The 57,671-nt window shown below is 46.9% G+C and carries 55 protein-coding genes, 1 rRNA gene and 1 pseudogene (1 of these 57 running past the window's edge); 35 read left to right on the top strand and 22 right to left on the bottom strand.

Annotated features, from left to right (window positions below; all coding sequences use genetic code 11):
* The 4 genes from B5D35_RS06510 to csdA all read right to left on the bottom strand — a co-directional run.
* A protein-coding gene (locus B5D35_RS06510; protein WP_078751788.1) for an acetyl-CoA C-acetyltransferase crosses the window boundary here: on the bottom strand, positions 1 to 284 show its beginning. 928 nt of this gene lie to the left of the window's left edge; the window shows 284 of its 1,212 coding nt (coding positions 1–284); the start codon lies at positions 282 to 284; its stop codon lies off the left edge, out of view.
* Positions 285 to 300: 16 nt separating this feature from the next.
* The gene (locus B5D35_RS06505; RefSeq protein WP_078751787.1) at positions 301 to 1,041 is read right to left on the bottom strand and encodes an SDR family oxidoreductase; all 741 of its coding nucleotides are present in this window, start codon (positions 1,039 to 1,041) and stop codon (positions 301 to 303) included.
* A 543-nt stretch (positions 1,042 to 1,584) separates the two neighbouring features.
* Positions 1,585 to 2,007: a cysteine desulfurase sulfur acceptor subunit CsdE gene (csdE, locus tag B5D35_RS06500; protein WP_078751786.1), complete on the bottom strand. Its 423-nt coding sequence runs from the start codon at positions 2,005 to 2,007 to the stop codon at positions 1,585 to 1,587.
* A gap of 15 nt (positions 2,008 to 2,022) precedes the next feature.
* Positions 2,023 to 3,246, bottom strand: coding sequence for a cysteine desulfurase CsdA (gene csdA / locus B5D35_RS06495; protein ID WP_078751785.1), 1,224 nt, complete (start codon positions 3,244 to 3,246; stop codon positions 2,023 to 2,025).
* Between the two features lie 389 nt (positions 3,247 to 3,635).
* Here csdA and B5D35_RS06490 point away from each other — a divergent pair, with 389 nt between their 5' ends.
* Genes B5D35_RS06490 through rlmM form a run of 4 tightly spaced genes read left to right on the top strand, consistent with a single transcriptional unit; the run spans position 3,636 to position 6,657 of the window.
* Complete coding sequence (locus B5D35_RS06490) at positions 3,636 to 4,541, top strand: transcriptional regulator GcvA (RefSeq protein WP_078751784.1); 906 nt, start codon at positions 3,636 to 3,638, stop codon at positions 4,539 to 4,541.
* Entirely contained in the window at positions 4,538 to 5,158 is a 621-nt protein-coding gene (locus B5D35_RS06485) for an alpha/beta family hydrolase (RefSeq protein WP_078751783.1), read from the top strand. The genes B5D35_RS06490 and B5D35_RS06485 overlap by 4 nt, the downstream gene beginning before the upstream one ends.
* Positions 5,155 to 5,529 (top strand): DUF423 domain-containing protein, encoded by a 375-nt coding sequence (locus B5D35_RS06480; protein ID WP_078751782.1) that lies wholly within the window; start codon positions 5,155 to 5,157, stop codon positions 5,527 to 5,529. The genes B5D35_RS06485 and B5D35_RS06480 overlap by 4 nt, the downstream gene beginning before the upstream one ends.
* A gap of 60 nt (positions 5,530 to 5,589) precedes the next feature.
* Positions 5,590 to 6,657 (top strand): 23S rRNA (cytidine(2498)-2'-O)-methyltransferase RlmM, encoded by a 1,068-nt coding sequence (rlmM, locus tag B5D35_RS06475; RefSeq protein WP_078751781.1) that lies wholly within the window; start codon positions 5,590 to 5,592, stop codon positions 6,655 to 6,657.
* An 81-nt stretch (positions 6,658 to 6,738) separates the two neighbouring features.
* On the opposite strand, the gene xni is transcribed toward rlmM, so the two are convergent.
* The 5 genes from xni to queF form a co-directional block, all read right to left on the bottom strand.
* Positions 6,739 to 7,512 carry a flap endonuclease Xni gene (gene xni, locus B5D35_RS06470; RefSeq protein WP_078751780.1) on the bottom strand — a complete coding sequence of 258 codons (774 nt, stop codon included), beginning with the start codon at positions 7,510 to 7,512 and terminating at the stop codon, positions 6,739 to 6,741.
* A gap of 71 nt (positions 7,513 to 7,583) precedes the next feature.
* Positions 7,584 to 8,954 carry a nucleotide 5'-monophosphate nucleosidase PpnN gene (gene ppnN / locus B5D35_RS06465; RefSeq protein ID WP_078751779.1) on the bottom strand — a complete coding sequence of 457 codons (1,371 nt, stop codon included), beginning with the start codon at positions 8,952 to 8,954 and terminating at the stop codon, positions 7,584 to 7,586.
* Between the two features lie 254 nt (positions 8,955 to 9,208).
* Positions 9,209 to 10,777 (bottom strand): GGDEF domain-containing protein, encoded by a 1,569-nt coding sequence (locus B5D35_RS06460; protein WP_078751778.1) that lies wholly within the window; start codon positions 10,775 to 10,777, stop codon positions 9,209 to 9,211.
* A 90-nt stretch (positions 10,778 to 10,867) separates the two neighbouring features.
* Positions 10,868 to 13,177 (bottom strand): tetratricopeptide repeat protein, encoded by a 2,310-nt coding sequence (locus tag B5D35_RS06455; protein ID WP_078751777.1) that lies wholly within the window; start codon positions 13,175 to 13,177, stop codon positions 10,868 to 10,870.
* Between the two features lie 51 nt (positions 13,178 to 13,228).
* The gene (gene queF, locus B5D35_RS06450) at positions 13,229 to 14,074 is read right to left on the bottom strand and encodes an NADPH-dependent 7-cyano-7-deazaguanine reductase QueF (RefSeq protein ID WP_078751776.1); all 846 of its coding nucleotides are present in this window, start codon (positions 14,072 to 14,074) and stop codon (positions 13,229 to 13,231) included.
* A 62-nt stretch (positions 14,075 to 14,136) separates the two neighbouring features.
* Here queF and syd point away from each other — a divergent pair, with 62 nt between their 5' ends.
* Positions 14,137 to 14,682 (top strand): SecY-interacting protein, encoded by a 546-nt coding sequence (gene syd, locus B5D35_RS06445; RefSeq protein WP_078751775.1) that lies wholly within the window; start codon positions 14,137 to 14,139, stop codon positions 14,680 to 14,682.
* A 6-nt stretch (positions 14,683 to 14,688) separates the two neighbouring features.
* Positions 14,689 to 15,465, top strand: coding sequence for a Zn-ribbon-containing protein (locus B5D35_RS06440; protein WP_078751774.1), 777 nt, complete (start codon positions 14,689 to 14,691; stop codon positions 15,463 to 15,465).
* 39 nt (positions 15,466 to 15,504) lie between these two features.
* On the opposite strand, the gene B5D35_RS06435 is transcribed toward B5D35_RS06440, so the two are convergent.
* Complete coding sequence (locus tag B5D35_RS06435; protein WP_078751773.1) at positions 15,505 to 15,783, bottom strand: DUF5320 domain-containing protein; 279 nt, start codon at positions 15,781 to 15,783, stop codon at positions 15,505 to 15,507.
* A 65-nt stretch (positions 15,784 to 15,848) separates the two neighbouring features.
* Positions 15,849 to 16,082 carry a DUF2789 family protein gene (locus tag B5D35_RS06430; protein ID WP_078751772.1) on the bottom strand — a complete coding sequence of 78 codons (234 nt, stop codon included), beginning with the start codon at positions 16,080 to 16,082 and terminating at the stop codon, positions 15,849 to 15,851.
* A gap of 1,545 nt (positions 16,083 to 17,627) precedes the next feature.
* On the opposite strand from B5D35_RS06430, the gene B5D35_RS06425 reads away from it, so the two are divergent.
* Genes B5D35_RS06425 through B5D35_RS24775 form a run of 4 tightly spaced genes read left to right on the top strand, consistent with a single transcriptional unit; the run spans position 17,628 to position 19,995 of the window.
* Entirely contained in the window at positions 17,628 to 18,149 is a 522-nt protein-coding gene (locus B5D35_RS06425) for an MATE family efflux transporter (protein ID WP_078751771.1), read from the top strand.
* Between the two features lie 31 nt (positions 18,150 to 18,180).
* Entirely contained in the window at positions 18,181 to 19,047 is an 867-nt protein-coding gene (locus B5D35_RS06420) for an MATE family efflux transporter (RefSeq protein WP_078751770.1), read from the top strand.
* Positions 19,031 to 19,447: a helix-turn-helix domain-containing protein gene (locus tag B5D35_RS25465; protein WP_078751769.1), complete on the top strand. Its 417-nt coding sequence runs from the start codon at positions 19,031 to 19,033 to the stop codon at positions 19,445 to 19,447. The genes B5D35_RS06420 and B5D35_RS25465 overlap by 17 nt, the downstream gene beginning before the upstream one ends.
* On the top strand, positions 19,375 to 19,995 hold the full coding sequence (locus B5D35_RS24775; RefSeq protein WP_244556512.1) for an AraC family transcriptional regulator: 621 nt from the start codon (positions 19,375 to 19,377) through the stop codon (positions 19,993 to 19,995). Before B5D35_RS25465 ends, B5D35_RS24775 begins: the two co-directional genes overlap by 73 nt.
* Here the strand turns inward: B5D35_RS24775 and B5D35_RS06405 are convergent, their stop codons facing one another.
* Both B5D35_RS06405 and B5D35_RS06400 read right to left on the bottom strand, forming a co-directional pair.
* The gene (locus B5D35_RS06405) at positions 19,996 to 20,304 is read right to left on the bottom strand and encodes a DUF3301 domain-containing protein (RefSeq protein WP_078751767.1); all 309 of its coding nucleotides are present in this window, start codon (positions 20,302 to 20,304) and stop codon (positions 19,996 to 19,998) included.
* Positions 20,301 to 21,341 carry a DUF3549 family protein gene (locus B5D35_RS06400; protein WP_078751766.1) on the bottom strand — a complete coding sequence of 347 codons (1,041 nt, stop codon included), beginning with the start codon at positions 21,339 to 21,341 and terminating at the stop codon, positions 20,301 to 20,303. The genes B5D35_RS06405 and B5D35_RS06400 overlap by 4 nt, the downstream gene beginning before the upstream one ends.
* 201 nt (positions 21,342 to 21,542) lie before the next feature.
* Between B5D35_RS06400 and B5D35_RS06395 the strand changes: the two genes are divergently transcribed.
* Both B5D35_RS06395 and truC read left to right on the top strand, forming a co-directional pair.
* Complete coding sequence (locus B5D35_RS06395; protein ID WP_078751765.1) at positions 21,543 to 21,869, top strand: YqcC family protein; 327 nt, start codon at positions 21,543 to 21,545, stop codon at positions 21,867 to 21,869.
* Positions 21,870 to 21,875: 6 nt separating this feature from the next.
* The gene (gene truC, locus B5D35_RS06390) at positions 21,876 to 22,607 is read left to right on the top strand and encodes a tRNA pseudouridine(65) synthase TruC (RefSeq protein WP_078751764.1); all 732 of its coding nucleotides are present in this window, start codon (positions 21,876 to 21,878) and stop codon (positions 22,605 to 22,607) included.
* A gap of 46 nt (positions 22,608 to 22,653) precedes the next feature.
* Here truC and B5D35_RS06385 read toward each other — a convergent pair whose 3' ends face one another.
* The 3 genes from B5D35_RS06385 to map form a co-directional block, all read right to left on the bottom strand.
* Positions 22,654 to 23,031, bottom strand: coding sequence for a DUF3461 family protein (locus tag B5D35_RS06385; RefSeq protein WP_078751763.1), 378 nt, complete (start codon positions 23,029 to 23,031; stop codon positions 22,654 to 22,656).
* Positions 23,032 to 23,195: 164 nt separating this feature from the next.
* On the bottom strand, positions 23,196 to 25,817 hold the full coding sequence (glnD, locus tag B5D35_RS06380; protein ID WP_078751762.1) for a bifunctional uridylyltransferase/uridylyl-removing protein GlnD: 2,622 nt from the start codon (positions 25,815 to 25,817) through the stop codon (positions 23,196 to 23,198).
* Between the two features lie 60 nt (positions 25,818 to 25,877).
* Complete coding sequence (gene map / locus B5D35_RS06375) at positions 25,878 to 26,675, bottom strand: type I methionyl aminopeptidase (RefSeq protein WP_078751761.1); 798 nt, start codon at positions 26,673 to 26,675, stop codon at positions 25,878 to 25,880.
* A gap of 330 nt (positions 26,676 to 27,005) precedes the next feature.
* Here map and rpsB point away from each other — a divergent pair, with 330 nt between their 5' ends.
* The 20 genes from rpsB (at position 27,006) to B5D35_RS06280 (ending at position 49,467) form a co-directional block, all read left to right on the top strand.
* Positions 27,006 to 27,734 carry a 30S ribosomal protein S2 gene (rpsB, locus tag B5D35_RS06370; protein WP_078751760.1) on the top strand — a complete coding sequence of 243 codons (729 nt, stop codon included), beginning with the start codon at positions 27,006 to 27,008 and terminating at the stop codon, positions 27,732 to 27,734.
* Between the two features lie 131 nt (positions 27,735 to 27,865).
* A complete protein-coding gene (gene tsf / locus B5D35_RS06365) occupies positions 27,866 to 28,708 on the top strand; it encodes a translation elongation factor Ts (protein WP_078751759.1) in 843 nt (280 codons plus the stop codon).
* A gap of 86 nt (positions 28,709 to 28,794) precedes the next feature.
* Positions 28,795 to 29,523, top strand: coding sequence for a UMP kinase (pyrH, locus tag B5D35_RS06360; protein WP_078751758.1), 729 nt, complete (start codon positions 28,795 to 28,797; stop codon positions 29,521 to 29,523).
* Between the two features lie 57 nt (positions 29,524 to 29,580).
* Positions 29,581 to 30,138: a ribosome recycling factor gene (gene frr / locus B5D35_RS06355; protein WP_078751757.1), complete on the top strand. Its 558-nt coding sequence runs from the start codon at positions 29,581 to 29,583 to the stop codon at positions 30,136 to 30,138.
* Positions 30,139 to 30,213: 75 nt separating this feature from the next.
* Positions 30,214 to 30,984: an undecaprenyl pyrophosphate synthase gene (locus B5D35_RS06350; RefSeq protein WP_078751756.1), complete on the top strand. Its 771-nt coding sequence runs from the start codon at positions 30,214 to 30,216 to the stop codon at positions 30,982 to 30,984.
* 13 nt (positions 30,985 to 30,997) lie between these two features.
* A complete protein-coding gene (locus B5D35_RS06345; protein ID WP_170915135.1) occupies positions 30,998 to 31,846 on the top strand; it encodes a phosphatidate cytidylyltransferase in 849 nt (282 codons plus the stop codon).
* 65 nt (positions 31,847 to 31,911) lie between these two features.
* Positions 31,912 to 33,108 (top strand): 1-deoxy-D-xylulose-5-phosphate reductoisomerase, encoded by a 1,197-nt coding sequence (gene ispC, locus B5D35_RS06340; RefSeq protein ID WP_078751754.1) that lies wholly within the window; start codon positions 31,912 to 31,914, stop codon positions 33,106 to 33,108.
* On the top strand, positions 33,105 to 34,460 hold the full coding sequence (gene rseP, locus B5D35_RS06335; RefSeq protein ID WP_078751753.1) for a sigma E protease regulator RseP: 1,356 nt from the start codon (positions 33,105 to 33,107) through the stop codon (positions 34,458 to 34,460). Before ispC ends, rseP begins: the two co-directional genes overlap by 4 nt.
* A 33-nt stretch (positions 34,461 to 34,493) precedes the next feature.
* Positions 34,494 to 36,893: an outer membrane protein assembly factor BamA gene (bamA, locus tag B5D35_RS06330; protein WP_078751752.1), complete on the top strand. Its 2,400-nt coding sequence runs from the start codon at positions 34,494 to 34,496 to the stop codon at positions 36,891 to 36,893.
* Positions 36,894 to 36,915: 22 nt separating this feature from the next.
* On the top strand, positions 36,916 to 37,425 hold the full coding sequence (locus B5D35_RS06325) for an OmpH/Skp family outer membrane protein (protein ID WP_078751751.1): 510 nt from the start codon (positions 36,916 to 36,918) through the stop codon (positions 37,423 to 37,425).
* 8 nt (positions 37,426 to 37,433) lie between these two features.
* The gene (gene lpxD / locus B5D35_RS06320; protein ID WP_078751750.1) at positions 37,434 to 38,459 is read left to right on the top strand and encodes a UDP-3-O-(3-hydroxymyristoyl)glucosamine N-acyltransferase; all 1,026 of its coding nucleotides are present in this window, start codon (positions 37,434 to 37,436) and stop codon (positions 38,457 to 38,459) included.
* Between the two features lie 133 nt (positions 38,460 to 38,592).
* Positions 38,593 to 39,045 carry a 3-hydroxyacyl-ACP dehydratase FabZ gene (gene fabZ, locus B5D35_RS06315; protein ID WP_078751749.1) on the top strand — a complete coding sequence of 151 codons (453 nt, stop codon included), beginning with the start codon at positions 38,593 to 38,595 and terminating at the stop codon, positions 39,043 to 39,045.
* A gap of 2 nt (positions 39,046 to 39,047) precedes the next feature.
* A complete protein-coding gene (lpxA, locus tag B5D35_RS06310) occupies positions 39,048 to 39,836 on the top strand; it encodes an acyl-ACP--UDP-N-acetylglucosamine O-acyltransferase (protein ID WP_078751748.1) in 789 nt (262 codons plus the stop codon).
* Positions 39,836 to 40,975 carry a lipid-A-disaccharide synthase gene (gene lpxB / locus B5D35_RS06305; protein ID WP_139367727.1) on the top strand — a complete coding sequence of 380 codons (1,140 nt, stop codon included), beginning with the start codon at positions 39,836 to 39,838 and terminating at the stop codon, positions 40,973 to 40,975. The genes lpxA and lpxB overlap by 1 nt, the downstream gene beginning before the upstream one ends.
* Before the next feature lie 3 nt (positions 40,976 to 40,978).
* Entirely contained in the window at positions 40,979 to 41,581 is a 603-nt protein-coding gene (gene rnhB, locus B5D35_RS24530; protein ID WP_139367726.1) for a ribonuclease HII, read from the top strand.
* A 67-nt stretch (positions 41,582 to 41,648) separates the two neighbouring features.
* A complete protein-coding gene (gene dnaE, locus B5D35_RS06300; protein WP_078751747.1) occupies positions 41,649 to 45,128 on the top strand; it encodes a DNA polymerase III subunit alpha in 3,480 nt (1,159 codons plus the stop codon).
* Between the two features lie 60 nt (positions 45,129 to 45,188).
* Positions 45,189 to 46,151 (top strand): acetyl-CoA carboxylase carboxyl transferase subunit alpha, encoded by a 963-nt coding sequence (gene accA / locus B5D35_RS06295; RefSeq protein WP_078751746.1) that lies wholly within the window; start codon positions 45,189 to 45,191, stop codon positions 46,149 to 46,151.
* 90 nt (positions 46,152 to 46,241) lie between these two features.
* Entirely contained in the window at positions 46,242 to 47,570 is a 1,329-nt protein-coding gene (gene tilS / locus B5D35_RS06290; RefSeq protein ID WP_078751745.1) for a tRNA lysidine(34) synthetase TilS, read from the top strand.
* A gap of 54 nt (positions 47,571 to 47,624) precedes the next feature.
* On the top strand, positions 47,625 to 47,936 hold the full coding sequence (locus tag B5D35_RS06285) for a c-type cytochrome (protein ID WP_078751744.1): 312 nt from the start codon (positions 47,625 to 47,627) through the stop codon (positions 47,934 to 47,936).
* A 184-nt stretch (positions 47,937 to 48,120) separates the two neighbouring features.
* A complete protein-coding gene (locus B5D35_RS06280) occupies positions 48,121 to 49,467 on the top strand; it encodes a sodium-dependent transporter (RefSeq protein WP_078751743.1) in 1,347 nt (448 codons plus the stop codon).
* Between the two features lie 73 nt (positions 49,468 to 49,540).
* Here the strand turns inward: B5D35_RS06280 and B5D35_RS06275 are convergent, their stop codons facing one another.
* The 4 genes and pseudogenes from B5D35_RS06275 to B5D35_RS06260 all read right to left on the bottom strand — a co-directional run bounded on the left by B5D35_RS06275 (position 49,541) and on the right by B5D35_RS06260 (position 52,130).
* On the bottom strand, positions 49,541 to 49,729 hold the full coding sequence (locus tag B5D35_RS06275) for a DUF4250 domain-containing protein (protein ID WP_078751742.1): 189 nt from the start codon (positions 49,727 to 49,729) through the stop codon (positions 49,541 to 49,543).
* Positions 49,729 to 49,935 (bottom strand): YaeP family protein, encoded by a 207-nt coding sequence (locus tag B5D35_RS06270; RefSeq protein ID WP_078751741.1) that lies wholly within the window; start codon positions 49,933 to 49,935, stop codon positions 49,729 to 49,731. The genes B5D35_RS06275 and B5D35_RS06270 overlap by 1 nt, the downstream gene beginning before the upstream one ends.
* A gap of 79 nt (positions 49,936 to 50,014) precedes the next feature.
* Positions 50,015 to 50,868: pseudogene (locus B5D35_RS06265) on the bottom strand (GGDEF domain-containing protein).
* A gap of 104 nt (positions 50,869 to 50,972) precedes the next feature.
* A complete protein-coding gene (locus B5D35_RS06260) occupies positions 50,973 to 52,130 on the bottom strand; it encodes a patatin-like phospholipase family protein (protein WP_078751740.1) in 1,158 nt (385 codons plus the stop codon).
* A gap of 217 nt (positions 52,131 to 52,347) precedes the next feature.
* Between B5D35_RS06260 and B5D35_RS06255 the strand changes: the two genes are divergently transcribed.
* Positions 52,348 to 53,268, top strand: coding sequence for a GGDEF domain-containing response regulator (locus tag B5D35_RS06255; protein ID WP_078751739.1), 921 nt, complete (start codon positions 52,348 to 52,350; stop codon positions 53,266 to 53,268).
* 84 nt (positions 53,269 to 53,352) lie between these two features.
* Here the strand turns inward: B5D35_RS06255 and B5D35_RS06250 are convergent, their stop codons facing one another.
* Complete coding sequence (locus tag B5D35_RS06250) at positions 53,353 to 55,068, bottom strand: proline--tRNA ligase (RefSeq protein WP_078751738.1); 1,716 nt, start codon at positions 55,066 to 55,068, stop codon at positions 53,353 to 53,355.
* A 66-nt stretch (positions 55,069 to 55,134) separates the two neighbouring features.
* Complete coding sequence (tsaA, locus tag B5D35_RS06245) at positions 55,135 to 55,839, bottom strand: tRNA (N6-threonylcarbamoyladenosine(37)-N6)-methyltransferase TrmO (protein ID WP_078751737.1); 705 nt, start codon at positions 55,837 to 55,839, stop codon at positions 55,135 to 55,137.
* 161 nt (positions 55,840 to 56,000) lie between these two features.
* Between tsaA and gmhB the strand changes: the two genes are divergently transcribed.
* Both gmhB and B5D35_RS06235 read left to right on the top strand, forming a co-directional pair.
* The gene (gene gmhB, locus B5D35_RS06240; RefSeq protein WP_078751736.1) at positions 56,001 to 56,555 is read left to right on the top strand and encodes a D-glycero-beta-D-manno-heptose 1,7-bisphosphate 7-phosphatase; all 555 of its coding nucleotides are present in this window, start codon (positions 56,001 to 56,003) and stop codon (positions 56,553 to 56,555) included.
* A 511-nt stretch (positions 56,556 to 57,066) separates the two neighbouring features.
* Positions 57,067 to 57,671: ribosomal RNA gene (locus B5D35_RS06235) — 16S ribosomal RNA — on the top strand; the annotation flags it as partial.

Raw genomic sequence — 57,671 nt, 5'->3', positions numbered from 1 at the left:
ACGGCTTTCATGCCACTGCCACAAACCATGTTGATGGCATAGGCGGGAACGGTTTCAGGCAATCCAGCAAAGATAGCTGCTTGGCGACCAATGCCCATTCCTTGTCCTGCTGACACTACGTTACCCAAGATAACTTCATTGATGGCATCTGGAGCGATATTGCCTGCTTCCAATGCACCTTTGATGGCAACGGCAGCAAGTTGACCGGCAGGTGTGTCTTTCAATGAACCCGTAAACGCGCCTAGCGCCGTACGCTTGGCTGCGACGATATACACTTTTTCCATGTGAACGTGTCCCTTCTTAGTTCATGTACAAGCCGCCGTTGACCGACAGCGTTTCCCCAGTGATATATGCGCCAGACTCACCGGCAAGGTAAGCCACGGCATCGGCAATTTCTTCCGGACGAGCTAGGCGCTTCATCGGGATTTCTGCCTTGATAGAGTCGAGCACTTCATCGCGCATCGCTTCTACCATCGGGGTTGCTGTATAGCCAGGGGCTACGACGTTTGCAGTTACGCCATATCTCGCACCTTCGAAAGCCAGTGCTTTGGTAAAACCAATCATCCCAGCTTTAGCCGCTGAGTAGTTGGTTTGGCCGAACTGACCTTTAAGGCCATTTACGGAAGAGATATTGACGACACGGCAACCGCCTTTTTCGCACATCGCTGCAAAGAGAGGTTGAGTGACATTGAAAAGACTGTTGAGGTTGGTATCGATAACAGCACGCCAGTTTTCAGCGGCCATTTTTTTGAATTGCCCATCACGTGTAATGCCCGCATTGTTCACGAGCACGTCGATGGTGCCTTCTTCCTCAAGAAGTTTTGGTAGACGCTCTGCACATTCCTCTGTGTTAGTCACGTCTAATTCGAATAAGCGCACTTGGTCTGAATTAAATTGCTTTTCTTCAAACCATTGCTCAGCACATTGCAGGTTTCCAGTGAAGTAGGTCGCAATCACGCGATAGCCCTGACTTACCAGTTTTTCCGTGATCGCCGAGCCGATACCACCTTTCGAACCGGTGATGAGCGCGAGTTTCTTCATTGATGACTCCATTCTTAACAACAAGCATTAAATGACCCCTGTAACTGCATTTGGAAGCCCAAAAATACAGGCACCTATATATTTTGTTTATAGCGCATAAGGGTTGAGACTATGGAAACTCAGATAGTCTCAGAATAAGATATATTATTATTATGCCGATTTTGTGACCACCGAGATTAAAGATATACAATCTTTTGATTAAGGCAAAACGAAAGGAGGGAGAATTATAGAAACAAGATCTGGATCCATAATATCGAACCGAAAGTTAACATGGTGTTAAATTTCGGTTCTTTCTGTGTTTTTCTTGGGTTCTTATTGTGTTTTTTGTTATTAAGGTGGGAGAGTCAGGTATTTAAAAACCGTATTTCCAGTGAAAACCTCTGTTTAAAAAACACTCACAACTAGTTAAGGAATAAAGTGAGAAATTGGCAAACCGAATATCAGAATAATTGACCAACGTCTCAGCTTTATAGTGGTGTTTGTACGGTAACGTAGTCAGCTAACAGGGTGAAAAAAAAGAATAAACTATCGTTTTCAGCGTACTTAAATTGTGCGGATTTGTTCGATGATCGCATACATGCCATTGCTGCGGGATTCGCTTAAATGATGGATGAGATCCATCGATTTAAAATAATCATCAAACTGAAATGATTGAATATCTTCGCGTGTCTTACCTTCTACCGCTGCGAGAACGATAGCTAATAACCCTTTGACAATTCGTGCATCTGAATCAGCAGAAAAATAATACAGATTTTCTTTTTCTTGCACTGAAAGCCACACTTTACTCTCGCAGCCCGGTACATTCAGGCTATGCATTTTCTGCGCTTCAGATAGTACTGGAAGCTTTTTCCCTAGCTGAATGACGACGCGGTATTTATCTTCCCAAGAACGACAGTTCGCCATTTGTGACAAGATGACGTCGGTGGTTATATCGGTGCCGAAAGGATGGGCAGGAAATGAGTTCATGATTATATGCCGTGGTTAAAGTAAGTCGCAGGCTTTTTGTATCGCAGCGATACAACGATCAATTTCTTCCTCTGTATTATACAAAGCAATGGACACGCGCACACAACCATTAATTCCGAGTGCATCCATCAGGGGATGCGCACAATGATGTCCAGAGCGAATGGCGATACCTTGTTGGTCAAGAAGCGTCGCGATGTCTGAGTGATGCACACCGTCAACATTGAATGCCACTACACTCGCTCCCGGCTGGAGGCCAATAATACGCAAATCATCAATGTCCTTAATGCCATTGACGAGTCGGGTTTGTAGTTGAGCGATGTGATGCTCTGCTTCCGCTCTATTGATCGAATTGTACCAATTTATGGCTGTTGCTAAACCAATGGCCCCCGCGACATTCGGCGTTCCTGCTTCAAACTTTGCAGGTGATTGGGCAAATTGTGTGCCTTGAAAGGAGACTTTCTCTACCATCTTTCCACCGCCATGCCATGGTGGCATCGCGTCGAGAAGCGCGGGCTTTCCGAAAAGGGCGCCAATGCCTGATGGTGCAAAGAGTTTATGACCAGAAAACACATAAAAGTCAGCATCAATATCTGTGACGTTGATGGCCTCATGCACGACAGCCTGTGCGCCATCCACAACCACGACAGCACCCATGTTGTGGGCTTTTTCAATAACAGGCTCAATGGGATTGCGCGTACCTGTCACATTGCTGATATGTCCCAAAACAACCAATTTGGTTTTCTCGTTGAGTAGGGAATCAAACGTGTCTAGGTCGAGGGTGCATGAGGTAGGATTTATTGGCCACTTTACAATCGTCGCACCTGTTTGCTGTGCCACAATCTGCCAAGGGACGATGTTGGCGTGGTGTTCCATTTCACTGACAAGGATTTCATCGCCTTGATTTAAGTGCTGCCTCGCGTAGCTTTGTGCAATGAGGTTCAAGGCTTCTGTTGCGCCGCGAGTCCAAACGATGCCTTTGCTCGGTGCACCCAAAAAGTCTGCGACAGTTTTTCTGGCCGCTTCGAAACGGTTGGTTGCTGCGGTTGTTAATGAATGTGAGCCACGATGTACGTTAGCTGTCGCACCAGAATAATATTGACTGATCGCGTCAATGACTACCTTTGGCTTTTGTGATGTGGCCGCACTGTCAAGGTATACCAAAGACTGCTGAGTGGCATTGTGGGTCAAAGAAGGAAACGCTTTTCGTATCGTTTCAACGTGAAAAGGGCGCGTTGTCATCGTGGGAAAATCACTTAAACCGGAACAGGGAGAGAATGATCACCTTTCTCACGCGTTAACTCAAGTGAAAGTCTATTTCTGTGTTTTGTGGGGCGCAAGGTGTCAGAATGTGTTTATCGTATACAAAAAAAAGCACCGAGTTTTCACTCAGTGCTACGACAAATCATTTGATAGATCGGATTCAAAATACAGCAAGTATTAGGGTAGCAATCACTACCGAGATCTGGCATTAGCCAAAAATATGCAAACACAACATCGCAACCACAAAGAGAGATTCGCGAAAAATGCGGACTTTGTGGTGCGTGCAAACTATAGGTTTTCTCTGGCGCCAGAACAATGGACATTTTATAATGTTTTACATTAGAAAAACTTATCTTTAAGGAAGGGGTATGGCTCGTCGGTTACCACCTTTAAATGCCTTGCGCGTCTTCGAAGCAGCCGCGCGCCACTTGAGCTTCACGCGTGCAGCGGAAGAGCTGTTCGTCACGCAAGCTGCGGTCAGTCATCAAATTAAAGCCTTAGAAGAATTTCTGGGTTTGAAACTATTTCGCAGAAGGAATCGTTCGCTTCTCCTGACGGAAGAGGGACAAGGTTATTTCCTTGATATTAAGGATATTTTAATTGCATTGGCGGATGCGACAGATCGTGTGTTGGAACGCGGTGCAAAAGGTGCGTTAACGATTAGTTTACCGCCAAGTTTTGCTATCCAGTGGTTGGTGCCGAGGTTGGCTGATTTCAATCAGCAGCACCCTGAAATTGATGTCCGAATCAAGGCTGTTGATATGGAGGATGGATCGTTGACTGATGATGTCGATGTGGCTATTTACTATGGTCGAGGCAATTGGGCAGGACTGCGCTGTGACGAGCTGTACCCAGAGTTTTTATTGCCGGTTTGCAGTCCCGCGACGCTTGCAGGCGCCAAGCCATTGAACACCCTTGAAGACTTACAACATCACACTTTGCTGCACGATCGTTCTCGAAAAGATTGGAAAGCCTACGCCAAGCTTTATCAGATTAGCAGCGTTAATCTAAACTATGGCCCGATTTTTAGTCATTCCGCGATGGTGCTTCAAGCGGCAGCATTGGGACAAGGGGTGGCTCTCAGTAATAACGTGCTTGCTCAGCCAGAATTAGAATCTGGGCGTTTAGTGTGTCCGTTTGACCATTTTTTAATGAGTAAAAATGCGTTTTATCTTGTCAGTCAGCAAAAAGACGCTGACTCAGGAAGGATCAGTGCGTTTAGGGAGTGGGTGCTGGCGAAAGCCGCCGCAGAACAGGAGAGTATTTCTGCATGAATCATGTGTTAATTGATGGTCCAGACGAGGCCGCATTTACTTTTATTTTTGCCCACGGTGCTGGGGCGGGGATGGACCATGACTTTATGGACGATGTAGCAAGGCGTATCGCGGCGCAAGGTGTGCGTGTTGTTCGTTTTAATTTTCCTTATATGGTCAAACGAGCCGAAGATGGGAAAAAACGACCACCCGATCGCGCGCCCAAGCTCCTTGACGCCTTTAACGCAGTGATCGATGAGTTCGCATCAGAGAGCACGGTGATTGGTGGAAAGTCGATGGGAGGCCGAATGGCGAGCCACCTGTCGGAGTGTGCGCGAATTAAAGGGATCTGTTGCCTTGGTTTTCCTTTCCACCCTCCAGGGAAACCGGAAAAAGACAAAGGTGAGCACTTGGCGTCATTGACATTACCTGCGCTGATCCTCCAAGGAGAGCGAGACACTTTTGGAAACCGAAGTGAGCTCGAAGCCTATCCGTTATCAGACTTTGTGACGTTAACCTTCATACCTGACGGTGATCACAGCTTTAAACCTCGTAAAGCTTCCGGCCATACAGAATCACAAAACCGCCAATTGGCCGCAGATAAGATCGTGGCTTTCATTCAAAAGGTGTGCGCATGATTGGAAGAAAAATCGCATCGATAGGATGCCTTGTTGCTGGTGTCGCTGTCGCGCTTGGGGCGTTTGCAGCTCATGGGTTAAAAGCACAATTAACACCGTATGAACTCTCTATTGTAGAGAAAGGCGTTCAGTATCAATTCTGGCACGCGCTGGCACTTATTGGTCTAGGTATTTGGTATCACGTCGCACCTAAGCGTAGTCTTGCTGTCGCATCCTGTTTTATTGGGGCTGGTATCCTCTGTTTCAGTGGCAGTCTTTATGGTTTGGCGCTGTTGGACTGGCGTTGGTTATGGCCAATCACACCGCTTGGTGGAACTTGCTTTTTAGTCGGTTGGGGGGGGGCCGCGTGGTCTTTGTGGCGCAAAGCTTGAGTTAGAGGGGCTGCTTGACGATAATGGCGCGTTATTTTTACCAGGTAGAAAAGGCCTCGTGTGAACCAGATTTTATTGTATTGCCGCCAAGGCTTTGAAAAAGAGTGTGCGGGTGAAATTCAGGACAAGGCAACGGAAGTCGAAGTGTATGGTTTTCCTCGCGTGGAGAAGAATACTGGCTACGTGCTGTTTGAGTGTTACCAGCAAGGCGATGCAGAAAAACTGCTTCAGAAATTGCCGTTAACCTCTCTGATTTTTTCGCGCCAGATGATCGCTGTCGTAGACACACTGAACGATCTTGATCCAGGCGATCGGATATCACCAATCCTTGCATTGGGCGGCGAGTTGCCAAAATGTGGTGACGTACGTGTTGAAACCCCCGATACCGCGCAAGCGAAAGAACTGCTGAAATTCTGCCGTAAGTTTACCGTGCCATTGCGTCAGGCTTTGCGAAAGCGTGGTGTATTGCTGGCAAAAGAAAACGCGAAAAAACCTGTGCTGCACCTGTGTTTCACGGCGCCAGGATGCTGTTTTGTGGGGTATTCACTGAGCAATAACAACTCACCGCACTATATGGGTATCCATCGCTTAAAATTCCCGTCAGATGCACCGAGCCGGTCAACGTTGAAGTTGGAAGAGGCGTTCCATGCCTTTATTCCGCGTGAAGAGTGGGATGAACGCATAGCCCCTGGAATGAAGGCGGTGGATCTGGGTGCATGTCCAGGGGGCTGGACTTATCAGCTGGTGAAGCGTTCGATGTTCGTGCACTCCGTCGATAATGGCGCGATGGCCGAAAGCTTGATGGAAACGGGCCAGGTGAAGCACCATGCCGTTGATGGTTTCAAGTTTGAACCACCAAGAAAAAACGTAACGTGGCTAGTGTGTGACATGATTGAAAAACCCTATCGTGTGGCGCAATTGATGGGTGAGTGGCTGATTGCGGGTTGGGCAAAAGAAACCATTTTCAACCTTAAACTGCCAATGAACCGTCGTTACGAGCAGGTAAAAGATGACTTGCAGAACCTGAAAAAATTCTTGATTGAGAATGGGGTTCGCTTTGAGATGCAAGCAAAGCATCTATACCATGACCGCGAAGAAGTGACCGTTCACATTCGTGTGATTAAGTAATACGGAACAAACAACCTGAATCTTCAGAACGTTTGGGTTTGGAAGGCAGCCAGTTGGCTGCCTTTTTTGGTTCTTTAGCAACTATTGCGCAGGGTTGAAGCGGATATCCTGCAGATTAAACCCTAAGATGATATCGGTTTTTAACGTGGCGACTTGTTTGCAGCGCAGTGCCAGCGCTTGGTTACCGTCCAGCTTTTTTGCCCACTTAGGTTCAATATCTTCAGCAGCAAAAAGTTGCTCCAATGTGCCATAGCGTTGCAGCAATGTGGACGCTGTTTTTGGACCAATGCCGGGGACACCGGAAACACCACTAGAGCTGATCCCCACCAATCCCCAATAGTCGGTTAACTGTGATGCAAGCACTGAAAATTCTTTTTCAATAAATGGTGTGTCTAGCCAACGCTGCTGGAAATAGTCGCGTATCCGAATGGTTGGATGCAGAAGTTGGCAATATCCTTTGTCGGTTGAGATGATAGTGACTTGTCCGTTGTGGCTGCCTACTTTCAAGGCCAGTGTCGCAATCATGTCATCCGCTTCATCACCGGACGACAGCAGGGAATCAATACCCATATCCCAGAACGCATCTTGGATCTTGTTCAGGCCCTGTTGTAAAGCCTCCGGCATCGGTTTACGCCCTTGCTTGTATTCAGGCACTAATTCCGCACGCCATCCTCTGTCTTGCTCTGCGTGGTCAAACACAGCCACCATGTGTGTAGGCTCGGCTTCTTTTATGATTTTATTGAGTGCGCGGCAACAGACCTGTGCAGCTCCCGCGATGTCATCGGGATTCGGTTGTGCGGCATGGACACGACGGATGAGGTTCATGGCATCAATGATGACAAGATGGATTGACATGGATTACCCAAAAAGAATGGCCAGATAAGGCCATTCTAATTTGTTGGAAGATAAATGAAAGGAGCTTTTCGTTATCGGCCACCAGAGCCTTGAACGATTTCATAGCACGGTACGTAAGCGGTGCCGGGTAATTTCATTCGTTGTTGTTCGACGAAACCTCGAAGGAGTTTGTCCATTTTCTTCATGAGTATCGCATCGCCGTTTATCTTGAACGGGCCATTGCGCTCGATTTCGCGAATGCCTTCTTCTTTCACATTACCGGCTACGATTCCGGAGAATGCTTGCCGTAAAGCAGATGCAAGCAACTCAGGACGTTGGTTCATATGTAGATCGAGGTTTGCCATGTTTTCATGGTTTGGTTCGAAAGGGAGTTGGAATTCGGGCGATATTTTCAACGACCAATTGAACGAGTATGCGTCGCCTGTTGATTGGCGATGCTCTTTTACTGTGGGCATCGCTTGTTTAATGATGCGGGCAGCTTTTGCTGGGTCGCCAATGACGATTTCATAATACTTAGTTGCTTGTTCTCCCAAGACATCACGTATGAATTCATCAATGACGCGGAAGTAATTGGCGCTTTCTTTCGGGCCAGTCAGCACGACGGGCATGGGTTGGCTTGCATTGTCTGGGTGCATCAATATGCCCAGCAAATACAGGAGTTCTTCCGCTGTACCTGCGCCACCGGGGAAGATAATGATCGCATGGCCCATACGCACGAAAGCTTCGAGGCGTTTCTCAATGTCCGGCATGATCACCAACTCATTGACGATGGGGTTGGGTGGCTCAGCTGCAATAATAGAAGGCTCGGTTAAGCCTAGAAAACGCCCGTCTTTCACGCGTTGTTTAGCGTGGCCGATCGCTGCGCCTTTCATCGGACCTTCCATCGCGCCAGGGCCACAACCGGTACAGACATTAAGTTCGCGTAAACCGAGTTCATTACCCACTTCCCGCGTGTATTGGTATTCAATGGCATTGATAGAGTGCCCGCCCCAGCAGACGACAAGGTTCGGGTCTTTCCCTGGCACAAGTGCTTTGGCGTTTCGCAAAATATCAAAAATAAGGTTAGTAATATGGCTGGAGTTGGTCAGGTTGAACACTTTTGCATGCTCAAGCTGAACGTTGACATGGACTATGTCGCGAAGCACGGAGAACATGTGCTCCTGAATGCCTCGAATGATGCGCCCATCAACAAAGGCGTGTTCGGGTGGGTTAATCAGTTCGAGCTTCACGCCGCGTTCTCTTCGCATCACTCGTATGTCGAAGGTTTTGTATTGCTCAAGCAGTTCTTTTGAACTGTCAGTGTGGCTGCCTGAGTTCAATACAGCGAGGGAGCAATTGCGGTACAGACGGTACAAATCGCTTTTTGCTGTGTCTTTGAGTCTGTCGACTTCCAGTTGAGAGAGAAGATCCATGGCCCCGACTGGGCTGATATGCGTGATCATAGTCACCTCCTGTGTAGAAAAACACACTAGGGAAAGAGAGCGGCGTGCTTAAGACACCATTTCGCTTATTTGTTCATTGTTATTCGCGGTGGGGGCATCCCCAAGAAAAACAGTATGTTAATTAAACATACACATTGGTGTGGGGTTTAGCCAGTAATTCGACAAAAAGAGAATGTTGTAAGGTAAAAGATACAGGCGGTTTAGTGAGCAGTTTCACATTGTCCAATCCACGAGGAGGAATCGGGTTTTGGGCTCTATTGTGCCCAAACCAATTTGTTTCTGCCGTTATGCTTAGCATTGTATAACGCACTGTCTGCACGTTCGAGTACATCAACAGTATTGTCTTTGTTCATAAACATACTGGCACCAATAGAAACGGTAACAGTGAGGCGTTTATTTTTGAATTTAAAAGGCAATCTTGCGACGGTTTCTCGAATGTTATCGAGTATGTGAGTACGGGTCGTTTCTTCGGCGTCGGGCAGTAACACAACGAATTCTTCACCGCCAAAACGTGCGATAAAGTCGGTATCACGTAAGCATTGATGAATGGTACGGGCGACAACTTTTAATACCTTATCACCCACCAAATGCCCGTATTGGTCATTGACCGATTTGAAGTGGTCAATGTCGATCATCGCGAGACAGAATGGAGATTGGTAACGCAACCAGCAACGATACTCATGTTCTAATCTGTCATCCAATGCTGCTCGGTTGTATACCTTGGTTAGCGGGTCTAGTAGCAGTTTTCGCTCTTGATCGCCCAAACGACGGCGATAATCCATAGTTTGAGTATAAAGCGCATTGAGCTTTTGCTCGTTATGTTGAAGTTGTTCAAGAAGTTGTTGCTCGCGCTCTTCCAACGCTTTATTTCTCGCGACAATGGAGGCGAGATTGTCTGATACCTTGCTTAAATTTGGACGCAGATCCTCTAACGATATGGCCTCGTTGAGGTGAATATGCATTTCATCAACAGACAGTGCTAACTCCTCATTCAATGAGGTTCTTTGTGTTGCAATCGTCTGGGTCGTGTCGATTGAGCGCCCGTTGTGACGTTGCAATACTGACAGATCTTCATTTAGCTGGTTCAGAAACGTTTGCGATGCTTTGCGTTCGTTTCGTGTTCCTTCCAGGAGCAGCTGAACAGATTCGAGCGTGAGTTCTAGCAGCGTTTGTGCATCAGGAGAAAGCAAAAGGCGATTCCTGATATCTAGCAATCGGTCGCCGACTTCACCATCGAAATCAAGCTCCGTCACCAGATGTTGCAGTTCGCCAGCTAACTGGTTGATACGGTCAATATTCAACAGCTCTTTGGCTGTCAGCCCATTGGAGGGTAAAGAGAGAAGTTTAATTGCGCGCTCATAGAGTTGAAGCAAGGCAATAATTTTCTGGTTATTACCGTTTGTTTCTTCCTCTGGACGTTGGATCAGGTTCCGTAAATCGCGTTTTAGTTGCGCGGGCAAACCGGGCAAACCGGGCAAACATTTTAAGGTTTCGCCGCTTTGCAAAAACTGGTTTTCTAACGCGTCTTTCGCTTTCTCTTGCGCATGAGTATGTTTATTGACCATTCTCTCTACCAAAGCCAGTTGAGGAATCAATCTCCCTACATCTTCCTGAGCGTCTAGGTCTCGTTGAATTTGAGCCAGCTTTTGGTTGATGAGGGGTTCATCTTGCGCTTGTGAAGCAGTGATAAGACGTGAAATTAGCCTTTTCAAGATCGTCGCTTCGCGCCGCGATTTAAGAGCCAAATCACGGGCGACCAGCTGAGAGTGCTGCAACTTTTCTGTCAGTGTGATGACATCTTCATCTGATGAGAAGTTGGACATAAAACGCGATTACATCTCCAAACCCAAACAGTGAAAAACCTCACTGATAATGCGGGCTACTAATTCCAAACGCTAAGGCGCAACTTCTAGCTATAACGGTTTACTGCTAGTGTTATCAATTGATTGGCGCCAGTTTTTATCAGAATCGTGAACCGTCTGCCAGTTAATTCCACTGGATGCTGAAGTTTTAACCTTTATCAATCCGGAATTGATGGCTTCAAGGCAGGCTTGACGGACATTGGTGTCTGCAAAGCAGGCGGCGGGCGTGGAATCAATCGCACTCAAATAGACCCATTGGCTTGTTTCTTCTGCCTTACAGGCCTGACGGGCTGCGCTGGTGGCCATTAACAGAATGTCGATGAGTTCTTTGTCATTAATAGAGGTGAACGCACGAGGTAAGAAAGGATAATCTGCCATACCAATGCGTAGTCTGTCGTCGACATCGACAAGTTTGTATTCGCGTACAAAGCCATCGACCATCGCCTGAATTTTTCGGGCCATTTCGTCGGGCGTATCCGGCGAACTGGCGTGATGCTCGATGTAAATAAACATGGCATCGGAAAAGTGATAAAGGCGCGCAGGCTCTTGTGTATGAACTTTGAGGTAGTTGCCCAAATCTCGTTCGAGTTCGAGCCCTTTGAGGTAGCCATGTTGCAGGTAGGCGACTTTCAAAAAGGGGACTTCAAACATGGCAAAGCTGAGTTTGTCACTCAGGGGCTCATGGATCATTTCCCCAAGGTACCATTGTTCGAGTTGGGCGCTGCTTTTAGCCAAGGAGTTTGACAGTCTGTCGTTAAGCATGCGCAGGTTTCTCAGACCGCTTCTTGGATGGGTGTAGAGCTCTTCGCGTAAAGCATCTAACTGAGATTGGCGCGCATTTGCGGTACGATGGCGTAGCACAAGGATCAGTAAAATAATGCTTAGGCTGCCGAGCAGGAACAGGTTGATTTTCTTTTGTTCGACAATGTTTTTGCTGTCTTGTGCCTGTTTTTTCTGCATGTCTTCAATTTGCAATTGACGCTCAATCACGCGCTGGCGGCGCTTGAAGGATTCAGCTTCTTGAATTTGGCGTCGGCTTTCATTTCGTTGGTTAAGCAAATCGAATTTACGTTGAACGTGAAGGGCCTCTTCATACAGGCCTTTTTGTTCATAAGCTTTGGAAAGTTTTGGCAAGCATTCGAGTATAAGGAGACGATTTTTTAGTGCTTCTGCGTTCAGCAGCGCCTGTTTGAGGGATTGCAGTGCGACGTCGTTATCATGGGTGCGAAGCGCAAGTTCACCTTTTAGGATCAGTGCACGAGTCAATGGTTCCGTCAGTTTAGCGTCTTGGGCTATGTCAATCGCATTATCAACGTATTTTTCTGCTTGGTTATATCGCAAGAGTTTTAAATAGGTATCGGCAATGGCAATTTTTATGTTGGCGATTTTTGGTGCGCGAGACAGTGTGTTTTCAATATCTAGCGCGTTGAAATAGTGCACTAAGGCAAAGTTATATCGGTTTTGTTTGCTGTAAATATCCGCCAGCAGGGTCTGGGTATTAGATAGACCTCGGCTTAAATCAAAATGCTCATAAAACTCAGCGGCTTGATTGGCATGCTGAAGTGCTTTGTCTAAAACCCCCTGTTGACGATAAAGCTTGGTGAGAGAGACGTTAGAACTCGCAATTTCCGGTGTTAAATCATTTTCACTTGCTAACCAATAGGCACTTAACAATTCTGCCAAGGCTTGCTCATAAGATTGTTTTTGTAAAAAATAATTGCCGATTGCGATCTGATAGCGCACTTTTTGCTGGATATCAGGTTTGTCACCTAACTCACGGTAAGCCAGATCAAATTGGTCGAATGTGGCCTTCTCACTGTCAGAGTGAGACACGATGATGGCTTTGAGTAGCGCAGCTTCAAAAGCCAGATAGTTTAGATTTTTACTTCGCGTTTCTCCTTCAGGAGGCAGTTCAGCAAAAAGGCTGTTTAACTTCTGCTCAGCGGCGACGGCATTGTTGTCCAAATGATAAAGCAAGGATGCTTCAACAAACGCCAGTTCCAATGACATTTGTTGAAGGCTGTTTTCCTGCATCATTTGCCTAGCGCTATTCAGGGCTTTCCATGCCGCGTTGTGATTTCCTATTACGCTGTTTGCTTTTGCCAATACGATATAGGCGTGCACCGTGTTCATGGGTGATCGAATCGAACGATCAGCCTCATTGTTGGTGTGTAGCCTATTGGTGGCTTGACTCAGACGTCGCTGGACGAGAAAACGCTCTGCTATTTCAATCGATTTTTCCGGTGTGGTTTGGATCATCGACTCTGCTTCAGAGAGTATTGGCGTGGAGTATATTTTCGCACTGACGTGTGTGGTCAGTAACAAAGAAAGAAGACAAATAGCCGCAGGAATTAAGCGCATGGTTCCCGTTTAAATAAAAATAAAGCAGGCTATTTAGGCCTGCTATTGGAATTACTGGCGAGCCAGACGATTGTTTTCGCTAGGTGTTTTACCCATGTTAGTACGGTATGGGTTAATATCCAAACCACCGCGACGCGTGTAACGTGCGTAAACCGTCAGAAGCTCTGGTTGGCAGTATTTCATCAGGTCAGTAAAAATACGTTCAACACATTGCTCGTGGAATTCGTTGTGACGACGGAAAGAAACAATATATCGCAGCAGCTTTTCGCGATTAATGCGCTTGCCTTTGTAGGCGATGCGCACCGAGCCCCAATCAGGTTGACTGGTGATCAGACAGTTTGACTTTAGAAGGTTGCTGTTCAGTGTTTCTGTGACAATCGGGCCTTCAGCGGCACCTTCTAATAGGGACGCATCGAATTCGTAATTGTCGACTTCGATATCCTGTTCATCGATGTTCTCCCCGCCAAACGCGACTACAGAGGCGTTGCTGAATTCTTCCAGAGGAAGAATGGTGACATCCACATCTGATCCCGCACATGCAGACAAGTCTTTTGCCAGTGTATCAACCACTTCCTGCCAGTTTTTAAACTTGGTTTGGTTGAAGCTGTTTAGGTAAAGTTTGAACGACTTTGATTCAATCAGGTTTGGGCTGGTCGCAGGTAAGCGCACTTCGCCGATCGCGACTTGTGGCAGGCCTTTTGCGTTAAGCCATGACAGTTCGTAGAGCGTCCAAATGTCGTACCCAGTAAAAGGCAGTGAATCCCCTAAGTCTAGGTCATCACGGTTAAGGCTTCGAGGTACAGGTTGCAGCAGTTCAGGTGCATAGTGTTCCTGATAGTCCGTTTTCTGACCTAGTGTTAGGCCAGCAAGTTCTTTTGCATCTTGATATTTGCTCATACGGTTTTGCCACGGATCGATTAGAATGCGCAAAGTTTACTGAATCTTGAGGAATCTTGCTAATGAATCACTCTGTCACTACCACGCTTTGGTCGTTCAGCGAGCGCTTTGTCGAAGCATGGCAATCACATCATGGCTCTATGCCACAAAGTGATGCGTATTTAGAACTCGTATCGCCGTGTGTTTTACAAGATACTGATGATGTGGTGATTTGGCAGCCAGTGAAGCGTGAAGAGCTGGCAGATTTTTCAAATGTTGAAGACGGAATTGGTATTCAACTGCATGGTGATATTAAAGCATTTTATGCTGGGCAATACTGTGGAGACATGACGGCTTCTTTCGAGGGGTTGAGTGTTGAGTTGATCCAAGTGTGGAGTGACGAGGATTTACCTCGTTTACAGGAAAATATTTTGGGCCATCTTCTGATGCAGAAGCGATTGAAACAAAACCCGACAGTTTTCATAGCGTCAACCCATGATGAGCTGGATGTTATCTCTATTTGTAACGTGAGCGGCGAAGTTGTCAAAGAGCGTGTGGGAACTAAGCAGCGTATTGTTTTGGCGGAGAATGTTGAGCAATTCCTTTCCCAGTTGTCGCCAGAGGTTTAAGTCACCATGTATGTTGTTGATGAACTTACATTTGAATGTTTTGATAACACAACGATTTCCGTGGTTGACCGCGCAGTCAATGGTTTGATGGATGCGTTGCGTTACAATGGGCAAGTGCTGGGGCGTGAATTCCCGATGGTGTTGGGAGACGGCCAGTTTCATGTTCGTGCAGTCTGTCCTGAAAAAGATAGCCTCAGTATTAAATACAACAGTCCTCAAGTCAGTGGAAAGCTTCGCCAGCTTTCAGATGCGTGTTTGCTCTCGCCAAAAGTGAAGGTACTGGGACGGGACATTAATTCTGAAGAAAGTGCCGCCGATGAACCGCGCTCATGGCAAGTTTTATACACCACCTATGTGCATACATGTTCGCCGCTACGTTGTGGTGAAACGTTGCTATCTATCCCTCTTTATCGTATTCCTGCAACGTTTAATGGTGACCACAAAGCCGAAGTTAAATGGCAAACGGAATGGCAAGCCTGTGATGAAATTCAGATGGCGGGTGCGTTTAAAGCAGAACATGCCGCTTTGGCTGAGATTCAGGATGCTGACAGTTTGTTGTTCAGAAAAGGGTGGGATATTCGTGGCCGTATCGAATACTTAACCAAGATACCCACGTATTACTACCAATACCGTGTCGGCGGAGAAGGGGTGGAGTCTGAATTGGCACGGAAATGCCCGAAATGTGGCGGAAATTGGTTGCAAGACGCGCCGATTCATGACGTTTTTCACTTTAAATGTGAGGAATGCCGAATCGTTTCTAACCTTTCCTGGGACTTTCAATGATCCGGTCGCAGTCGACACCTGATCGGCTGCGACATCTCGTCAAGCCAATCGTTGCTCCAATGCGTTCAAACGTTCGGTCAAGGTTTTGACTTGTTGCTCCAATTCCGCGATGCGTGCATCTGCATCCTTTGGGGCATCTACTTTTTCTACTTTCGGGACCGTGCCGCTTTTTTTCCAGCGTTGAAGCGCGCTAATGATCAGTGGCATTGGGACGGGTGCGGACAAGCGGCTTTTAATCAGAGCGATGGAAGGTTCCTTGCCATCATTAACCAAAGATCCGATGGCTTTTTCAAGTAACCGTGTAAAGTCAGTGCTCACGTTTCTTCCTTAATTTCAAAGCATTCAAGCTTTAATTTGAATTCGTGCCAAGGATGACATGGGAGTCAGGGCTTTCGCAATAAGGTATCCAATAAATCAATTTGTTCAACCCAATCGGCATCTTGTAACTTTGCTTCTTCCAAAAATTGCTTTTGACTGGTGGTCCAAAACGTGGCGCTAGTTAGGCTCTCTCCTTCCTTCAATGAATGCTGTATAACAAAAGCCTCAATAGATGCTTTCTCTGACGGTAGACCCAACTGTTGAAACAGACTTTCGAGATTGTGATTGAAGACTTCCATAAAAAACCTCTTTGATGGGGAGTTTTCTCAGTATAGATGGGCTTGTGATAACTTTGCCGTCAAAGCGTGTGCGAGATCGCTTACATGGCAGTAGGAATATGCATCTTTAACCTTGGGTAAATGTCTTTTTTGATTGCATTAATTACTTAAAAATCAATTAGATATTGTTGTTTAATTTGTGTGAACATAAAAATGTGATGTCGATCGAACGTAGGTGGGTTGTTTAACCCTCGCAATCACGTAATCTGTTTCTTGTCGGCAGGATACTGACACAGGGAACAGGATACGGAATGGAAACCAGATGCCAGGATGGCGGGTAACAACGGAATGGTTACCATCAGGGATTGACGTATCAAGGAAGGCAGGAATTTGCAGTAAACAGGATGTTTGCTGGTCAGGAAGACATCAAGGACTCGTCTAAGGACAGATGACGGAACACCTTCAGGATGAAGGCAGGACATGCTCAGGAAGAGTAAGAGTCGAAACATGAAGCTTCGACGGGTCAAGGTAAGACTAAAGGACACCTCCAGGACGGAGAGTTAAGGACATCGCTGAAGGACTCAGCTGCTAATCAAGGAAATGATGCAGGGAGCACATTTCGTAGCGGGATAGCTGCAAGTAAGACCTTAAGGGCACGACGAACGTCGTGCCCGTTCTTTTTTGTTTTTATTAAATATCTCTACAACTTACTTTCTTCACTATCTTTCTCCTCTTAGCGGTCTAGGCACAACGCTGTCTTTTAGCTGTTCACTTGCATCATTCCAGTGAAAAATTCTTCATGCTCTTAATCTCATTCTTAGAACCAGAAATATTATATTGTGCGAATGGCGTATCGGCGTGTGAGAGATCTCTTACACCAGCGTAAGAAACGGCTGTTTTATTTGCTGTAAATTGGAAATGACTGAAATAAAATTCTTTTATTTTCAATGTGTTGATGTTTTCGCGTGATGATGCACTCCAAATTGTGATTTTGATCACCTGTGAGTTGGTTGTTTTGAAATGTGGTTCGCGTAATCTTTGCGGTGTCGGAAGGAACTGGCAAACGGAACAGGAACTAACACCACGGACTTTGGTCGCTCAGGATGAGCAGGTAATGCAAGGAATGTGTTACCTGCAAGGAATGCGGAATTAGGAACACGGATGGAACCGTTACAGTAAATAGGATGTTTACTGGTCAGGATGACACTTAGGACAACCCAGGATGGGGGCTTAAGGAAACACTTCAGGACGAAGTAATGGACACCCTCAGGAAGAGGATGAGAGTCGAGACAGGATGGCTCGATGGGTCAAGGTAAGACCGAAGGACACCTCCAGGAAGGAGAGATAAGGATAGTGCTGAAGGAATCAGCCACTGATCAAGGAATGATGCAGGGAGCACATTCGTAGCCGGATAGCTGCAAGTAAGACCTTAGGGCGCGACGAAAGTCGCGCCCGTTCTTGTTTATGCGCCAACCATTTTCAACGCCATTCAAGTTCGCAATATCTGACAGTTTTTAACATTAGCCACTAGATAGACTGCTTGTTCATCGTGAATAAGGAGTCATCATGAGCCAAGTATCTATCCCGAGTGCAAACGACACGCATCCATTTCTTGTAACACCCATCCTTAAGTTATTTTTCAATATTTTGATTCCGATAGTCATCGCCTTGCTTTTGTCGGGGTTGCACTATTTTATCGACGGTATTTTCATTTCCCTTTATGTTGGGAGCATGGCGATGGGCGCGGTCTCTTTGATTATGCCTGTTCAGTTGTTGATCTCTGCGTTGGCCGCGATGATCTCTGCGGGGGCTGCGGTTCTGATTGCTCGCCAACTTGGTGCTAGAGAGAAAGAAAATGCCAACATGACGTTTTCCGCCGCCAGTGTCCTCGCTTTCATTTTATCGTTGGCATGCGCGTTTATTGGTTATTTCGCCATGGATGAGTTACTGCATTTCTTAAAGGTAACCCCTGCGTTTGACTCTTACGCTGTTGAATATGCTCAACCGATCTTGATCGGTGCTGTTTTGACTATTTGCCTGACGTTGCTTGCTGACTGTTTTGACTATTTGCCTGACGTTGCTTGCTGACTGTTTTCGTGCGCGAGGGAGCATCAATAAAATGACGCAGCTTATGCTCTTGGCTTCTATCTGCAATATTGTCTTTGATTACATCGCGATTGTTGCATTGGGTTGGGGGGTTAAAGGCGCGGCCTATGCGACGATTTCTGCACACGCTTTTGCATTGATCATCGGTGGCATCTGGGTTGCCAAGGGACATTTGGCGCTGAAACTTCGCGCTACTATAGACCTTCAGCGGATGGGGGCAATCATGCTGCTTGGTTCTCCCGTTCTTGTCGCACAAGCGGGAACGGCGGTTCAAAGTGGTTTAGTGAATCTGCAATTCGCGAGTCTTGGCGAGGTGGAGTGGGTGATTGCCTATGGAATATTAGGCCGTTATGCCATGGTTGCATTTCTGCCCATCATTGCCATGCTCATTGCTTTTCAAACCATTTGCAGTTTTAACCATGGCGCTGGACAGGTCGATCGCGTACGTCAAAGCATCGTGGTTGCGTTTACGGCTGTGACGATTTATGCCTCTGTGATTACTCTGATATTGGTACTCTTTCCGTCTCAACTTCTGTCTTTGTTTGCAACAGATCTTGATTTGATCGGGTATGGTAAGACGTTGATATATCAAACGGTGTGGGGCTTGCCACTGGTGGGCGTTACTATCATTGCAACCGGGTATTACCAATCACTCGGGTTGGGAGGGAAAGCGACGATTTACAGTGCAGTGAGAATTTTCATCCTGTTTATGCCGTTGGTCAATATATTGCCATCGGTGATTGGGGTTTACGGCATATTGATAGCACTGTTGTTGGCTGATTTACTCAGTCCTTTGGTTGTGGGTTGGCTTTGCCGTAAAGAACTAAAACGCATTTTCTGGCAGGAAGCGGTGGTTAGTTACCATGCACACGAGTCGTAATTTAAGTGCCAAAAGCTTTCTAGAATATCATCGGCGTTTATCTCCGGTGTTAACTTGGATGCAGGACTCCCCTGAAGTGCCATTGAGCTTGGAAAAAGCGTCCCAGCTTAGCTGTTTTTCTAAATTTCATTTTTTACGCGTGTTTCAGGCATTAATAGGTGAATCGTTTAACGAATATAAAAATCGTATTCGTGTTGAACGGGCCGCTACGATACTGCTGACTCACCCTAAAAGACGCGTAACAGATGTTGCGATGCAGTTGGGCTATTCTTCGAGTGAGAACTTCACACGCGCTTTTAAAATACGATTTGGAACCCCCCGAGTTCATTGTCAAACCTCTCCAAGCTTGAAAAAATCAAAGGCCAGCTCACGCCACCCGATTTTGACTTGCAACGTCTAGAATCGTTTCATCGTTGGTCTGCGGCTGCAAGTATGGGGACGCCATTGATACCAGAAAAAATGATGGTGTTACCAGATACTGTACTTTGCGCCCTGTACTCAAAATCAGGGTACAGACAAGAGGGTATCTTAGAGGTATGGACAACCTTGATGTCGTGGCTCAGGGAGCAAAAGGTTGCCCCAGAAGATATTCAGCGTTTGGCTCGTTGCCATGATAGTCCTGTTTTTACGCCGGCGGAAAAATGCCGTTACGAAGCTGCGTTAAGTCTACCCGCCACGTTGGACATTGCCATTGAACCGCCTTTTCAGAAAGCGACACTCCCTGGAGGCAGGTACGCTGCCTTTCGTTTTAAAGGATCTCCAGAACAGATGGAGGGCTTTCAGACTCGCCTGTTTACGGATTGGTTACCTTTTAGTGGCTTTGAACCCGATGCAGCTCCAATCATCGAGTTCTATGATAAGCCACATCCTGACACCAATGATGAAACAACCCAGCTTGTGTTAGATGTGTTGGTGCTACTCAAAGTAAAAAGCCTGAAGTGGGGATGATCACGGCTCCTGCATTGGGTACGCAGGCATATAGACTTCCTGAATATGCTTGCCTCTCATCACGGCATAACCTTGATAGCAGTCCAATCCGTTAACCGAAAACTCAAAGTAGTAACGGGTCTGAATATTTAGTGGTCTTTTTGGCCAGCCAAAAGAATGGCTGCCACGGGCGATAGAGAGTAGTTGTACATCAACTTGTTGGCATCGACGTTGGATATGCTGTCGCGCTATTTCTGTCTGGTTGCGTTGTTGCCAGAACAATGCCCCGATAGCGGTAATGGCGACGATCCAAAAAAGATCCGTGATCATGACTGTTTTACCGACTTCTGTAGCTGTTTAACCGCATGCATCAATTGGGTAGACGCACTGCCATGTAAAAGAGAAAGCACTTGGGGGCGCAAGCTAGGGATCATCACAAGGTCTGCGACCATTTGCTGAAAGAACATTTGATCGTTTTGCTCCGCAACAGCAATCAAAAATCGATCAAGTAAGGCATTATCACTCAGAGATGACCAGCAACGTCCTGCAATCGCAATCAGCATTTCTTTATGTCGTAGAGACGTTTCTTCTAGTACAAGGGTGACCATATTCTGTAGACGTGCTAAGTCAGTACCAGATAGCGCACGCAGATAAGCGGTTAGCATAAAAAGGTCTACCTCTTTACTGCTGAGCATTGCCCTCATCTCTTCTTCTAACCGTTCAGCAACGGAAGACGGAATATCACAGTGCTCCAAGCAGCCCAGTAGCGCGTAACGTGGTGTTTCAGGCATTTTTTTGAGCGATCTACGAATACGCGTGGTGTTGTTATGGCTATTCATGCGCGCGCAGATGTCGGCGATCCCTTGTAGTCCGACTCCTTGCCACTCAGACCAATCAAGCTCACCGGACAGGTAATGTTGTGTATGGTCATAATATTGGCTGGCGGGTTGTCCCAGTTTTGCTGTGAGAAAGGCATGGAACATCGCCTTCTTGTCATCTTGTGGACTATAAGTATACGGGTTGTTTACCAGCTTTTCTTTTTCTTCATCTGTCGGGGTTTTGTCTAGGCTTGCGCCCATGGCCTGAGCAACATATTGAATGAAATCGCCAAGTGCCGCCTGTTTTAACAAACCTCGTTCATCCAACGGCATTTTCAAAAACCAAACCCAAGGCGATTGCCCTTTTGGCCAAAATGCAATGCCAAACTGTGCATGCTGTTGGATAGGATAGGGATAAGCCACACGGTTTTCTTCGATGGACACAAAATCCTGTTGGCTGATTTCTGTTACACGCCGACTGAGGTCGTAGACGAGATAATCACATTTGGCCTGATTGAAGATGGCATGAAGAGAAAGCGAATTTTCCATATTACTTCTAATGTTGTTGCCATCAAGTGGCTGTGAGTGAAACGGGGTCAGTATACTTGTATACCTAAACAACCTGAAATCTTGCACCTTGAGGTTGTTTAGGTATCGATTAGGTGTGTTTTCACTGACCACGGTGTTTTTTTGATATGCTTGCGCGAGGACAGAATTTCAACCCATGCAGCCAAAGAAGAGAGTAAATTCATGAGCCAACATCAAAAAGTCGGTGTATTACTGCTTCAGCTCAAAGAGACATTAGCACAACACGGCCACTGGCAAAATCAAGCGCCGTCTGATGACAAGCTAGCAAGCTCTGAGCCTTTTGCTATTAATACCTTGTCGTGTACCGAATGGCTGCAATGGATTTTCATTCCTAAGATGCAGTTTTTAGTCGATCATCAATTTCCATTACCCGAGTCTTTCAGTATTTCGCCTTATGTTCAGGAGGCACTGAAAGGTAGCAAAGGGCATGTTGACATCACCGATGTCACTGTTGATATTGACGCGTTATTCAGTGGTACTTCGCAGTAAAATATTATGCAAACAGAACTTGAAATCATCTACCGCGATGAATGGCTCATTGCGGTGAACAAGCCGTCAGGCATGCTGGTCCATCGTTCTTGGCTGGATAAAGGCGAAACCCGTTTTGTTATGCAAACTTTGCGTGATCAAATTGGACAACATGTTTTCCCTCTTCACCGGTTGGATAGACCAACCTCAGGCGTTTTATTGTTCGCGCTCTCTTCGGAGATGGCGGCGGAAATGATGCCGAAATTTGCCGGTCGTGATATTCAAAAAACGTATCATGCTGTTGTGAGAGGTTGGATAAAAGAAGGGGCGACGCTTGATTACCCGTTGAAAGAAGAGCTAGATAAAATCGCGGATAAAAAGGCAAAAAAGGAACCTGAAGCAAAAGAAGCGGTGACGGAGTATGCCCCCGTTGCTTATTGTGAATTACCTATCGCATTGGGCCGTTACCAAAGTTGTCGGTATACCTTGGTCGAAATGAAACCGCATACTGGCCGTAAGCACCAACTTCGTCGTCATATGCACCATTTGAATCACCATATCGTAGGCGATGTAAATCATGGTGATGGTCGACATAATCGACTGTTTCGTCAGGAGTTTGAGTGTCACCAGCTGTTACTTCATGCTTCCCGTTCTGAATTTCAACATCCTGTGACGAATGAGCAGGTCGTGGTTGAAGCAAGCGTTGATTCTGTGTGGCGACGTGTATTGGATGGCTTGGGTTGGAACGACCAACTCTAGGTGATAAGGAAACCGCCAGTAGGCGGTTTCGATGTTTGTTGCGGATTTAGAGCTTTTCCAGATCCGCTTCGATTTCGGCTATTTTGCCTGCAACGACTTTCTCTAGATGACGAAGGTCGCGAAGTATCTTCTTCTTCACGTCTTGCTCGGATTGATCTCGGCGAACAATTTTGTCTAATTCATCAACCACCAGAGATAAACTACGATTGATTTCGGTGACTTCTCTGAAACGGCCACTGCCGCTATCGACGACAACATTTTTACGTTGGCGCGGGTATTTGAATTTTACGCTTTTAGCAAACAGTTCGCCTTTGGCTTTGTGAAAGTAGATTTTCAGTGTGTCCGAATTCGCTTCCTGACGAAGGGTGTAACGTTCAATATTTTCTGGTTTCTCAATACCGATGTTTTTCAAATTCTGGTACATAACTGCCTCTCTTCGTCCACACAGACCATGGTTTCAACTACTTACTGTTCATTTTAGCAGCACCTGACTGCCACCCCCAATAGAAGTAATGATCAAAGTCTGAGACTTGTGGTAGAGATCGACAGACATCCTGATTTACGTTGTAAACCTAGTTTCATATTTGGTCAGTCTGCATCATTTAACGTATTAAATAGCGCTTCCTTGAGTGCCAATTGTGCGTCTTCATTCAGTGCCAACCTTTCACCATCAGTGACAATGAAAAAGTCTTCCGCTCTTTCACCAATCGTCGTGATTTTTGCCGCTTGAAGAGAAACCCCTTGTCGTGCAAACACCGCACCGACGCGTGCCAATAGACCAGGTTTATCGAGGGCAACGAGTTCGAGCAAAGTTCGGCGCCCTGTGCGTGTGGGCAGGAAGGTCACCTGTGTTTTGACATTAAAGGCCATCAGTTTACGCGGAGCGCGTCGGACGGGGAGAGTGATCTGCCCTTGTTGCATCAGCGCGTGGTGTACGCCATCGCGTATAGTGTCGTGGCGGTCTGAAGGAATCGCCTCATTGTTGGCATCCAGCACCATGAACGTATCTAGCGTAAAGCCGTCCTTGCTGGTCATGATCTGCGCGTCATGAACACTGAGGTTTTTCTTGTCCAATGCGGCTACAACACGGGCAAAAAGGCTTGGTTTGTCTTCGCTATAGACAAAAATCTCCGTCCCGCCTCGCGTGGCATTTTTGCTGACCAATACCAAAGGTTCTGAGTCAGTATGGTTCAGTATGTGTTCGCTATGCCAAGCAATTTGTTTGTGGGTATGGCGAAGGAAATAGTCCGCTTTAAACCGTTGCCAGAGCAACTCAATATCACGAGGTGCGAAGCCATGCTTGCGCAGGATCGCTGCGGCTAAATGTTGATTGTGACGGATTCGCTCTCGAACATCTGGGGGGTTTTCCAAGCCTCGGCGTAGCGCTTTTTGCGTAGAGTAATAAAGCTCTGCCAGTAAAGTGCGTTTCCAGCTATTCCAAAGCTCTGGGTTCGTGGCATTAATGTCTGCGACGGTTAAGCAAATCAGATAATCCAACCGCTCTTCATCACGTACCTTCTGTGCAAACTCGGTGATGACCTCTGGGTCGTAAATATCTCGTCGTTGTGCAGTCACAGACATCAGCAGATGATTGCCAACCAGCCAACTGACAAGGTTTGCTTCGGGCCGCGAAAATCCGTGGTCAATGCAGAACGTGTAGGCTTCTTTAGCACCAATTTCTGAATGGTCACCGCCGCGGCCTTTACCGATATCGTGGAATATTGCCGCGAGCAGCAAGAGCTCGGGTTTTGCCAATCGAGGCAGTACATCACAGCAAATCGGGTGCTTTTCCCTGTTTTCTTCTTGAGCAAATCGGTTTATGTGTTTGAGCAAACGGACGGTGTGCTCATCCACGGTATAGGCGTGAAATAAATCAAATTGCATTTGGCCAACAATTTGGCTCCACTGAGGGAGATAAGCAGAAAGCACGCCGTGTTTGTACATTAAAGAAAACGCTTTGTGTAGTGCGTTGGGGTGGCGTGTTAGTGCAATGAACTTTTCTTTTGCTTCGGGAATATCGCAAAGAAAGCGATTCAATCGGCGCCGTGCTGTGCGCAATTGACGCAAGGTCGGTGCGGAAATGGACTCAATGGACTTGTCATTGGCGATATGGAGAAACATATCAATGATGGTGTCGGGACGCGCCTGGAACAACGCCGGTTTTCGCGCTTCAATTTGCCGCCCTTTACGCTGAAAGTCATCACTTAATATTTCAATTTTCTTGTTGTCCGGCTCGTCATTTATTTCTAGCTCGAACAAGCGGATCAGCATTTTATTCAGTTCTGACACGCGACCCAACGTACGGTAGAAATCCTTCATCATCATTTCAACGCCGCGATTGCCTTCGCCTTGATATCCCAATGTATCAGCGACAGAGGGTTGATGAGAAAAAGTCAGGCGGTTGTCGTAGCGGCGAAGTTCGATATGTAAGGCAAATCGAATGCGCCAAAGAACAGTTTGGCATTCATCCAATTCGCGAAACTCTGCGTCAGTCAGAAAACCGTATTTACTCATTTCTCTTAAACTTGTCGCGCCAAAGTGACGGCGAGCAATCCAGCTCAGAGTATGGATGTCACGCAGGCCTCCTGGGCTGGATTTGATATCCGGCTCTAGGTTATAGGCGGTGTCGTGATACCGAGCATGCCGATCTGTTTGTTCTTTTACTTTTGCTTTAAAGAATCTTTCGCTGGGCCAGAAATGTTCGGAATGGATACTGGTTTTCAGTGCATGGTATATGCGTTCACTGCCACAGAGCAGACGCGCTTCCTGTAAGTTGGTGGCGACGGTGAGATCGTCCAAGCCTACGTCCATACATTCTGCCAGGGTACGAACACTGTGTCCGACTTCGAGTTTCAGATCCCAAAGCAAGGTGACAAACTCACTGATCCGTTGCTGGTATTTTTTGTCGATACAACCTTCGCTGAGGATTAATAAATCAATATCAGACAGAGGATGGAGTTCTCGTCGGCCATATCCGCCAACTGCAATTAATGACAAGTTAGGGTGATGGTCGAAACCATAGTGCAGCCAGAGGCGTGAGAGTAGAGCGTCAATAAAGTCAGAGCGCTGGTAAACCAATTCATTGACGGAGGTCTGGTTGATAAACGCCGTTTTTTGTTGATCGCCAAAAAGTGCCAGCTGATGTTTAAGGGTTTGCAGATCCAATTGATCAGCAGTCAGGTCTTTGGGGGAGAGCAAAACGTCGTTCATTGTCTTCCTTAACATGAGAAAAAAGTCGGCACAGAGGCCGACTTTCATTTGTTTACGGATTTAGGCGTTGTTTAACATTCGTGGCAGTGACTCGTCACCACGCAATGTCAGGATCTCACAGCCGTTATCAGTGACCACAATGGTGTGTTCCCATTGTGCCGATTTCTTACCGTCGACGGTATAGACAGTCCAGCCGTCGTCTTCATCAAGGATTGTTCCAAACTTGCCTGTATTGATCATCGGCTCGATGGTAAAGCACATTCCTGCCTTCATTACCGTACGATCACTGTTTTTGTAGTGAACAACTTGTGGCTCTTCATGGAATTCAGCACCAATGCCGTGACCACAGTAATCTTTTACAATTGAGTAGCGACGCGGACGGTTTTTGATGAACTTCTGAATTTCTGTCCCTAAATCACCGATGCGTGCGCCGGGTTTTACTTTCTTCAATGCCTGATACAGGCTCTCTTGCGCTACATGGCAAAGGGCTTTGTCTTCTGCTGACACTTCACCAACCAGGAACATCTTTGATGTGTCGCCGTGATAGCCGTCTTTAATCACAGTGATGTCGATGTTAATGATGTCGCCGTCTTTCAGCACGTCGGTTTCGTTAGGGATGCCGTGGCATACGATGTGGTTGATCGAGGTACAAATCGACTTAGGGAAACCGTGGTAGTTCAGCGGCGCAGGGATCGCTTGCTGGGTTTCAGTGATGTACTTGTGGCAAATGTCATCCAGCTCTTTGGTCGTCACGCCCGCTTTGACGTGAGGTTCAATCATTTCCAATACGTCGGCTGCAAGGCGACCGGCTACACGCATTTTCTCAATTTCTTCAGCCGTTTTAATTTTGGCGCTCATTGCTTTCTCTCGGTTAGTTCCCCCGTTTTTGATAGTTATCTCAACGAGGGAATGTGTAACTGCATTTAGTACATATTATCAATCGCATCGTCATGAGGGAACCGTACACGACAAACGAGGCACTTTTTTCTTCTGGATTCAGAGGTGGTTTTTATGGTATAAAGCACGCCGAAATACGCCTTCATGGTTAATCATTAAAACTGGTTCTATGATGACGGTTTCACCAAAGACTATTTAATTAACTCACACACGTATCGACACATGCACCGGGGTGCCCTTAAGGGTCGGTTGTATGGGATATGTGGAGGCCTAACCCCAAGAGGATTTATAATGGCTACTGTTTCAATGCGCGACATGCTTAAAGCTGGTGTTCACTTCGGTCACCAAACTCGTTACTGGAACCCTAAGATGAAACCTTTCATCTTCGGTGCACGTAACAAGGTTCATATCATCAACCTAGAAAAAACTGTACCAATGTTCAACGACGTACTGGCTGAGCTGACCAAAGTTGGTGAGCGTAAAGGTAAAGTACTTTTCGTTGGTACTAAGCGTGCCGCTAGCGAATCTGTAAAAGCAGCTGCAGAAAGCTGTGACCAGTACTACGTGAACAACCGTTGGTTGGGCGGTATGCTGACCAACTGGAAAACAGTTCGCATGTCAATCAAACGTCTGAAAGAGCTAGAAGTTCAATCTACTGACGGTACTTTTGAGAAGCTGACTAAGAAAGAAGCTCTGATGCGTACTCGTGAGATGGAAAAACTAGAGAAATCTCTGGGCGGTATCAAGAACATGGGCGGTCTTCCAGACGCATTGTTCGTAATCGATGCTGATCACGAGCACATCGCGATCAAAGAAGCGAACAACCTGGGTATCCCAGTATACGCAGTAGTTGATACTAACTCTGATCCAGACGGCGTTGACTTCGTTATCCCAGGTAACGACGATGCAATCCGTGCTGTTCAACTGTACCTGAACGCTGCTGCTCTATCTTACAAAGAAGGCCGTAGCCAGGATATCGTTGCTCAAGCAGAAGACGAGCTGGTTGAAGTAGCTGAGTAAGACAACTGCTCCTTATGAGCGTTCTTAGCCATCAGGCTGTCATAGACAGTACTGTATGCTAAGTAGGTTAGCAGGGGCCCAATATTGGCCCCTGATTTTTACCCTAATTGTTTCGAATCGAGGAATGAACAATGGCTGTTACCGCTGCCCTGGTAAAAGAACTGCGCGAACGCACTGGCGCAGGCATGATGGAATGTAAGAAAGCGCTGGTAGAAACTGACGGCGACATCGAGCTGGCAATTGAAAACATGCGTAAGTCTGGTGCTGCTAAAGCTGCTAAGAAAGCAGGTAACCTAGCTGCTGAAGGCGCAATCATCATCAAAGAAACTGATGGTGTTGCAGCTCTGGTAGAAGTTAACTGCCAAACTGACTTCGTAGCAAAAGACGGTAACTTCACTGCATTCGCAAACGAAGTTGCTGAAGCTGCTCTAGCGTCAAAAGCAACTGTTGAAGAACTGCAAGCGCAATTCGAAGAAGCGCGTGTTGCTCTGGTTGCGAAAATCGGTGAGAACATCTCTATCCGTCGCGTAGCTTATGTTGAAGGTACTGCGATTGCTTCTTACCGTCACGGTGAGCGCATCGGTGTTGTTGTTGCTGGTGAAGGCGACGCAGAAACTCTGAAGCACATTGCAATGCACGTTGCTGCATCTCGCCCAGAGTACGTGAACCCATCTGATGTTCCTGCTGACGTAGTTGCTAAAGAACGTGAAGTTCAAGTTGAAATCGCGATGAACGAAGGCAAGCCTAAAGAAATCGCAGAGAAAATGGTTGAAGGCCGTATGAAGAAATTCACCGGCGAAGTTTCTCTGACTGGTCAACCTTTCATCATGGAACCTAAGAAAACTGTAGGTGAAGTGCTGAAAGAGAAAGGCGCGTCAGTCTCTATTTTCATCCGCCTAGAAGTTGGTGAAGGTATCGAGAAAGCAGCAAGCATGAGCTTTGCTGAAGAAGTTGCAGCTGCTCAAAAAGGTTAATTCCTTTTGAGAGCCCAAAAGACCGCAGAACCCTGCGGTCTTTTTACAATCCCATCCGTAGAAGTAAGTGCCTAAAGGTAGTGAGCATGACTACAAATCCAAAACCAGCCTATCAACGAATTTTGCTTAAATTGAGCGGCGAAGCGCTCCAAGGAAAAGAAGGCTTCGGTATCGATCCAGCTGTACTTGATCGTATGGCGCAAGAAATCAAAGAACTGGTAGAACTTGGTGTCCAAGTTGGTCTGGTAATTGGTGGTGGTAACCTATTCCGTGGTGCAGGTCTTGCCGAAGCGGGTATGAACAGGGTTGTGGGCGACCACATGGGTATGCTGGCGACTGTGATGAACGGTCTGGCAATGCGTGATGCACTGCATCGTGCCTATGTGAACGCGCGGGTAATGTCGGCAATTCCTTTGAATGGCGTGTGTGACAGCTATAACTGGGCAGAGGCTATTAGCCAACTGCGCAATGGTCGTGTGGTTATTTTCTCTGCAGGTACGGGTAACCCGTTCTTTACCACCGATTCAGCAGCCTGTCTGCGCGGTATCGAAATCGAGTCAGACATTGTGATTAAAGCGACCAAAGTAGATGGCGTTTTCACTGATGACCCTGCGAAAAACCCAGATGCTGAACTATACAGCCACCTGAATTATCAAGACGTTCTTGAAAAAGAACTGAAAGTGATGGACTTGGCAGCCTTTACTCTGGCTCGCGATCACAAAATGCCTATTCGTGTTTTCAACATGAATAAGCCAGGCGCGTTGCGTCGAGTTGTGATGGGTGAGCAAGAAGGCACACTAATTAATAACGGTTAATCGAAATTAGTGGCATAATTCCATTCGTTAGAAAAAAGAATCTTCAAGGATACTCTCGTGATCAATGAAATTAACGCAGATGCGAAAGATCGCATGCAAAAAAGCGTTGAAGCGCTGAAGAACACCTTAACTAAAATCCGTACTGGTCGTGCACACCCTGCATTGCTTGATGGTCTGTCAGTAGACTATTACGGTTCAGCGACTCCGCTAAAGCAACTGGCTTCCATCATTGCAGAAGACGCACGTACACTGGCGATCACTGTATTTGATAAGTCCATTACTCAAGCTGTTGAAAAAGTGATTATGACCTCTAGCTTGGGTCTGAACCCAATGTCTGCAGGTACTGTTATTCGTGTTCCATTGCCACCGCTAACCGAAGAGCGTCGTCGTGACCTGGTTAAAATTGTGCGTGGCGAAGCAGAAGGTGGCCGTGTTGCAGTACGTAACATCCGTCGTGATGCGAACAGTGATCTGAAAGCGTTGTTGAAAGAAAAAGACATTTCTGAAGATGACGAGCGTCGTGGTCAAGATGATATCCAGAAGCTGACTGACGCGGCAGTAAAAGAAATTGACGCGATTCTTGAAGCGAAAGAAAAAGAGTTGATGGAAGTATAATTCCGGCTACACTCTGATTCCATTGCCAAAGCGCTGTGCTAGCAGTACAGCGCTTTTTATTTGCGAAGGATAATGATGAGTTCCCAGTCTTCCTATCTAGAAATAGATACCAACCTTCTCCCTAAACACATTGCTGTCATCATGGACGGAAATGGTCGTTGGGCGAAAGCGCGAGGCAAGGCCCGAATGTTTGGGCATAAAGCTGGCGTTGACGCTGTCAGAAAAACGGTTTCCGCTGCCAACCGTCTTGGTATTGGCGTTCTAACGCTTTTTGCATTCAGCAGTGAAAACTGGCGTCGCCCTGAAGAAGAAGTCAGCTTGCTGATGGAGTTATTTGTCACCGTTTTGGGACGTGAAGTGAAACGTCTTCACAAAACTGGTGTAAAGCTCAAAGTTATTGGCGACACCACGCGATTCAGCAAATCGCTACAGGATAAGATTGCTTCAGCGGAAGCATTGACAGCAAACAACACAGGTTTAGTGTTAAACGTTGCTGCCAACTATGGCGGTCAGTGGGATATCCTGCAGGCAGTACAAACGCTGGCAGGTCAGGTTGAACGTGGTGAAATGACACCACAGCAGTTGACTGAAGCGGATATCAGCGCACATTTAACAACGGCGAGTCTTCCAAACGTTGATTTGATGATTCGTACCAGTGGTGAATGTCGCATAAGCAACTTTATGCTTTGGCAGACTGCCTATGCAGAGCTGTATTTTACCGAACAATTTTGGCCGGATTTTGACGAGGTCAGCCTCTCTGAAGCCATAGCTTGGTATGTAAGCCGCGAGCGCCGATTTGGCTGTGCCGGTGAACAAATCCAGGCCATGTTACAAGTAGAAAAATAGAGGGTTTCCTTTGCTGAAACAAAGAGTATTAACGGCTTCTGTGCTAGCCCCCATCGTTATCGCAGCAATTTTCTTTCTGCCGTTACCATTTTTTATTGTTGCCATCGCAGGGGTGACACTTCTTGGCCATTGGGAATGGACCAAATTTGTTGCCTCTTCGTCACGTCTTAAAGCGCTTGCTTTGCCATCCCTTATCTTGCTTGTCTCGTTGTGTGGCCTGTGGCCTGTGACTCAAACGGGATTTGATCTATCTACTGTAAATGGCAGTATTTTGGCACTATTGGGCGCTATCTGGTGGTTGGTCGCAACCGCGATGGTACTTAAATATCCCAAGGCAACGTCGTGGTGGTCTAACAGTGCAATATTGCAACAAGCGTTTGGCGTATTAACACTGCTACCCTTCCTTTGGAGCGTGTCGCTTTTACGTGCGTACGAATATGATAACGCGCCGTATTTGGGTGCGAAGATGGTACTGTTAGTGTGTTTGCTTGTTTGGGCGGCTGATACCGGTGCGTACTTTGCGGGTAAGCGTTTTGGTAAACGTAAGATTGCGCCTGCAGTTAGTCCTAATAAAACAATGGAAGGTTTGATTGGCGGCTTAATTGCGTCTGTCGGTGTTACGCTAGTCGCTGCAAAGGGGTTTTCCATTCCCTTTTCCTCCCTTCCAATGCTCGGTGTCGTGGCGTTGATAACTGCCTTCGCTTCCGTTCTGGGTGATTTAGCGGAAAGCATGTTTAAGCGTGTTGCTGGTGTTAAAGACAGTGGCAGTATCCTGCCTGGGCACGGCGGTATTTTAGACCGCATTGATAGCCTAACCGCAGCTTTCCCTGTGTTCACCGTACTGTATTTCTGGCTAGCATAACGAGTTCACCGGTTTTATACCGGTGAGTTTTATTGATGACAGCACATTTAATAACTGAGTTTTCTATGCGTAAGTTAACGATTCTTGGTGCGACTGGTTCAATTGGAAGCAGCACGCTTTCAGTGGTTGAAAAGAATCTTCAAACCTACGAAATATTTGCATTGGCGGCGAATGCCAACGTGAATGAAATGATACTGCTTTGCTTGAAATGGCGGCCTGCGTTTGCAGCGATGGCTGACGAGAATGCGGCGAAGTCGCTACGTTTAGCGCTGAGCAATCAAGGCTGCCCAACAGAAGTGTTGAGCGGCGAACCTGGACTATGTGCATTGGCGTCTCATGAGGATGTTGATACTGTCATGGCGGCAGTCGTGGGTGCGGCTGGCTTGATACCAACAATGGCGGCTGTGAAGGCGGGTAAGCGGGTCTTGCTGGCGAATAAGGAAGCACTCGTCATGTCAGGGCAGTTCTTTATCGATGCTGTTCATCAATATGGCGCAGAATTATTGCCAGTAGACAGTGAACACAATGCGATTTTCCAATGTCTTCCTGCCTCTATCCAAAAACAACCTGGTATTTGTGACCTTCGTGCTGAAGGTGTGAGTAAGATTTTGCTGACAGGTTCCGGTGGGCCATTCCGCTATACCGACATCAATGCACTCTCTGCGGTCACCCCTGCTCAAGCTATTGCGCATCCCAATTGGTCTATGGGGCCAAAAATCTCTGTCGATTCAGCGACTATGATGAATAAAGGCTTAGAGTATATTGAAGCGCGATGGTTGTTTAATGCCAAGCGTGAGCAATTGGATGCCATTATCCACCCACAGTCTGTCATTCACTCAATGGTGCAGTATCGTGATGGTTCTGTATTGGCACAGATGGGGCATCCTGATATGTGCACGCCAATCGCCTATGCGATGGCATATCCATCACGCATTGATGCAGGTGTTAAACCCTTGGATTTTAGCGAGGTTGGAGAGTTTACATTTATCAAACCTGACTATGATCGCTATCCATGCCTGAAACTGGCTATTGATGCTTGCTATGCCGGACAAGCGGCGACAACAACGCTCAATGCTGCAAACGAAGTGGCCGTAGAGGCTTTTCTTCAAGGTCACATTGGGTTCATGCAAATTGCACAGATTAACGATGCGGTGCTAAATGAGACGACATTGGTCGAACCATTTTGCATTGACAGTCTTTTGGCAACGGATAGTCAAGCTCGTGACTTGGCAAGAAGCTGGATAACGAGGTTAGTGTCATGAGTGGAATTCTCTGGAATCTTCTGTTTTTTTTAGTTGCGCTTGGTATTTTGATTGCCGTACACGAGTTTGGCCATTTTTGGGTTGCCCGTCGATGTGGGGTTAAAGTCGAGCGCTTCTCTATTGGTTTCGGCAAAGCGATTTGGCAGAAAGTGGGAAAAGACGGCACCGAATACACATTGGCGATGATCCCGCTGGGCGGGTATGTAAAAATGCTGGATGGCCGCGTAGATGATATTCCTTCGGGCCAAGAAGCTATGGCATTTAACAACCGCCCGCTTTGGCAGCGAAGCGCGATTGTCGCGGCAGGACCAATCGCGAACTTTCTTTTCGCGATTTTTGCCTACTGGATTGTCATGGTTATGGGTGTGCCCGCCGTGAAACCGGTTGTAGGTGATGTAGCTCAACATTCTATTGCCGCAAACGCGGGAATTGAGCCTGGTATGGAACTAACCGCGGTGTCGGGCATCAAAACTCGGGATTGGGAATCGGTAAATCTGCAGCTTATTTCACATATTGGTGATGAGGAAATGACGCTGTCAGTTAAACCGGACGACAATGCCGCTTATTCCGTGGATAAGCCATTGGATTTGACGTCTTGGTCTTATGATCCAGAGTCTCAATCAGCACTGCGGACTTTAGGTATCACACCGTTCACGCCTGCGATCTCTACGACAATCGCACAGGTCATGGAAAACAGTGCTGCTGAGCGCGCAGGGTTGAAAACCGGGGATGAGTTACTCAGTATTGATCGCGAACCGGTAACCGATTGGACATCAGTCGTTGAGGCGGTTCGTGCAAACCCGGGTAAAAGCATTACCCTCGGAGTGGAAAGATCGGGCGAAAGCGTCGATGTAAACTTGGTGCCAGATATTCGCGAGCAAGGCGAGTTGAACATTGGTTACGCAGGCTTTTCTCCAGAAATAGCAGCGTGGCCTGAGTCCTATCGGTTTACGTTACAATATGGTCCGTTGGACGCGATTCCTGCTGCTATGGATAAAACTTGGCAAGTGGTCGTTCTGACGGCAGAAATGATTAAAAAGTTGTTCACTGGCGATGTGGCAGTGAAAAATTTGAGCGGTCCTATTTCTATTGCCAAAGGGGCAGGGATGACCGCGGACTTTGGTTTGGTATACTTTCTTGGTTTTCTCGCTCTGATCAGCGTGAATTTGGGTATTATAAACCTGTTACCGTTACCTGTACTGGATGGTGGTCACCTGTTGTTCTTCGGCATTGAAGCTGTGACTCGTCGACCCGTTTCAGAAAAAGTTCAGGATATCGGTTACCGAGTTGGCTCAGCCATTATCGTGGTACTGATGGTCGTTGCGATTTTTAATGACGTCGCACGGCTGTAATTCAGCGTTTAGCAAGGAAAAGTCAGAGCAACAATGGCGATGAAAAAACTTTTACTGGCCTCACTCTTATTCTCCGGCTCTGTTACGGCGGCTCCGTTCGTAGTAGATGACATTCAATTTGAGGGCCTACAGCGTGTCAGCTTAGGTGCTGCACTTCTCGCTATGCCTGTTCGCGTTGGCGACAGCATTAGCGACAAAGATGTTTCGGAAATTATCAAGTCCCTATTCTCTACAGGTAACTTCGAAAACGTTCGCGTATTCCGTGATGGTGATGAACTGGTCGTCAAAGTGATTGAACGTCCTACCATTGCGAGCATTTCATTCTCTGGCAATAGCGCCATTAAAGAAGAAATGCTTGGAGAAAACCTGTCAGCGTCAGGATTGCGTGTAGGTGAAGCACTTGATCGCACCAAACTGTCCAACATTGAACAGGGCTTGGAGGATTTCTATTACAGCGTAGGTAAATACAACGCGCTGGTTAATACCATTATCACACCGCTACCTCGTAACCGTGCGGATGTGAAGTTTGTATTTACTGAGGGCGTATCTGCGACCATTCAGCAAATCAACTTCATTGGCAACACGGTCTTTTCTGATGACGAGCTAAAATCAAATTTCGCGCTTCGTGCTAATGTGCCTTGGTGGAATTTCCTCGCGAATGAAAAGTACCAAAAGCAGGCGCTAGCAGGTGATCTTGAAGCGCTGCGGTCTTTCTATCTCAATCGCGGTTACCTTAAGTTTCGTGTCGAGTCGACAAACGTTTCTATCTCCCCTGATAAGAAAGGTGTGTATATCACCTTAAACATTGACGAGGGCGAACCTTATACGGTTTCTGATGTTATTTTCCGTGGCGGCGAAGACAGTCAGCAGTACGAGAGTTTGGTGACGTTTAAGGACGGCGAAGTTTACAACGGTGAACGTGTTACTGCGCTGGAAGACGCCATCAAGAAAAGCTTAGGGGTACAAGGTTATGCTTATCCGCAAGTTACCACTATCCCTGAGTTCAATGATGACGCAAAAACGGTTGCATTGAATGTCAGTGTCGATCCGGGTAAGCGCGTTTATGTCCGAAATATTAAGTTTTCCGGCAACCAAACAACCCGAGACGAAGTTTTGCGGCGTGAAATGCGTCAGATGGAAGGCTCTTGGTTAAATGCCAAATCGGTAGAAACCAGTAAAGAGCGTCTTAACCGCTTGGGTTACTTTGAAACGGTAGATGTTCGCACAACACGCGTGCCAGGCACCGATGACCAAGTTGATGTTGAATATGTGGTAAAAGAAACCAACTCAGGCAGCGTTAATTTTGGTGTGGGTTACGGAACGGAATCAGGCATCAGTTTCCAAGCGGGTATTCAGCAAGATAACTTTGCTGGTACAGGTAACCGCTTTGGTATTAATGCGATGATTAACAGTTACCAAAAAAACCTGACATTGGACTATCGTGACCCGTACTGGACGTTGGATGGCATTAGTCTGGGCGGCAAGATATTTTATAACGAATTTGAAGCGTCAGACGCGAACATCGTTGACTACACCGATAAAAGCTACGGCACAAGTTTGACGTGGGGTTTCCCATTTGATGAGCTGAACTATTTCGATTTTTCCCTTGGCTATACACACCGTCAAATCGAGAACTTGGGTGGCTACTATCAAATCGAGAAGTTCTTGGATTCGATGGGTGATAACGTGACAGAAAACGGTGGCCTAGAAGTGGATGACTTCGATTGGTCAGCGAGTTGGACACGTAACAACCTGAACCGAGGCTTCTTCCCGACAGCAGGTAACTATCAACGTGCTTCTTTCAGCATGACAGTACCTGGTTCGGATGCGCAGTACTTTAAACTTCAGTACGATGCGCGTCAGTATATTCCATTGACCGAATCACATGACTTTTCAGTGTTGCTCCGTGGGCGTTTAGGCTACGGAAACGGTTATGGTAGTAATGGTGAAGACGATTACTTATTGCCATTCTATGAGAATTTCTACGCCGGTGGTTTTTCCACATTGCGTGGTTTCCGCTCTAACACAGCCGGTCCAAAAGCGGTATATGATCAAGGTGCAGGTAATAACCCTGACTTGGTCGGAAGTAATGACTCTGTGGGTGGTAACGCAACCGCATTGGCGAGTGTTGAGTTGATTTTCCCAACACCGTTCGTGTCTGCTGATGTGAGAAACTCTATTCGTACCAGCGTATTTGTTGATGCGGCTTCCGTTTGGGATACCGAATATGACCTTGATGATGCTCGCGTCATCAGTGGCCAAGAATACATCTATGATTACAGCGATCCTTCAAACTATCGCGCGTCGTATGGTGCGGCACTACAGTGGCGTTCTCCAATGGGACCATTGGTGTTTTCTGTTGCCAAACCAATTAAGAGTTTTGAGGGTGATGACGAGGAGTTCTTCACCTTTACCATTGGCCGTACGTTCTGATTTTGAATATTAGGAGAAAAATTTGAAACCATTTATCAAAGCGGCAGGCCTAGGCCTTGTGCTCGTTACCTCAAGTATGTTTGCTCATGCTGCAGAAGCAGCGCAAAAAATTGGATACGTTGCGACAGGTCCTCTGATGGCGCAATTGGCGAAGCAAAGTAACGTGCAAGAAAAGCTGCGTGTTGAGTTTAAAGATCGCATTGCTAAAATCGAACGACTTGAAACAAAAATGAAGATGGACCTCGACAAGCTTAAGCGCAACGGCGAACTCATGAGTGAGGACGAGCGCGTTAAATTGCAGCGTAACCTGCAGTCGATGGATTCAGAATACAAGCTTGAAGTGGCGAACCTGCGTGAAGATGAGCGCAAGCGTGGTGCTGAAGAGCAACGTAAATTGGCGGAAAGAATCCAAAAAGCCATCGAGTCTGTAGCGAAGAAGGAAGGCTACAGCATGGTATTAGAACGTCAGGTTGTGCATTATGCGAGCCCGAAAGACGATATTTCTGAGAAAGTACTTAAAGCAGTAAAATAAGGTAGAAAATGGCTTCTATTACTCTCGCTGATTTAGCGGAAAAACTGGGTGCAGAATTGCACGGTGATGGTAACGTCACAATCAGTTCAATTGCGGGAATGGACAAGGCAGTGGAAGGTCAGTTGACCTTTCTGTCTAGCAGTAAATACCGTAAACACCTTGCCGAGTGCAAGGCGGGTGCAGTGATGGTCAAGGAAGCCGACCTCGCTTATTGCAATGGTAATGCGTTGGTCTTGCGTGACCCTTATTTAGGTTATGCATTGGCCGCGCAGTTATTGGACACCACACCAGCATGTGCGACGGAGATCGCTCCGAGTGCTTATGTGTCATCAACAGCAACATTGGGCGCGGGCGTTTCCGTTGGTCACAATGCGGTAATAGAAGACGGTGTAACATTGGGCGACAACGTACAAGTTGGTGCGGGTTGTTTCGTTGGTAAAAATGCCGTGCTGGGCGCAAATACACGTCTGTGGGCGAATGTGAGCATTTATCACAATGTGCGAATCGGCGACTCTTGCTTGATACAATCAGGGACGGTAATCGGCTCTGACGGTTTTGGTTATGCCAATGACAAAGGCCGTTGGGTGAAGATCCCGCAGGTCGGTACCGTTGTGATTGGTGACCGTGTTGAGATCGGCGCGTGCACAACAATCGACCGTGGCGCATTGGATGACACCATCATCTCTGACGGCGTGATAATCGACAATCAGTGTCAAATCGCGCATAATGTGCAGATCGGTGAAAATACCGCCATCGCTGGCGCAACCGTTATGGCGGGCAGCCTTAAAGTCGGCAAACACTGTATTATTGGTGGTGCGAGTGTCTTTAACGGCCATATGGAAATCACAGATGGCGTTACTATCACCGGTATGGCAATGGTGATGCGTCCTATCACCGAGCCCGGTATGTATTCTTCGGGGATCCCTCTTCAAACGAATAGAGAGTGGCGCAAAACTGCGGCGCGCGTTATGAAGATCGAAGACATGCACAAACGATTGAAAGCCGTTGAAAAACAGCTAGAAGACAGCGAGTAACTCCCTGTTTCTGATGGCCTACTCTGGTGGCACACGGCGTATTGAGTTGTCCTCAGTTTGACCGTGGTCTGCAGTGTAGGCCATTTTGCGTTATCAACGACAAATAATAAGCTTTTCATACGGGAATATTACCTTGAGTCGCGAAAACAAAATTTTAACTATTAACGAAATTAGAGACCTGCTGCCACACCGTTATCCTTTTTTGCTGATTGACCGTGTTACTGATTATGAAGAAGGTAAATACCTTCATGCTATCAAAAACGTGTCAGTGAACGAGCCTCAATTCACAGGTCACTTCCCGCAACTGCCAATTTTCCCTGGTGTGTTGATCCTTGAAGCCATGGCGCAAGCAACAGGTTTACTGGCGTTTAAAACGTTTGGCGATCCTGCTGAAAATGAACTGTACTACTTTGCGAGCATTGATAATGCCAAATTCCGTGCGCCAGTCACCCCTGGTGACCAAATGGTGCTGGAAGTTGAATTCATTAAAGAGCGTCGCGGCATTGCAGCATTTACGGGTGTAGCTAAAGTTGATGGTAAGGTAGTGTGTTCTGCTGACCTGAAGTGTGCCAGAAGAGAGTTCTAATCGTGATCCATGAATCTGCTCAAATTCATCCTACTGCTGTTGTAGAAAACGGGGTGACTTTAGGTGCCAATGTGAAAATTGGTGCTTTTTCTTTTATCGGTACAGGTGTAGAGATCGGTGAAGGAACAGAGGTAAAGACTCACGTCGTTATCAAAGGTCCAACCAAGATTGGTTGTGATAACAAAATCTTCCAATTCGCTTCTATTGGTGAAGAGTGTCAGGACCTGAAGTACGCGGATGAGCCGACAACGTTAATCATCGGTGACCGTAACACGATTCGTGAGAGCGTCACCATGCACCGCGGAACCGTACAGGACAAAGGCGTAACTCAAGTGGGTAACGACAACCTGTTTATGGTGAACGCGCACGTTGCGCACGATTGTGTCATTGGGGACCGTTGTATCTTTGCTAACAATGCCACGCTTGCTGGCCATGTGAAAGTAGGAAACCAAGCGATCGTTGGCGGTATGACAGCAATTCACCAATTCTGTGTGATTGGTAGCCATAGCATGTTGGGTGGTGGTTCCATTGTGGTACAAGACGTGCCTCCGTATGTGATGGCACAAGGCAACCACTGTGCACCGTTTGGTATCAACGTGGAAGGCTTAAAACGTCGCGGCTTTGAAAAGAGCGCAATAAAAGCGATCCGAAGCGTTTATAAAGAACTGTATCGTTCAGGTAAAACGCTGGAAGAAGCGAAGAAAACTATTGTGGCGTCGGCAAAAGACGAGCCTGCTCTAGACTTGTTTGTTGAGTTCTTTGAAAACTCAACGCGAGGCATTATTCGCTAATGGCTAAGCCACTTCGAATAGGAATTGTCGCCGGGGAAATCTCCGGCGATATTTTAGGTGCCGGTTTTATCAAGGCCGTGAAAGAACAATACCCTGATGCAGAGTTTGTCGGGATCGGCGGTCCCCGCATGAAAGCATTAGGCTGCGAAGCTCTCTTTGATATGGAAGAACTGGCGGTAATGGGTATTGTTGAAGTTCTAGGCCGCTTACCTCGCTTGTTGAAGGTTAAGCGTGAGCTCGTCGAGTACTTTATATCAAACCCTCCTGATGTTTTTGTCGGTATTGATGCGCCAGATTTTAATCTTCGCCTAGAAAAATCGCTCAAAACCAACGGTATTAAAACCGTGCATTACGTGAGTCCAAGTGTTTGGGCGTGGCGTCAGAAAAGAATATTTGGCATTGCTGAAGCGACTAACCTTGTTTTGGCACTTCTGCCATTCGAAAAAGCCTTCTATGACAAATTCTCTGTGCCTTGCGAGTTTGTGGGACACACCATGGCGGATGATATCCCTCTGGTGAGCGACAAAGTAGCGGCAAAAGCATTGCTGGGTCTTGAGGCAGACAAGCGTTACCTTGCCGTGTTGCCGGGCAGCCGAGGCGGTGAAATGAAATTGCTTGCTCCTGTTTTCATTGAAACCTGTAAGCGACTCAAAGAAACATACCCTGATGTGGGCTTTGCTGTAGCTCTGGTAAATGAAAAGCGTCGTGCTCAGTTTGAGCAAGCGTGGCAGGAGACGGCACCCGAGCTCGATTTCATTCTTGTCAATGATACTGCGCGCAACGTGATCACGGCAGCTGACGCCGTATTGCTAGCGTCTGGCACTGTGGCATTGGAATGCATGTTAGTTAAACGCCCAATGGTGGTGGGCTACAAGGTCAACGCCATTACAGCTTGGCTGGCAAAGCGTATGTTGAAAACCGAATTCGTTTCTTTACCTAATATTTTGGCGGGTCGAGAGTTGGTGCCAGAAAGGCTTCAAGAAGCATGTACGCCAGAACAGTTAGCGGAAGATGTTTCCAAATACCTTGATGGTGACAATGACGCTCTGATGAGCGAATTTACTCGATTGCATGAAGTGATCCGCTGTGACGCAGATGCATCTTCAGCGCGAGCTGTATTGAATTTGATTGGACGTTAATTGATGGACTTCGAACCGTTTGAATATCCGGATGCGACCTTAATCGCAGGGGTTGATGAAGTAGGGCGTGGCCCTCTGATTGGGGCAGTGGTTACTGCTGCGGTTATTCTCGATCCTAATAATCCCATTGAAGGGCTGACGGACTCAAAAAAACTGACAGACAAAAAACGCAACGTATTGTTTGACCAAATTAAAGAGAAGGCACTGGCCTGGTCATTAGGTCGTGCCGAGCCTGAGGAGATTGATGAACTCAATATCCTCGCTGCGACAATGCTTGCGATGGAACGTGCGGTAAATGGCCTTCCGATCGCGCCAAATTATGTGTTGATCGACGGCAACCGTGTTCCTGCGGGCATAAATGTGCCAGCTCAGGCAATCGTAAAAGGTGACCTTCGAGTTGCTGAAATCAGTGCGGCGTCAATTCTTGCCAAAGTGGTACGAGATCGCGAGATGGAAGCATTGGACAAGGAATATCCGCAATATGGCTTTGCCAAGCACAAAGGGTACCCAACCAAAGCGCACTTTGAGGCATTGGAGCAACACGGTGCGATTGAAGGTTATCGGAAGAGCTTTAAACCTGTCAAAAAAGCCCTAGGCCTTGCATAATATTTAGAGGGGACATATATCGTCCCCTCAATGATTTCTTTCCTTAAACCAGTAACGTACGAGTTCTATGTCAGATCCACGCTATATCCACCTTCGCGTTCACAGTGACTATTCGATGGTCGACGGCCTGTCGAAAGTGCCGTCTTTGGTTAAAAAAGTCGCTGAAATGGGCATGCCTGCGATAGCATTGACAGATTTTACGAATTTATGTGGTTTGGTGAAATTCTATAACACAGCACAAGGTTGTGGTGTGAAGCCTATCATTGGCGCAGATTTTAAAGTGCAGTCTGAAACCTTTGGCGATGATCTTTGTCAGTTGACTGTGCTGGCAGCAAACAATACGGGGTACAAAAACCTCACGTTGCTGATTTCAAAAGCTTACCTTCGTGGACATGTTCAGCATCAACCTGTTATTGATCAAGCGTGGCTTGAGGAACTTAAAGACGGGTTGATTATCTTATCGGGAGGTCGCAGAGGCGACTTAGGTAAGTCTTTGCTGAAAGGCAATATGGGCCTAGCTAAACAATGCGCAGCGTTTTATCAAACGCACTTCCCTGATGCCTATTATGTCGAATTAACACGCACAGGCCGTCCTGATGAAGAAGCTTATCTGCATTTCGCGCTGGACTTTGCCGCGGAAAATGATCTTCCAGTCATTGCAACCAACGAAGTGTGTTTTATTACGCCCGATCAGTTTGACGCCCATGAAATTCGCGTTGCGATTCATGATGGCTACACATTGGTTGATCCGCGTCGACCAAAAAATTATAGCTCACAGCAGTACCTTCGTACGGAAGATGAAATGTGTGAGCTATTCCATGACATTCCAGAGGCACTGGCTAACACAGTAGAAATTGCCAAGCGTTGTAACGTTACTGTCCGTTTAAATGAATACTTCCTGCCAAACTTTCCTACCGAAGGGATGGAAATTGGCGATTTCTTGGTGAAAAAATCAAAAGAAGGTTTGGAGCAGCGGTTAGCGTTTTTATTTCCAGATCCAGAAGTTCGCGCATCGCGACGCCCTGAATACGATGAACGCCTTGATATTGAACTGGGCGTTATCAACCAAATGGGGTTTCCGGGTTACTTCCTTATCGTGATGGAATTTATCCAATGGTCAAAAGATAACGATATTCCAGTTGGTCCGGGGCGTGGTTCGGGTGCCGGCTCACTGGTTGCTTATGCATTGAAAATCACCGATTTGGATCCGTTGGAATTTGACCTGCTGTTTGAACGTTTCCTTAACCCTGAACGTGTATCCATGCCCGACTTCGACGTCGACTTTTGTATGGATAAGCGTGATAAGGTTATCGATCACGTAGCCGAAATGTATGGTCGTGATGCGGTTTCTCAGATCATTACCTTCGGTACTATGGCAGCGAAAGCGGTTATCCGAGATGTTGGCCGTGTTCTTGGTCATCCATACGGCTTTGTTGACCGTATTTCGAAAATGGTGCCGCCAGATCCGGGAATGACCCTTGCGAAAGCGTTCGATGTTGAGCCTCAATTGAGTGAGACATACGAAGCGGATGAAGACGTTCGTGAACTGATTGATATGTGCCGTATCCTGGAAGGGTGTACGCGTAACGCGGGTAAACACGCGGGTGGTGTCGTTATTTCACCGACAACCATCACTGACTTTGCGCCACTGTATTGTGACAGCGAAGGTCATTTTCCAGTAACACAGTTTGATAAGAATGACGTTGAAACGGCCGGCTTGGTTAAGTTCGATTTCTTGGGCTTGCGCACGCTAACGATTATCGACTGGGCACTTAAGATGATTAACCCTCGTCTTGAGAAAGAAGGTATCGATCCCGTTGTTATCGAAGCGATCCCAATGGACGATCTGGCATCGTTTCAATTGTTGCAAAACTACGAAACGACAGCGGTCTTCCAGCTAGAATCTCGCGGCATGAAAGATCTTATTAAGCGTCTGCAACCTGACTGCTTTGAAGATATGATCGCACTTGTTGCTTTGTTCCGACCTGGGCCTCTTCAGTCAGGGATGGTAGATAACTTTATCGACCGTAAACGTGGTCGTGAGGCTGTCTCTTATCCAGATGAAAAATGGCAGCACGAATCACTGAAAGAAATTCTTGAACCGACGTATGGCATCATCCTGTACCAAGAGCAGGTCATGCAGATCGCGCAGGTATTGTCTGGCTACACCCTGGGTGGGGCTGACATGCTTCGCCGTGCGATGGGTAAGAAAAAGCCGGAAGAGATGGCCAAGCAGCGCGAAACGTTTGAGAGCGGTGCGGTAAATAACGGCGTCGACGGCGAGTTGGCGATGAAGATTTTCGACTTGGTTGAAAAGTTCGCTGGTTACGGTTTTAACAAATCGCACTCAGCAGCGTATGCCTTGGTATCTTATCAAACACTTTGGCTCAAAACGCACTATCCAGCAGAATTCATGGCTGCGGTAATGACAGCGGATATGGACAACACTGACAAAATCGTTGGTCTTGTCGAAGAGTGTCGTCGCATGAAACTCACCATGCTACCACCGGATGTGAATGCGGGACTGTATCGATTTAACGTCAATGAAAAAGGCGAAATTGTTTACGGTATTGGCGCGATCAAAGGTGTGGGTGAAGCACCGATTGAAAATATCATTAAAGCACGTGAAGAAGGCGGTTATTTCCGTGATCTCTTCGATTTTTGTGCACGTATTGATACTAAAAAAGTAAACAAGCGCGTGATTGAAAAATTGATTCAATCCGGTGCGCTAGATAGATTGGGGCCGCATAGGGCTGCCATGATGGCATCACTGGACAATGCCATTAAATCTGCCAGCCAACATCATCAGGCAGAAGCGTTTGGTCAGGCAGATATGTTTGGTGTATTGACAGACGCACCAGAAGAAGTAGAACACAAGTACGCAAATGTGCCACCGTGGCCTGATAAAGTGTGGTTGGAAGGTGAGAGAGAGACGCTGGGGCTGTATTTAACAGGGCACCCCATCAATAGCTATGCCAAAGAGTTGAAGCATTACATTACGTGGCGTTTGGAAGATGCACATGCAACCAAACGCGATGTGGTGTCATCGGTTGCGGGTCTGGTTATTGCCGCCCGAGTGATGACGACCAAACGCGGCACACGTATCGGTATTTTGACACTCGATGACCGTTCTGGCCGTATGGAAGTGATGTTGTTCTCAGATGCATTAGAAAAGTATCTGGATCTTATCGAAAAAGACCGAATTTTGGTTGTTTCTGGACAGGTCAGCTTTGATGACTTTAACGGCGGTCTTAAAATGTCGGCACGAGAAGTGCTTGATATCTCCCAAGCACGCGAAAAGTACTTACGTGGTCTTGCTATCTCTGTGACCGACAGGCAAATTGATAACAAATTTTTTGAACAATTCAGCGAGATATTAGAGCCTCACCGAGCAGGAACTGTTCCCGTGAACCTCTATTATCAGCGTGACGATGCGCGCGCGAAACTGGTCTTAGGAACAGAATGGCGGATAACGCCCGACGATAAGCTGATTGATGATTTAAAAAACCTGCTTGGCGAGAAACAGGTCGAGCTGGAATTTGACTGATACTCTTTGCCCCATCCGAGGGATGGGGCAATTTAATTACCTAAACAGGATTCTTTCTCTATGAGTCTTAATTTCCTTGAATTTGAACAGCCGATTGCTGAATTAGAAGCAAAAATTGAAGCCCTACGCGTCGTATCAAAACGCGGTGATGGTCCTGAGGCTGTCAATCTTGATAAAGAAATCGAGCAACTGGAGACAAAAAGCGTTGAGCTGACGAAGAAAATCTTCAGTGATCTGGGCGCATGGCAAGTAGCTCAGCTTGCTCGTCATCCACGTCGTCCATACACACTGGACTATGCAGATCTTATTTTTACCGAGTTTGATGAACTTGCGGGTGACCGTGCTTACGCTGATGACAAAGCGATTGTCGGTGGTATGGCGCGTATTGATGGCCGCCCAGTGATGATCATTGGCCATCAAAAAGGCCGAGAGACGCGCGAAAAGGTGGAACGCAACTTTGGTATGCCAAAGCCTGAGGGTTATCGTAAGGCCCTGCGTCTGATGAAAATGGCAGAGCGCTTCAAGATGCCGATCATCACTTTTATTGATACGGCGGGCGCTTACCCTGGCGTTGGTGCAGAAGAGCGTGGTCAATCTGAAGCTATTGCACGCAATCTGAAAGAAATGTCAGGACTGACCGTGCCTGTGATTGTCAACGTGGTCGGTGAAGGCGGTTCTGGTGGCGCGCTGGCAATCGGCGTGGGCGACTACGTCAACATGCTGCAATACTCTACGTACTCTGTCATTTCTCCGGAAGGTTGTGCATCAATCTTATGGCGTGATTCTGATAAAGCCCCGCAAGCTGCGGAAGCGATGGGTATGACAGCTCCGCGTCTGAAAGAGCTGGGTTTAATTGATAACATTGTAGAAGAGCCAATGGGCGGAGCGCACCGTAACTATGCGAAAACCGCGGAAGGTATTAAAGCGTTGCTGGTGAAGCAGTTGGAAGAACTGGTGCAATTAGACGCTGAAAATCTGTGTGAACGCCGTTATCAGCGATTGCTGAGCTACGGTTACTGCTAACAGGTTGTACGACTGAGAAAAAGGGCCTGTTTGGCCCTTTTTTTATGTCTGGTGCTATCATGTCGTCGATGATCTTTCTTTGAGGCATTTATGCTGTTCCCATTGTTTGAAAAGTCCCTTTGTCCCTATACGGCCTCACCGCGTCAGATAGTATTGGCGTTCAGTGGTGGGGTGGATTCCCGCGTGATGCTAGAGCTTCTCGCGATATACCGCGATAAATACCCTCAGCACCATTATCTCGCCGTTCATATCCACCATGGTTTGAGCAGCAATGCAGATTTATGGTTGTGTCAGTGTGAGGCATGGGCGACAGATGCCCGCATTCCCTTCAAAGGTGTTCGAGTCACGCTCGCGCATAAAGGCGAAAGCATTGAAAAAGCGGCAAGAGAGGCTAGGTACGCGGCGATTCTAGGGGAAGTTGAAAATAATGCATTGATTTTGGTAGCACAGCATGCAGATGATCAGGCTGAAACCTTTTTACTTGCATTGAAAAGAGGGAGTGGCCCTGCGGGGCTAGCGTCGATGCCTGCATGTCGAAAGCTCGGGCATGCTGAATTGTTCCGGCCATTATTGACGGCGACAAGAGAACAGATAGAAAACTATGCAAATGAAGCAGGTCTATCTTGGATTGAAGATGAAAGTAATCGAGATAGCCGTTTTGACCGTAATTTTATTAGGAATGAATGGCTACCTTCAGCAAGAGAAAGATGGCCTGGAATCAATAAGGCGATAAACCGTACGGCGCAATTATGTGCAGAACAAGAAGCGTTGCTTGATGTTTTGCTTCAAGAGTTTGACCAAAAAGTCGTCAATCAAAACGGAAGTCTGTCGATTGAGCGATTAACTAGTTTGCAGGCGCCGATTAAAACAGCCGTTGTGCGTCGATGGTTTAAACAGCAAACAGCTTCAGTGCCATCACTGGCGCAGCTACAAGAGCTATTCAGTGGGGTTATCAATGCTGCGATTGATGCAAATCCTAAGCTCAAAATCGGAGAGTGGTGGGTTCACCGACATGACGACGCTATTTATGTAGTCAGACCGAGCAAAGATGTTACTGATTGGTCGGCGCAGGTAGCGTTAGACGTAACGTGCCAATTGCCAGATGGCTTGGGAAACATGAATCTATCCGGCACTCGCTCAGGTTCAGGACAAATGCTTCGTGCACCTCAGACAGGTGAGATGGTTAGTGTTCGATTTAATCCTGAGGGGTTATTCGCACACCCCATCGGGCGACAAGGTAAACGGAAATTGAAAAAGCTTTTCCAAGAATATCGCGTGCCGACTTGGGAGAGACGCAGAACCCCTCTTTTGTTCTATGGTGAGCAACTTGTTGCTGTAGCAGGTTTGTTTGTATGTGAAGGGTATGATGGGCAGGAATGTGAGCTGATCTGGAATAAATGCCATGCCTTGGATGCGTGATTAAAAATCACGTGTAACAATCATACAAACTGGAAGTAAAAGAGCGAGGAAGCAATGAAAATACTAATACCTCTAAGTTTGGTGGCAATATCGCTGGCAGCACCTTCGTTTGCGGCAGGTGATGCGGAAGCCGGTAAAGCGAAAGCCGCAATCTGCGCAGCATGTCATGGAGCAAATGGAATTGCGGTTATTCCCGGATACCCAAATCTAGCGGGTCAAAACGAGCAGTACATTGTTTCTGCGCTGAAGGCATATAAAGACGGCAAGCGCACTAGTGCGCAGGCAATGGTCATGAAGCCTCAGGCCACCATGTTGAATGATACAGATATGGCCAATCTGGCTGCTTACTACGCAAACATGAAATAACGCGCGTCATTCTTTTTAAAAGCCACTGCTTTTTCGCGGTGGCTTTTTTGTTTGTATCGAGTCTAATCACACGTTTTAAATGTTGTCTGTGCGTTTTTTGTTCGAACAGATTATCTGCTATTGCTATAAATTTTGGTTTTTACTAATGTACTAGTTCACTGATGCATTGTAAGAGGTAAACGCAATGGCCGCTGGACGCGAGCATTTTAGTTCCCGCCTTGGTTTTGTACTTGCAGCCGCAGGGGCTGCTGTCGGGTTAGGCAATATTTGGGGTTTTCCAACACAAGCTGCCAGTAATGGTGGTGGTGCGTTCTTGCTGGTTTATTTGCTGCTAATCCTGATTGTGGCGTACCCCATGTTGGTTGTTGAAATGGCGATCGGTCGTCATGGGCAAGCAAACCCAATCGATAGCATGCGCAAGTTGGGTGGTTCCCCGCTTACGAAAAAGCTAGGAAGCGGGGTCGGTTTTATTGGATTGATGGTGCCGTGTTTGGTCTTGGCGTTCTATAGCATTGTAGGAGGTTGGTTGGTTTCTTTTATGTTGGCGGCTGGCGCAGACTTGATTGGACTAACCACGGTATCTGATTGGTTAAAAGGCTTTTCGGTAGAGCGAAATCTTTTTGGTGCGGCAATTTTTTACCTTTTGACCATCTTAATTGTACAAGCAGGTGTTAAAAACGGTATTGAAAAATGGTCAACGCGTTTGATGCCAGCACTATTTATCCTTTTTGGCGTGATGTTTGTTTATGTCATGACTCTGCCAGGTGCCACCGAAGGTCTTGCTCATTACCTTATCCCTGATTTTTCAAAAATCATGGACAGTGATCTAATTTTGGCTGCCATGGGGCAAGGTTTTTTCTCCCTGACAATTGGTGGGTGCTCCATGCTGATTTACGGCTCTTACCTCAGCCGAAAAGAAAACCTGCCAAAGATGGCGTTAAACGTCACCTTAGTGGATACCGCTGTTGCGGTTGTAGCTGGCCTTGTCATTATGCCTGCGATGTTTGCGGCAATGCAGCAAGGTGTACAAATTTATGATGAAAATGGCGCGTTGTTGAGTTCATCTACACTGGTGTTTGATGTGCTGCCAATGCTGTTTGATGGTTTAGGTCTGGCTGGCGTATTTGTTGCACTCGTGTTTTTTGTCCTGATGACCATCGCGGCTTTAACATCTTCTATCTCTATGCTTGAGTGCCCGGTTGCCCTGCTGAATGAGCGCAAAGGTACATCACGTATGGTGGCAAGTTGGGGGCTTGGTGGTGTTATTGCGATGTTCAGTGCGGTGATTATATTTAACTTTGGTGACCTGTTTGGCTTAGTCGCTACCATTGCCACACAATATGTACAGCCTATAGCTGCGTTGCTTTTCTGTCTGTATGGTGGATGGGTATGGAAGCGTAATAAGCAATTGGAGGAGATGCGCCAAGGGTACGACAACATTGAAGAAGGGCTGTTCTGGAAAGTTTGGCCCGCCTATGTGAAGTTTGTTTGTCCTGCATTGGTTGCTGCTGTGATTTGGATGTCGATATAACCTCCCTTGTTGTAAATATGCCTCAAATGAAAACGGAAGCCTTGGCTTCCGTTTTCATTATTGTACGCCAATCTCAGCGGAACTGATTTTGTTCTGCCATATACTCGAAGCCTGCCGTAGCCAGTTTTTTCTTTAACGCTTCGGCATCTATGTCAAAGAATTTGCTTAGAGACTCTAGAGAGTCAAATTCATCACGTAACTTCATGTTCACAATGCTCATCAGCATAATGGTATCCATGGCATCGAAGTTTTTCAGATCCATTACGCGTCCTCGTGGTCACTGATCAGCAGGTTTGCTGCCGCAAAAGCTGCTTGTTCGCGCAATTCTTGACCGACGGTTTCATCAGAAGCAATGGTGTTCAGTGTTTTAATCGCACAGGTAATGGCTTTTGGGATATACCCTTGGTCGCCACTGCCAATCTCTGCATATCGCTGACGGATCAGCGCACAACAATCGTAGACTTTCATAGTCACTCCTTGAAAAATTCGGGTAGCAATATAACAAAAAAGCCCCTAAAAAGGAGCGTTGAGCGAGAGAAGATCAGCGTTATCGACGTTTATGTTTATTGCGGTACATACCGCGGTCTGCGCGCTCAAAAAGTGAAGTAGCATTGTCGCCGGCTCGGTGCTCCGAACAACCGACTGAACTGGAAATGTTATGGGAAGTTAAAAGCTGGTCTGCACAGATTAGCGTTTTTAATCGGTCGTTAACCAGTTGTGCAGATTCTCGCGTGGCAGGTGTGAGCAATACTGCGAATTCATCGCCTCCGAGACGATAACATCTATCGGAAGCGCGAATGGCTTGTTTTAGTAGCATGGCAAAACGGCGTAGCACTTTGTCACCGTCAAGGTGACCATAGGTGTCATTAACCTGTTTGAAGTTATCCATATCGAAAATCATCAAGATGAGACCGTGATCTTTGCGTTCAGCCAGTGCAATAGATTGGCGTAGATCTTGTTCAAAACTGGTTCGGTTATTCAGGCTAGTCAGGTTATCAAGCAGGGCAAGATTACGAACACGGTTATATTCGATTGCGCTTCGTAATGGGCCAGCTAACAAACGGTGATAGGTATGAATCAGACTGATCTCGTCATCATCCAGTTTGTATGGTGTGCTGTACTGCAACATACCGAGGGGGTTTGAGCAAATTTAATCGAGAACGTTTGACGATACTCAGCCGTTCCACCACGCCTGACAATGTGGGAAATATCTTCGTGATCCCAAATCAACCGGGTGATGTCGATTTGCTTTTTAAGTTCTCGGATAAAAACTTCAAACAGCTGGTCGATTTCCAGTCTACCTTGAAGTTTCTGCAGCACCATCAGCCGCTGATCCGCACCTAAAGGAACACGACGCGATTGAATCGCGGCATTTTTTAATTGTTCCAGTTGCGTACTCATCGATATTGCCTCAGAAACCAATAACCATGATTGTCCATGCTTTAACCAGTAAGCAAGTAACGTTCCAGATCATGGAATGGATAGCCGCTTGATAGTGTTCAGTCTTAGTTTTCGATACCGAGAAACCCGATTAAATCGGATCGTAGATTCTGAGCGTCTTCATATCCCATGTCAATTAAGTGGTTGATATATTTCGGTTCAAACAACAGATAACTGGTGATCGCAGCATCATCGATGGGACTAATGCCTAAAAATTTCATCAAACTTCTGACTGCGATAGGCATGTGGCAATAATAACGTTCTACAAGGGGCTCGAAAGGAGATGAAGGGGATATTTGAAAGGCATCAACTTGCCGCAGTGCCAATTTCTCGGCTGCTTTTTTATCCAATGAGTCAACGAGGGTATTCATTCTATCCAGGTGTTCCAAATCAGCGGACAAGGTGTCAGCAAAAATAGCATCTATTAAATGGCCTCCCAGCGTCGCCAAACCGGGAGCGTGAGGGGTAGATGTCGAAGCGGGAACTTGTTTAGGGGCTAGGTCGATGATCAGAATTTTCTCAGCCCCGAGTTTTAGTGCAGGCCTCAACGGTGCTATCTGGTGAACAGAGCCATCGCCATAATAACTGTGCCCTATCTGAGTAGCGGGGAAAACTATCGGGATGGCAGAAGACGCCAGAAGGTGTTCTGTCGTGATTTGACTCTTTATGCCAATTGCACGAGAGCGAGTCCAAGGTTGAATCTCAGGCTGACCTTGAAAGAAGGTAACAGATTTACTGGTTTGATAGTTGGAAGCGGTCACCGCGAGACCGTGCAGATGACCAGAGAGAATCTGATGTTCGATCTTATTGAAGTTCAATACACGCCTCAATAGATGTCGTAGAGGCCTGTTGTCTAGCAGGCCGAAAGGCGGTGCGCTGTGATAGTTCGCCTGCAAACGGGCGAACCCTTGCCTACTGAGGTGATGCGCGATACCTGACAGGGAGCTTTGAAACACATCTTGGGTGCTGAGGTTCTGCCAAAGCCAGGTCAGTTTTTTGACGCCGAGACAAAAACATGACGTATGGCAGGCCAGAGATGTTGCATTTAGTGCGCCGGCAGAAGTGCCACAATAAATTGTAAATGGGCTGGCATGTACGCGAGGGTACCATTCTGATATGGCCTTCAATACGCCTACTTGGTACGCTGCACGTGCTCCACCTCCACTCAGTAACAGCGCTGTTTTCTTAATTGGCGCATTGGAGTTAGGAGGCGATTTGCTCATGTAAAGTCCCTACTCTCAATAGGTTAAAAGCTATCTCTTAGTATGAACCAAGTTGTCAGGATTGGAGAGATACGTTTTATATGACGAATGGTTCTTCCTCTTTGCTCTTCTGATTGTGACTCAGAGCCAAAACTCGAGTGGCATACCGCAATCCCCTCGATAGAGTAGAACAGTAAGTGTTATATTTTTATTCATTGAAGTTTGCTCTAAGTGAAAGATGACAGTGCCGATTACTGCGTTAATTGCCGATGATGACAAAGCAACAGCCAAGCTGGTGGAAGTGCTCCTGAATAAATGGGGGGTACACGCTATTGTGGCTCATGATGGCGTTCAGGCACTGGAAGTCATGATGCAAGAAGAGCCACCAACATTGTTGTTGTTTGATTGGGAAATGCCAGGTTACAGCGGTATCGAGCTTTGTCAGAAAATAAGAGAAATTGATACCGACAACCCGCCTTACATCATCATTTGTACCGCCAGAGACAGCGCTGAACACATTGCGGAAGGGTTGAACAAAGGCGCGAATGATTTCGTCTCTAAGCCTTTCAATACGCAAGTTCTTCGCGCTCGTGTTGAAGTAGGAAAGCGTACACTAGAGCTTCAAAACAGACTGACCAACGCTATGTCTCGGCTAGATAAGTTAGCGCGATATGATGAGTTAACGGGGTTAATGAATCGACGAGCAGTGTTTGAACGCATCAATGAGGACTTCGCCCGCGCGGGTAGAACCAAGTCCTGTTTGTGTTTTACTGTGTGTGATATCGATTGGTTTAAACAGGTCAACGACAATTACGGTCACCCTGCAGGCGATGCTATTTTAAATGAGATGGGAAACCTGCTGACACAACAGTTGCGTCCTTACGATCGTTTAGGGCGAGTAGGGGGGGAGGAGTTTTTATTGCTCTTTGCCGTTGAAGATAAGGACAATGCCGTGCGAGTTCTTGATCGCATACGTTTAGCCATTGAGTCTCACCCTTTCAAACATGAGAATGCCGATATCAATATAACAATGAGTTTTGGTGCCACACTAATAGACACGATTGATAACGCGTTACGTGTAGAAGACTATTTTAAATGTGCAGATGATGCACTTTATACGTCGAAAACAAACGGAAGGAATTGCATTACTTTTTTATAGTCTCCAGGTTTTCTTTTACCTTTTCTAAAATATTCAGACATAAAAAAACGCCTCCAATCGGAGGCGTTTTTCTTGGAATGATGACTAGGCCAGTTTGGCTTTGACGAATTCGACCATCTGCTCGATTTCAATTGGCATTTTTTCGCCGTCTCGACGGTGTTTGTATTCAAACACGCCGTTGTCCATGCTGCGTTCACCAATGATGACAGTGTGCGGTACACCCATCAATTCCATGTCAGAGAACATGACACCAGGACGCTCTTTACGATCGTCGAACAACACTTCGATACCCGCAGCGGTCAGGTCAGCATACAATTTTTCAGCTGCTTCTTTAACACGCTCGGACTTGTGCATATTCATCGGAACGATAGCAACCGAGAATGGTGCGATAGCGTCTGGCCAGATGATACCGTTGTCATCGTGATTCTGTTCGACAGCCGCAGCAACAACACGAGATACACCAATACCGTAGCAGCCCATTTCTAGGATAACGTTCTTGCCATCAGTACCTAGTACGCCACAATTCATCTTCTCAGAGTAATTAGTACCCAACTGGAAGATATGGCCAACTTCAATTCCGCGCTTCAGAAGAATGGTACCTTGACCACATGGGCTTGGGTCACCTTCAACGACGTTACGGATATCAGCGACTTCGCCTAGCTCAACGTCGCGACCCCAGTTGATGCCGAAGTAGTGTTTGTCATCGATGTTTGCGCCCGCGCCGAAATCACTCATTGCTGCAACGCTGCGGTCAACGATGAACGGAACCGTCAAGTTAACTGGACCTAGAGAACCAGGACCTGCATTTACCACTGTGCGAATTTCTTCTTCAGTTGCGAATTGCAGAGGGATTTCAACCTGTGGCAGTTTCTCTGCTTTGATTTCGTTCAGCTCGTGGTCACCACGAACCAGAAGCGCAACCAAATCAGCGTCTACTGCGTCAGACGCTTTCACGAACAGCGTCTTAACAGTTTTTTCAATCGCCAGATCGAATTGCTCAACCAATTGCGCGATAGTCTTAGCGTCTGGTGTGTCTACCAGCGTCATTTCCTGAGTTGGCGCAGCACGCTCGCCAGCAGGCGCAACCGCTTCAGCCATTTCTACGTTGGCTGCGTAGTCAGACTCCGTAGAGAACGCAATGGTGTCTTCGCCGCTGTTAGCCAGTACGTGGAACTCGTGAGATGCCGAACCACCAATCGCGCCAGTGTCAGCGAGAACAGGGCGGTAGTCCAACCCCATACGGTCAAACGCTGCACAGTAAGCTACGTGCATCGCTTCGTATGACTTTTGCAGACCTTCTTTGTCGATATCGAAGCTGTACGCATCCATCATCGAGAATTCGCGTGCACGCATTACGCCAAAGCGAGGGCGGACTTCGTCACGGAATTTAGTCTGGATCTGATAAAGATTCAGTGGCAGTTGTTTGTAAGAGTTCACTTCGTTACGAACAAGAGAAGTAACGACTTCTTCTGCCGTTGGGCTCAGAACAAACGGACGCTCGTGGCGGTCAGTGAAGCGAAGAAGCTCAGGACCCATCTTTTCAGAGCGGCCGGTCTCTTCCCATAGCTCAAACGGCTGAACCACGGGCATCAGAATTTCAATCGCGCCTGCGTTGTTAATTTCCTGACGAACGATGTTTTCAACCTTTTGCAGAACACGCAAACCGGTAGGCAACCAGGTGTATAGACCTGAAGCCAGTTTGCGGATCATACCGGCGCGTAGCATCAGCTGGTGGCTGATTACTTCTGCGTCGTTTGGCGTTTCCTTCAGTGTAGAAAGAAGGTATTTACTGGTACGCATCTAAGCTATCCGTTTATCAAATTACAATAGGGAGGGTATAATGGCGTCATATTACCAGCGAGATGACTATTCGCCAAAGGCTTCTATCAACGTCACAGTGATTACAGGTTCATCAACGGTAAACTTCACATTAAAGTTAAACAGGTGAACTGCATATTCTTTGGTATCTACTTTCCCTTTCTTGTAGGCAGGGCGCGGGTCTTGCGCTAACACTTCGGCGATTACCTGTTTTTTGTATTCACCTTCAGTATCTCGACTCAGAGCTATAAGCGCATTGTCGTCAAAGATGACGTCCAATGTAGATGGAGCATCAGATGCGTAACCACCGTGCGCATCAGAAACCGAATCTGAATACGGAATATAAGGTTTAATATCGATGATGGGGGTGCCATCGACAAGATCGCAACTGCCAATATCTACAAAAACCTGTGAACCGACTTTTCGCACAGCGTTTAGGGGGACGACAGACATACCAATACCATTGGGACGAAATGTTGCGCGACTGGCAAAAACGCCAATACGTTCATTACCGCCGAGTCGAGGGGGACGAACTGTTGGTGTCCAACCTTGTTCAATGTTTTGGTCGAACAAGAACAGCACCCACAAATGAGAAAATTGCTCGATACCTCTGACGGCATCTTCGTTATTGGCTTCATCACATAGTGCGATGGAAGCCACCGCACTAGGAACCAGCCCTGGCTGTCGAGGGACGGCAAATTTCTCTTTATAAGGAGACTGGATATTTCCTATGGGCGTCAGTGAATAGGTCATTGTGAAAACTCTTTCTTGCAATTGGCAATGACTCTATCACAAAGGTGCGCCAACACGGGAAGGTGACGTTTGATGAATGAAGAAAGTACCTAGTATCTTCAGGTTGCTTGGGTACAAATGCGTGTCATAATCGCGGGGTAGAGATTAATGAGGGCATCACTTTGGCCAAACCAGCGGTATTTATCGACAGAGATGGCGTGATCAATGTGGATCACGGTTACATCAGTAAGGTTGATGATTTTGAATATGTAGAAGGTGTCTTTGATGCCTGTCGCGAATTAAAAGAGATGGGATACTTACTGGTGTTGGTTACCAACCAATCGGGTATCGCTCGCGGTTACTACACGGAAGATGACTTCTTGTCGCTGACAGAATGGATGGATTGGAACTTCGCAGACAAAGGCGTCGATTTTGATGGCATCTATTATTGCCCTCATCACCCAGAACATGGTGAAGGTACATATAAGCAGGATTGTGATTGTCGTAAACCTAAGCCTGGAATGTTCTTCTCTGCGCGAGACCATTTGAGTATCGACATGAGCCAGTCGGTTATGATCGGTGATAAAGCCGATGATATGCGCGCCGCAGAGGCTGCTGGCATTTTAACGAAAGTACTCGTTCGCACTGGTAAAGAGGTGACGGAAGAGGGCGAAAAATTAGCAACAGTTGTCCTGGATAGTGTTGCAGATGTGCCTGCGTTCTTGAAAATGCGTTAATCCGTTAGAAGGCTTAATACAGTTTTCAACGTTAAAAACGGCCCGAAAGGGTCGTTTCCATATCAAATTGCTGAACTTTTGAACTTTTGAACGCTTGAGCGTATTTTAAGGGAAAAAGTGATTTTTTCACAAAAAAAGTATTGCCAACTGAAAATCTCTCCCTATAATTCGCTCCTCGTTGGCACGGCAAAGTTTGCAGCTAACACGAGGAGCACGAAAGTGCTTGACTCGAAAAAAGAGTTGAGTTTAAATCTCACTCCGCTCAGCAAGGCTGAGAACGTTCTTTAACAATTTGACCTATACAATCTGTGTGGGCACTCGTACTTGATAGACAAAAGATTTATCAATGAACTGAGTGACCCAATCGAATTGGAAAACAGCCTCGAGCCGTTTTGCTTTCATTTTTTTAAAAGTGGAAACCAATGAGAAACACAGTCAATGCAGATTTGCCTACGGGCAAAAAAGTAATTCAGTATTCATTGAGCGTTACTTTCGGGTAACAACAAAATTCTAATTGAAGAGTTTGATCATGGCTCAGATTGAACGCTGGCGGCAGGCCTAACACATGCAAGTCGAGCGGTAACATTTCAAAAACTTGCTTTTGAAGATGACGAGCGGCGGACGGGTGAGTAATGGCTGGGAACCTGCCCTGATGTGGGGGATAACAGTTGGAAACGACTGCTAATACCGCATGATGTCTACGGACCAAAGAGGAGGACCTTCGGGCTTCTCGCGTCAGGATGGGCCCAGTTGGGATTAGCTAGTTGGTGAGGTAATGGCTCACCAAGGCGACGATCCCTAGCTGGTTTGAGAGGATGATCAGCCACACTGGAACTGAGACACGGTCCAGACTCCTACGGGAGGCAGCAGTGGGGAATATTGCACAATGGGCGCAAGCCTGATGCAGCCATGCCGCGTGTGTGAAGAAGGCCTTCGGGTTGTAAAGCACTTTCAGCAGTGAGGAAGGTTACGTAGTTAATACCTGCGTGATTTGACGTTAGCTGCAGAAGAAGGACCGGCTAACTCCGTGCCAGCAGCCGCGGTAATACGGAGGGTCCGAGCGTTAATCGGAATTACTGGGCGTAAAGCGCATGCAGGCGGTTTGTTAAGCAAGAT

The sequence above is a fragment of the Enterovibrio nigricans DSM 22720 genome (assembly GCF_900167155.1).
Taxonomy (GTDB): Bacteria; Pseudomonadota; Gammaproteobacteria; order Enterobacterales; family Vibrionaceae; genus Enterovibrio; species Enterovibrio nigricans.
The sequence above is the reverse complement of the archived record's forward strand: the minus strand, read 5'-3'. Positions and strand labels throughout refer to the sequence as shown.

Coding starts and splice junctions, on each gene's coding strand:
- truC (WP_078751764.1), top strand. CDS start 21,876: ATGCAAACAGAACTTGAAATCATCTACCGCGATGAATGGCTCATTGCG.
- B5D35_RS06250 (WP_078751738.1), bottom strand. CDS start 55,068: ATGCGTACCAGTAAATACCTTCTTTCTACACTGAAGGAAACGCCAAAC.
- lpxB (WP_139367727.1), top strand. CDS start 39,836: ATGGCTAAGCCACTTCGAATAGGAATTGTCGCCGGGGAAATCTCCGGC.
- csdE (WP_078751786.1), bottom strand. CDS start 2,007: ATGAACTCATTTCCTGCCCATCCTTTCGGCACCGATATAACCACCGAC.
- B5D35_RS06460 (WP_078751778.1), bottom strand. CDS start 10,777: ATGTCCAACTTCTCATCAGATGAAGATGTCATCACACTGACAGAAAAG.
- rseP (WP_078751753.1), top strand. CDS start 33,105: ATGAGTGGAATTCTCTGGAATCTTCTGTTTTTTTTAGTTGCGCTTGGT.
- B5D35_RS06425 (WP_078751771.1), top strand. CDS start 17,628: ATGAGCCAAGTATCTATCCCGAGTGCAAACGACACGCATCCATTTCTT.
- B5D35_RS06350 (WP_078751756.1), top strand. CDS start 30,214: ATGAGTTCCCAGTCTTCCTATCTAGAAATAGATACCAACCTTCTCCCT.
- B5D35_RS06285 (WP_078751744.1), top strand. CDS start 47,625: ATGAAAATACTAATACCTCTAAGTTTGGTGGCAATATCGCTGGCAGCA.
- dnaE (WP_078751747.1), top strand. CDS start 41,649: ATGTCAGATCCACGCTATATCCACCTTCGCGTTCACAGTGACTATTCG.
- glnD (WP_078751762.1), bottom strand. CDS start 25,817: ATGAACGACGTTTTGCTCTCCCCCAAAGACCTGACTGCTGATCAATTG.
- rnhB (WP_139367726.1), top strand. CDS start 40,979: ATGGACTTCGAACCGTTTGAATATCCGGATGCGACCTTAATCGCAGGG.
- B5D35_RS06275 (WP_078751742.1), bottom strand. CDS start 49,729: ATGGATCTGAAAAACTTCGATGCCATGGATACCATTATGCTGATGAGC.
- B5D35_RS06280 (WP_078751743.1), top strand. CDS start 48,121: ATGGCCGCTGGACGCGAGCATTTTAGTTCCCGCCTTGGTTTTGTACTT.
- B5D35_RS06420 (WP_078751770.1), top strand. CDS start 18,181: ATGACGCAGCTTATGCTCTTGGCTTCTATCTGCAATATTGTCTTTGAT.
- B5D35_RS06480 (WP_078751782.1), top strand. CDS start 5,155: ATGATTGGAAGAAAAATCGCATCGATAGGATGCCTTGTTGCTGGTGTC.
- tsf (WP_078751759.1), top strand. CDS start 27,866: ATGGCTGTTACCGCTGCCCTGGTAAAAGAACTGCGCGAACGCACTGGC.
- B5D35_RS06490 (WP_078751784.1), top strand. CDS start 3,636: ATGGCTCGTCGGTTACCACCTTTAAATGCCTTGCGCGTCTTCGAAGCA.
- B5D35_RS06395 (WP_078751765.1), top strand. CDS start 21,543: ATGAGCCAACATCAAAAAGTCGGTGTATTACTGCTTCAGCTCAAAGAG.
- tsaA (WP_078751737.1), bottom strand. CDS start 55,839: ATGACCTATTCACTGACGCCCATAGGAAATATCCAGTCTCCTTATAAA.
- lpxD (WP_078751750.1), top strand. CDS start 37,434: ATGGCTTCTATTACTCTCGCTGATTTAGCGGAAAAACTGGGTGCAGAA.
- B5D35_RS06270 (WP_078751741.1), bottom strand. CDS start 49,935: ATGAAAGTCTACGATTGTTGTGCGCTGATCCGTCAGCGATATGCAGAG.
- B5D35_RS25465 (WP_078751769.1), top strand. CDS start 19,031: ATGCACACGAGTCGTAATTTAAGTGCCAAAAGCTTTCTAGAATATCAT.
- B5D35_RS06455 (WP_078751777.1), bottom strand. CDS start 13,177: ATGCGCTTAATTCCTGCGGCTATTTGTCTTCTTTCTTTGTTACTGACC.
- bamA (WP_078751752.1), top strand. CDS start 34,494: ATGGCGATGAAAAAACTTTTACTGGCCTCACTCTTATTCTCCGGCTCT.
- syd (WP_078751775.1), top strand. CDS start 14,137: ATGAATCACTCTGTCACTACCACGCTTTGGTCGTTCAGCGAGCGCTTT.
- B5D35_RS06260 (WP_078751740.1), bottom strand. CDS start 52,130: ATGAGCAAATCGCCTCCTAACTCCAATGCGCCAATTAAGAAAACAGCG.
- B5D35_RS06255 (WP_078751739.1), top strand. CDS start 52,348: ATGACAGTGCCGATTACTGCGTTAATTGCCGATGATGACAAAGCAACA.
- B5D35_RS06405 (WP_078751767.1), bottom strand. CDS start 20,304: ATGATCACGGATCTTTTTTGGATCGTCGCCATTACCGCTATCGGGGCA.
- B5D35_RS06400 (WP_078751766.1), bottom strand. CDS start 21,341: ATGGAAAATTCGCTTTCTCTTCATGCCATCTTCAATCAGGCCAAATGT.
- B5D35_RS06430 (WP_078751772.1), bottom strand. CDS start 16,082: ATGGAAGTCTTCAATCACAATCTCGAAAGTCTGTTTCAACAGTTGGGT.
- B5D35_RS06385 (WP_078751763.1), bottom strand. CDS start 23,031: ATGTACCAGAATTTGAAAAACATCGGTATTGAGAAACCAGAAAATATT.
- csdA (WP_078751785.1), bottom strand. CDS start 3,246: ATGACAACGCGCCCTTTTCACGTTGAAACGATACGAAAAGCGTTTCCT.
- accA (WP_078751746.1), top strand. CDS start 45,189: ATGAGTCTTAATTTCCTTGAATTTGAACAGCCGATTGCTGAATTAGAA.
- rpsB (WP_078751760.1), top strand. CDS start 27,006: ATGGCTACTGTTTCAATGCGCGACATGCTTAAAGCTGGTGTTCACTTC.
- ispC (WP_078751754.1), top strand. CDS start 31,912: ATGCGTAAGTTAACGATTCTTGGTGCGACTGGTTCAATTGGAAGCAGC.
- ppnN (WP_078751779.1), bottom strand. CDS start 8,954: ATGATCACGCATATCAGCCCAGTCGGGGCCATGGATCTTCTCTCTCAA.
- B5D35_RS06440 (WP_078751774.1), top strand. CDS start 14,689: ATGTATGTTGTTGATGAACTTACATTTGAATGTTTTGATAACACAACG.
- B5D35_RS06485 (WP_078751783.1), top strand. CDS start 4,538: ATGAATCATGTGTTAATTGATGGTCCAGACGAGGCCGCATTTACTTTT.
- xni (WP_078751780.1), bottom strand. CDS start 7,512: ATGTCAATCCATCTTGTCATCATTGATGCCATGAACCTCATCCGTCGT.
- B5D35_RS06505 (WP_078751787.1), bottom strand. CDS start 1,041: ATGAAGAAACTCGCGCTCATCACCGGTTCGAAAGGTGGTATCGGCTCG.
- queF (WP_078751776.1), bottom strand. CDS start 14,074: ATGAGCAAATATCAAGATGCAAAAGAACTTGCTGGCCTAACACTAGGT.
- map (WP_078751761.1), bottom strand. CDS start 26,675: ATGAGCGCCAAAATTAAAACGGCTGAAGAAATTGAGAAAATGCGTGTA.
- tilS (WP_078751745.1), top strand. CDS start 46,242: ATGCTGTTCCCATTGTTTGAAAAGTCCCTTTGTCCCTATACGGCCTCA.
- pyrH (WP_078751758.1), top strand. CDS start 28,795: ATGACTACAAATCCAAAACCAGCCTATCAACGAATTTTGCTTAAATTG.